The organism is Ruegeria sp. AM1, from assembly GCF_056540745.1.
The window spans coordinates 57,672-114,155 of record NZ_JBQFXH010000003.1 but is presented as its reverse complement, the minus strand read 5'-3'; the positions used below and the strand labels follow the sequence as shown (position 1 = coordinate 114,155).

Below are 56,484 nucleotides of genomic sequence, written 5' to 3'. Positions count from 1 at the left end.
GCTGGGCGCATTGGGGGCTGGTGATCACAAGCCTCTATCTGGTCTTCGCCGGAATTGCACAGCAACTGATCCCCCAACGCAAGCTGTCTTAAAACGTCACACTCAGTCGCATTGAGGGTCGAGGTTACAGGACGTCCTGCACCTCGAACTCTTCGCCGTTATGGGTGAAATAGTCCCCTGCCTTCAGGCCGACCATCGCCAGATAAATCGGGCTTTGCGTGGAAATCCCCATATAGGTTTTTCCGTCCACATCAAAGCGGGTGGTCGACACACAGACCACAAAACGCCTGTTGTTGAACTTGATCACCGCGCCCGGTTGAACTGTGTCCGTTACCCCAAAATCGGTGTTTTCGATCACATCAATTTTGGCGTGATGGGCATGAACCGGCGCATCAAAGGCCGCCGCCAAATCCGCATTCTCGCGTGAGGCGGCGATATCATCCTTGTCGTGCCCTTCGCGATCATCCAACTGAGCATCCTTCAGGAACGCATCGTAATGCGCCTGCGCCGTCGCCAGTTCCTGCTCTTCCAGCGACATCAGCCGGTCGATGATGGCCTTTTTGCGGGCGGCGCGATCTGTTTCAGCAGTCATGCAATGCAATCCTTTGAATTCAGCACTGATTATAAGGTGGGCCGCTCCCTATCGGATTGCAACAAAAATTCAGAGGCTCAAATCAGCAGGCTTGCGGCACCCTCATGGCGCAAGAGCGCAACTTTGGTCTCGACCCCGCCCTGCCCGGAAAAGCCGCCCAGACCATTTGTAGCCAGGATGCGATGGCAGGGAATGATGATGGGAATAGGGTTTCCGCCGCAGGCCTGACCCACGGGTTGCGCGGGCTGGCCAAGCTCTTTGGCGATATCGCCATAGGTGCGTGTCTCGCCAAAGGGGATTGCAAACATCAGATCGCACACCTGCCGTTGGAACTCGGATCCTTTGATGCGATACGGCAGGTCAAACGTCTCAAGACGCCCCTCGGCATAGGCCGTCAGCTGCGCCGCGGCCTCTTGCAACAGCGGTGTTTCCGGGCCGTCGTTTCGACCATCCCAGACCAGGCGCGTCAACGCGCCATCTGTCTCTTCGACACCAAGGCGCCCGAACTGCGTATCAACGGAAATCATCGGCATAGGCGCAGGCTGGCAGATCGCGCGCGCCAGTGCAACGTCACAAAAAACCCGCCCCAAATATTGGAGCGGGCTTAAGTCAGGTTAGCCAAGCGCGTCGTTACACCGCCCGCAAACCCCCGGATGGGCGTGCAGGCCCGCATCCGGCAGGATTTTCCAGCACCGCTGGCATTTCTCACCGACGGCCTTTTCAAAGACAACGCCAACGCCTTCGATTTCGGGCACCCGGAATGCCTCGGCTGGGGCCGGATCACCGGACACGGTCAGACCCGAGGTGATGCACATATCGTCCACGTCGAAAGTCGCGAGCAGATCGCGGGTTTCTGCGTCTTCGACATGCACAATCGGCGCGGCCTCAAGGCTGGAGCCGATCACCTTGTCCTGACGCTGGATTTCCAGCGCCGCCGTAACCGCGCGGCGAACGCGCCGGACCTTGGCCATGCTGGCCTCAAGCTCGGCGTTGCGCCAGTCGGCAGGCGTTTCGGGGAAGTCGACCAGATGGACCGAGCTGTCATCACCGGGGAAGCGTTCCAGCCAGACCTCTTCCATGGTGAAAACCAGAACCGGGGCCAGCCATGTGGTCAGGCGATGGAACAGGATATCCAGCACTGTACGCGCGGCGCGGCGGCGGTCGCTGTCACCGTCGCAATACAGAACATCCTTACGCACGTCGAAATAGAAGGACGACAGATCGACCGTGGCAAAGGTGAAGACAGCGCTGAACACGCCCTGGAAATCGAACGAGGCATAGCCCTTGCGGACCTGCTCATCCAATTCGGCCAGACGGCTGAGCACCCAGCGCTCCAGACGCGGCATATCCTCGGGTGCGACGCGGTCGGCCTCGCTGAAGTCCGCCAGCGAGCCCAGCATGAACCGCATCGTATTGCGCAGGCGGCGATAGCTGTCGGCGGTGCCTTTCAGGATTTCCGGCCCGATCCGCTGGTCAGCAGTATAGTCGGTCTGGGCCACCCACAGACGCAGGATATCGGCGCCGTATTGCTTGACGACCTCTTCCGGCACGATGGTGTTGCCTAGCGATTTGGACATCTTGTTGCCCTTGGCATCCAGCGTAAAGCCGTGGGTTACAACATTGCGATAAGGCGCGCGCCCCTTGGTGCCGCAGGCCTGCAGCATCGACGAATGGAACCACCCGCGGTGCTGGTCGGTGCCTTCCATATAAACGTCCGCGATGCCGTCTTCGGTGCCGTCATCACGGTCGCGCAGTACGAAGGCATGGGTCGAGCCCGAGTCGAACCAGACGTCCAAAACGTCGAAGACCTGATCGTAATCATCCGGGTTGGCGATCCCGTCGAGGATCTTTTCCTTGAACCCGTCGGTGTACCAGATATCCGCGCCGTCCTGCTCAAACGCCGCTTTGATGCGGGCGTTGAGCTCGTCGTTGCGCAGCAGGTAATCTGCGTCGGTGGGCAGAGCGCCCTTCTTTGTGAAGCAGGTCAGCGGCACGCCCCAGGCGCGCTGGCGGGACAGAACCCAATCCGGGCGCGCTTCGATCATCGAATACAGACGGTTGCGACCGGTCTGCGGCGTCCATTTCACCAGCTCGTCGATCGAGCGCAGCGCGCGTTCACGGATGGTGTCGCCCATCTCGCCCATGCCGTCATCCAGCTTGCGGTCGACGGATGCAAACCATTGCGGCGTGTTGCGATAGATGATCGGAGCCTTCGAGCGCCACGAATGCGGATAGCTGTGCTTGATCTTGCCACGCGCCAGCAGCCCGCCGACCTCGGCCAGCTTGTCGATGACGGCTTTGTTGGCATCCCCTTCGCCGCCCTTGCGGGACAAGATGTATTTGCCGCCAAAGAACGGCAGATCAGCGCGGAACGAGCCGTCGTCCATCACGTTATAGGTGATGACCTGCTCCAGCATGCCCAAATCGCGGTAGAGTTCAAATTCCTCCATCCCGTGCGACGGCGCACAGTGGACGAAACCGGTGCCTTCGGTATCGGTCACAAACTCAGCGGCGCGGAAGTCGCGGATGTCGTCCCACTCGCCATTGCCACCTTCGGTTCCTGCCAGGGGGTGGGTCAATTGCACGCCCGCTAGCTCATCGGCGGTCACGTCACGGACACGGGCCCACTGGTCGTCGCTCAGGCGCGCACGGCCCAGAACATCAGCAGCCAGATTGTCCGCCAGCAGGAATTTGTCGCCCACATTGGCCCAGCATTCATCCGGCGCGCCAGTGACTTCGTAGAGGCCGTAGGAGATATCCTTGCCATAGACCACCGCCTTGTTCGACGGCATGGTCCACGGAGTTGTCGTCCAGATCACCACGAATGCGTCATCCAGATCACCCGCATTCACGACTTTGAATTTCACCCAGATGGTGAAGCTGTCCTTGTCGTGATACTCGACCTCGGCCTCGGCCAGCGCGGTTTTTTCGACGGGTGACCACATGACAGGTTTCGAACCCTGATAAAGCGTCCCGTTCATCAGGAACTTCATGAACTCATCCGCAATCACGGCCTCGGCGTGATAGTCCATGGTGATGTAGGGGGCAGGCCAGTTGCCGGTGATGCCCAAGCGCTTGAACTCTTCGCGCTGGATGTCGATCCAGCCCTCGGCGAACTTGCGGCATTCCTGACGGAAGTCGACGATGTTCACCTCATCCTTGTTCTTGCCCTTCTTGCGGTACTGTTCCTCGATCTTCCATTCGATCGGCAGACCGTGACAGTCCCAGCCGGGAACATAGCGCGCGTCGTAACCCATCATCTGATGCGACCGCACGATCATGTCCTTGATGGTCTTGTTCAGCGCGTGGCCGATATGCAGGTGGCCGTTGGCATAGGGCGGGCCGTCATGCAGCGTAAAAGGCGTGCGGCCCTGTTTCTCACGCAGGCGGTCATAAACGCCGATCTTTTCCCAGCGCTCCAGCCATGCGGGTTCACGCTTGGGCAGGCCAGCGCGCATGGGAAAGTCAGTTTTGGGCAGGTTCAGCGTGTCTTTGTAGTCAGGTGTTTGGGTCGTGTCGGCGCACATTTTGGGCGTCCTTTGGATGATCTGGTCGTACTAGGATCGATGCGGTCGGTGCGAAGTCTCAAACACCTTTGCCCGGCGTCTCGAGGATCAGAGCGCCGGGGATATAATTCGAATAATGATGGCCAAACGGGCAAACATGGCCGCGCTTATAGGACGGCTGTGTCTAATGGTCCAGAGGTTCCGCCTCCTGCGGCGAATGGCGCAACGTGGCCCAGCGGTTCAGCCACGCCAACCCGGCCAGCGCCAGCCCCAGCGCAAGCAGCGAGAACACCCGTATCAGACCGCCCAGCCCCGCGATATCGATCAGGAATACCTTGGCGACAGCCAGCCCGATCACCGCCAACCCGGCCTTGCGCATCAGGTCCGATTGGCGGGCCAGCGACTGATAGAACAGCACGGCGCCGATCACCAACAGGGTCAGCGTATAGGTATAGAGCTCGGGCTGGGTGACGCCGTTGCCCTCATACATTCCGCTGCCCCCCTGCCAGAAATGGCGGATCACCAACCCCAGCCAGAACGCGGCCAGCGCGCCCGCAACCGCATAGCTGACTTGCCGCAAGCGCAGCGGGATCGCGGGCAAACGCCATGCCGACAGGCCAATAACCAGCGCGGGCAGCAGGTAAGCAACCGCCAGCGTATTCAGCACGGGCGGCCCCAGCACCGGGTCCGTATATGGGTTGACCAGCGGATTGCGCTCGGTCAGCGCCTCGGCCAGGCGGGCAATCGCGTGCAGGGCAAAGAAGCCCGCCAGAAGATAGCGGGCATAGGTCAGCTTGCCCCCCAGTTCAAATCGCTGCACCTGTGCGAAGGCCAGCAGCAGCCAGATCACCGCCAGCAGGCCCAGCCCCCAATGGCTGTTCTCCGCCCCGCCTTCGCCAAACCCTTCGAGCCAGCGCAGCAAGAGCAGCGACAACAGAATACCGCCGGTCGCCCATGCCGCGCTTTCCAGCAGCAGTGAGGCAATCGGGCGCTTCAAGGGCTTCAGCAGCCACCAGCCGATCAGGAAGCCTAGGGTGGCCCCGCCATAGACCATCACCATCTCGGCCACCGGCGCCTGATCTGCCCAAACCAAGCCGGGGGTCAGCACCAGCCGCACGGTGATCGAAAAGACACCAGCCCAGATGAACCAGCTCATCGGTGGCAAGGTAAACTTACGGTCCAGAGCCGCCGCAATCACAACGGTGACGACCAGAGCAACTGTCAGCGCCGCAGAGCTGAGAACGATCACGCAGGCAAAAGCCAGACATGACAACGCAGATAACGTGGCCAGCGCCGGCCGCATACGGTTGTCGCCATCAACGCGCGCAAACCGTTCCGCCAGAAAGACCATCAAGGCGCCCAGCGCAATAGCGTGCAGCGCCCAGGGATAGGCCCCGATCACATCCGCAGGACGCCAGCCAATCTCCAGCGCGATGGCCATTACCGGCGCAAACAGAGCCGCCCCTCCGGCCCAGACCACAGCATAGCGCCCGCCCTGCGATGACCTCCAGGCTGCAAGCAGGGTGATGACGGCCCCTAGCCCCACAAGCGCAGTGACGACCATTGGATAATCGGCCTCGGCCGTTTCCGCGTAGGTGGCGGCGAATGTCTGTACGACAACGCCCCAGTCCAAACCATGGGCAAAGACCGCCCAGACAAGGCCCAGTACGGGAAACACCGTCAGATCCTGCAAGGCGCGCGCGTCTTTTGCCCAGAGGATCAGCGCCAGCAACAGGACGGAAAACAGGGTGATGGTCAGCCAGAACTCTGTGGCTGTATCGGCCCAGTGCAACGACAGGATCACCGAGCTTGCAACAACGGAGCCAAAGGCCAGCCGGGTTGGAAATTCGGGCCAGCGGATGACTTGTCTCGGGCGCACCATCTCGGACACCATCGGTCCGGCATGATCCGGCCAGATCCGTCGGATCGGTATGGCGATCGCGATCAGGGCCAGCGCCGTGACATAGCTCAGGTAAGCCGGTTCAGTGGATGGTGACGACAGCACCAACAGGATCGAAACGCTGTAGGCACCAATCAGCGTCAGCACCGACACCCAAGCCCAGCGGCGCACCGTATCGATACCCAGCCCCAGCACCGCGATAACTAGGAAGTAGCCATAAAGCCAGGACGGATCATCTGACGACCCTCCGACCACAAACGGTGCAGCAAAAGCTCCGATCAGGCCAACGGCGGCCAGCAACGGCCCATGGAACCAGCCCAGAACCAATCCAATCAGTGCAATCGCGACCATTCCCGCCAGCGCCGCCTCGGGGCTGATCAAATCATAAAGCTGCCGCGCAGACAGGACCGCGCCGAATAGCGTGACAAGGCCCGCGCCTGAGAAAACGGACGGGAGATAGGCAGTGGCAGAGTCCTCATCATCCCCAAAGCGGCGGCGGACAACTTCGCCCGCCACGATCAGCGCGGCACCAAAGGCCAGCGCCGCCATGACCCGCGCAGTGGGTGGCAACAGGCCGTTTTCCACGCCGTATTGAACAAGAAAGATGCCCGCCAACGCCAATGACAGCGCCGATACTGCGTAAAACCAGTTCTCGCGCAGCCATGCGCCCAGCGCGGACAGGCGATCTTCGCGAAACACGATGGCGCCGGTTTGCGGGTCATCTGGCCCGGCCTCGGAAGGGGTTTGTGGCGCTTCTGCCGCAGGTATTTGCGGCTCTTCTGCTTTGGGTTCCCGTTCCTCGGCCTTCGGCGCGATCCATGGCTTTGTCTGGTCTTCCTTAGGCGTTTGCACAGCATCGGGCGCGCCCGTGCGCAAGGGCGCAGCTTGTGTAGGCATCTCGGAACCAGCTTCCAGCAGCTGACGCTCAAGCTGCTCCACCCGTTTGCGCAGGCGCGCCTGACCGACCAGCAGCACGATGATAGAAACCGGAATGGCCAGAATAATCAGACCAACGAGAACAAGCAGGGATTCCAAACAAATGCCTCCGACCAAAATTCAGGCCGAACCTAACCCGCCCCTGCAGCGGGCAACAGTCTGGAAATCCGGATAGATTTATCCTGTTGCCCCTCGGTTCAGGCTAAAACAGCGCTATATCGGGGCGGGCCAGCATCAGCCAGATAATGGCGAGCACCGCCAGAAAGGCCGGAAAACCGCAGGCAAACCAGATGCGAAACAAACGATGATGCGCAGCAGGCAAAGGTTCATCCTGCGCCACCGCTTGCCGTGCATAATCGCGCAGACGCGCCTGAATCCAAACGGCCGGCAGCCAAAACACCCCCGCCACGCCATAGAGCAGCAGCGACAGAACGATCCACCCCTCGGTCAGCGACCAACCCAGCCGCCACGCCAGCCAGGCACCAGTGATCGGCTGCACGATCACAGCAATTGTGGTGAACATGAGGTCCGCCAACACAACAATGCCAGCCGTGTGTGCGATAACACGCGGATCCCTGCTGCGGTGCGCCATCAGCATGAAAAACGCAATCCCAGCACCGGTGCCCAGCAATACGCAAGCGCCGATCACATGCAGCCAGCGCAGGATCAGGTCAGGATCCATCAGCGGCTCTCCAACATGGGCCATGCAATCAGCGACAGCATCATCGCCGGCAGGATCTTGACTAGTGGCCCAAGCGGGTCCCCCCACAAGGCGGGCACAGCCACAGTTGCGGCAAGCAGATAAAACCCGGCGACCATGACCTGAGCCAAGCAAACTCGTTTGGCCCAGGGCCGCACCAGCACGCCCAGCCCTAGGGCGATGTCCACCACGGACCAAAACACAACGCTGACCGCAGCCGCCGGGGCAGACCAGCCCGCATCAAGCAAAACTGACTTTGCTTGCGACAACCCGACCAGACCAAACAGACCGGACAACACCCAGAACAGGCACAACACCGATATCACCATGGGCATCAGCAGGGTCATGCGCGCCGTTAAACGATGTTCGCGGGCAGCAACCAATCCAGCATAGATGTCCTGCAAAGACGTCAACGACCGGCCGGTGGCTTGCCGATAGGGTTCTGGATCACCCACCACACCCTGCTCCATCACCGTCATCGCGTTGCTGCGCAAGGGCGAGCGCCACCCCAGCTGACCAAGAGCATCTGCCGCGCGCGCAATTCCACGCGTCAACATCTGCGGCATTTTCAAAGTGACCCGCGCCGCCGGAAACCCCAACCAACACCGCGTTTCTGCAAGCACTTCGGATAAAGGATGGGCTGTCTCTTCGACCAGATCATAGGTTCCCGGCTGAAGTGTGTCATCAATCGCCGATCCCACCGCACGGCACAGATCATCCATCCCCGTACACTGTAACGGCGTCGCCGGATACGCGATCGGCTGTGCAAAGGGGACGGCTGCCAGCATCCGCAGCAACGCCGTCCCACCATAGTCGTTCTGCCCGATTACCAGTCCGGGCTTGAGGATCCACACCCGCGCCCCACACGCGCGCAGCGCTGCATCACCAGCTGATTTCGTACGCATAAACCGGGTTGTTGCGTCCGGCTCTGCCCCGATGGCGGATATCTGAACAATCGCCACGCCGTATTGCGCGCTGGCGGCGCCCAAAGCGGCAATGGCCCGATGATGCACGGCCTCAAGATCATCGGCCCCGCCGTCCTGCAAGGCCCCGGCACAGTTTACAACCACATCAATGCCAGTCAGCGCGGCCTGCCAGTTCGACGGATTTTGCAGGGTTCTGAGGTCACCACTGATCAACTCGGCCCCCGGCAGAACTTTGGCACCGGTTTCGACATCGCGCACCATCCCCCTGACGCGCGCGCCGTCAACCCGGAGCGCGCGCATGACCGCTGCCCCGATAAACCCGTAAGCGCCCAGAACCAGGACGGTTTTTTCACTCACTGTCTGCTGCGGCATGATCACTCTGTTCCGTTTTGGCCAGCTTAGCCGAATGATATCGGCAGACCAGCGCCGTTGCTGGGTCTGCGACATCGGGACAGGTTATGGCAGCCTCAGCCTTTCGAGAACAATCCGCTCAGCGCGCGTTTGACCATGCCACGTGTCGAGGGCTTATGACGGGTTGAAAAAGGCAGCGGGCGACAGACCTCCATCGCGGCAACGCCAACACGGGCAGACAGTGCGCCATTGACCAGCCCTTCGCCAAATCGCCGGGACAGTTTGCTTAGAACCGAACCACCCAGAACCGGCTCCAGCAGATCATCCCCAACGGCGACGGCTCCGGTTGCGACCAGATGCACAAAGGCGGCCCGTGTCAGACGCCAACTGCCCAGAAATCCGGCCCGACCGCCATAGATTTCCGCGACCCGACGGATCATCCGCAACGAGGACGCAAGCGCCGTCACCACATCCGCAAGCGCCAGGGGGACCAGAGCGGTCACGGTTGCTACCTGCCGCGCGGCGGCTTCAACCTCGCGGCTGGCGGCGGCGTCCAGAGGGGCCAGCAGTTCATCCTCGGCCAGTGCAAACAGCCCGGAGGCATCAAATTGTTCTTCCATCCGCTCAGCCAGTCGGTCTCGGCCCCAACGGGTATCGTCACGCCCTTTGTAAAATGCGATCAGCCGGTTGGTTACCGCGCGGGCCTGCGCCAGATCAGCATCAGCCAGTGCAGCGTCTGCCGAACGCCGCATGTTGTCGACCCGCGACAATCGGCCAATCGCCGCCAATTCCCGGACCGCGATGATAAGGGCGACAAAAACCAATGCGCCGATCAGGCCGGTCACGATCCCCCCCAGCAGCGGCGATCGTGTAACCAGAGACGTCGCGAAATCCCAGGCACTGACCGAGGCGATCGCCCCGATCACCGCCAGCGCCAGCCCCCAGAACCACCGTGACAGAACCGAGGGTTTGCGCGCAGCAATCCGCGCCGCTGTCTGCATGGCCTGACCCTGCGGCGGGGCAATATCGGGAACCGGCGGGGCCGCTGACACATCCACGGCAGGCTCCTGATCATCGTCGAGGTCTATCAGAACCGGGCCTTTAGCCATTGACCATTCCCTCTCTTTGCCATGTGAACTTGATATCCGGCAGGTTCTCGTCATTCTGCGCACCATCGCTACGGGCGGCTTCAACAAAGCCGTTGCGCGCATAGAAACGACAGGCCGGTTCGTTGGCCTGAAAGGCAAACAGTGACAGCGTATCGCGTTGCGACTTGGCCCGGTCCAGCAATTGTCGGCCAATCCCGTGCCCCCGCGCCTGCGCGGTCAGGTAGAGGGAGTGAATTTCAGATCCTTTCAGCGCGAGAAACCCAACCACTTTGTCATCACGAACGGCAACCGTGACCCACCCCCGATCAATCATTGAACCACAAAAAGAGATCGTCTCGGCGCAGGAATGCAGTTCAGGCATCCAGACGTTCTCGCGCGCAAAACCATGCAGGATCGTGCCGGTTGCCCCGGCGTCCGTGCTGCGCGCGGGCCTTAGGTTGACGGTCACAGGCGATCTCCAATCAGGAACTGTGCGGCGCGGTCCAGACGGATATGGGGCGGGCCATCGCCGGGCCGCAGCGTCAATTGTGCGGGCGCAAAGGCCATGAACCCATAATCCTCCCCCAGCCACCCCTCCGCCCCATCGCGGGCCGGAGTCAGCAGATGCGCGGGGTCTTCGGGCAGATCACCGGGATAGAAGGCAGCCATTTTTCCGCTGTCCAGCAAAGTGCCACGCACACAGGGCAACTCCGCGCCATTGTGGCTGCGCATTTCTTCGGTCGTAGCCCGTAACGCCGCAAGGGACAGCGCTGTGGTTTCGGCCCCCGCGAACTTGGCACGGTCGCGGGCCTCGCGCGTCAAAGCCTCCATAATCGCGGTCAGGCGGGGGTGCTGCAAGTGATGCAGATGATCGGCCTTGGTGGCGGCAAAGAGGATGCGTTCGACCCGCTTGCCCAGCAACAGCTGGCTCAGCCAGGCATTCCGACCCGGTCGAAAGGCCGACAGGATATCACCCATTGCCCGACGCATATCCTCGACCGCTTGCGGGCCTTTGTGGATCGCGCCCAGCGCATCAACCAGAACAACCTGCCGGTCGATCCGGGCAAAGTGATCCCGAAAGAACGGTTTCACGACCTGCGCTTTGTAGGCCTCATAGCGGCGCTCCATCTCGCGGTGCAATGTGCGGCGGCGAGACGAGCCCGCGACGGGCAGCGGAGCAAAGGTCAGAACCGGCGAGCCCGCCAGATCACCCGGCAACAGGAAACGCCCCGGCGTGCAGTCATAGAACCCGGCATCCCGCGCTGTATTGAGATAGGTCGTAAAGGCAGCTGCCAGCGCCTGCGCGGTTGTTTCCTCATGCGATGCGGCCGGATCGGTGGTGCGGGCAAGCGCAAGATAATCCTGCGCCTCAGCCCGTTTCTCAATACGGTCCAGCGTTTCCTGCGACCAGACCTCATAGGATTTTTCCAGCAATGCCAGATCAAGCAGCCACTCACCGGGATAGTCGACGATATCAAGGTGCACGGTTCGAGGTCCCTGCAATCCCGCCAACAGACCCGCGGGGCGTGCCTTGAAGGACAAGCGCAGCTCTGACACCGCGCGCGTGCTCTCGGGCCAGTGCGGCGCGGAGCCAGTTAGGGCCGCCATATGCGCTTCGAAGTCAAAGCGCGGCACGGTGTCATCTGGTTGCGGTTGCAGATAGGCGGCGCTGATGCGGCCTTCCTGTTGGGCAGCCAGCCCGGTCATGCGCCCACGGTCCAGCAGGTTGGCGACCAACGATGAGATGAACACCGTCTTGCCGGAACGCGCCAATCCCGTGACACCCAACCGGATGACCGGCTCGAACAGCGTTTCAGACACCCGGTCACCCACGGATTCGACACCGCGCACAAGACTGTCTGCCAATGATGAGATGACCAAGCCGCCGCCCCGCAATTATCGTTTGCTCCAAGATAGGTAGAGGGCGCAGAACTTGCCAGAGCTTTTGCCGAACCACCCTTGCCCGGGCGCGTCCGGCGCGATACCAGCAGCCCATGCCCAGATACGCGCTCAAAGTTGAATACCAGGGGGAACCGTTTGCCGGGTGGCAGCGGCAAAAAGAGCTGCCGTCGGTTCAGGGAGCCATAGAACAGGCGCTGTCCCGCATCCAGCCGGGCGAACATACAATCGCCGCCGCCGGTCGAACAGACGCTGGTGTGCATGCGCTGGGACAAGTGGCCCATTGCGATCTGGTCAAAGATTGGGATCCCTTTCGCCTGTCTGAGGCGCTGAACTATCACCTTAAGCCGCAGCCCGTCGCCATTGTGGCGGCAGCGCTGGTGGATGATGACTGGCATGCGCGTTTTACTGCATTGGAACGGCAATACCTGTTCCGCATCCTGATGCGCCGCGCACCGGCAACTCATGACAAGGGCCAGGTCTGGCAGATCAATCACAGGCTAGATGTGCAAGCCATGCAGGATGCGGCAGATATACTGATCGGGCGGCATGATTTCACCACCTTCCGCTCGTCCATCTGTCAGGCAGCGAGCCCGGTCAAAACGCTGGACGAATTGCGCGTCGAACAGGTTGTCGGCTTTTCCGGCCCAGAGGTGCATTTTCATGTCCGGGCCCGGTCGTTCCTGCACAATCAGGTCCGCAGTTTTGTCGGGACACTGGAACGCGTCGGCGCAGGTTCGTGGAGCCCCGACGATGTCCATGACGCATTGAAAGCGGCCGATCGCGCGGCCTGTGGGCCTGTCTGCCCACCGCAGGGCCTTTATCTGGCGCGGGTCGGATACCCTTATCCGGTCTTCGACTGACCTAGATCGCGCGGAGCAGAAGCCCGCCAGCAATCACCGCAATAATCAAACCAGCCGCCAGTTCAATGGTCGGCGCCAGCACGGATGCAAACCGCGTCGCTGAGGCCGAGGCCAGCAGCCCTCCGCGCAATCCAAACGAGGTCCACCCCACAAGGGTCGTCACCAGCGCGGTGCCCAGCGCCATGGCAAAAGCCCCGGCAATACCGACGGCGGCAATCCCCATCTGCCACGTCAGGATCAGCACGAATAACGCACCCGTGCAGGGGCGCGCTGCAATCCCCGCGATCAGTAACAGCGCCTCACGCAGAGTTCCAACCTGTGCCACCTCTTCAGCCGTTGGAGCATGACGATGACCGCATTCCGAGCAGGTTCCATGGTCGTGGTGATGGTGGTGATGGCCATCCTTGGGCTGGGCGGGCATTCGACGCCGGAATCCCCGGATGGCTCGAAATACCAGCCAAAACCCAATCGCCGCAATCGCAGCATAGCTGATCGGGGCCATCACCTGCTCGGTGGTTCCTACAAGGCTCTCACGCGACATCTGGAAAATCAGAACGCCTGTATAGACCAGCACAATCGCCGTCACGGCCTGCCCCAGGCTGGATAGAACGCTGATGGCGGACAAGCGCCAGAAAGCCACTTGCCGACCCAACCCGTAACCGCCGATCAGAACCTTGCCGTGACCGGGGCCGATCGCGTGAAAGAACCCATAGGCGAAGCAGACAGTCAAAACAGTTGCAACCGCTTCCGGGTGCTCGGCCCGAGCGGCGCGCAGGGACCGGGCAATCTGGTTCTGAAACTCGCGCTGCTCGCCAGCCGCCCATGCGGCCAGTTGGTCAAAACCACCGCTGCCCCAGAACCAGAGAAGCAATCCAATGGCGAGCGCAACAGGTACGATCAGGTATTTGGACATGACACGCGTATCTCAGCCGCAAACTCTTCGCCGACCAAAGGAATGTCATTCTCCTCAAGGTCATAGCTGGCATCCAGCGTGCGCAGGAAGGCCTGCATCTGGGCAAGCTGACCGTCAATATCAGGATCGATGCGTTCGATCGTGCAGGACACCGGCCCGGTGACCGTCACCGGGCGCGTGATCTCATATGCGGTATAATAGCTTTCATCAAACGCCTTGGCCGACAGCTTGGCGGTTGGGACTGCACCAGCTTCGACCGCGCGCAGATGGCTGGTCACGATCCGGCCATCCTCGGTGGTTGCGGTCGGCTCAGTCGGGCCGGATAGGGCAACGATTTCTCCACCGGACCTGACGACCAGATCGCCGTTATATCCATCCACCCATTCTGCGTCGAAACCCGACAGGAACCGCTTCTCACCCTCGGTCAATACACCATCGCCATCCTGATCCAGCCTCATGTCTTCGAGGATCAACAGCGAATAGAGATCATCATAGGCCCAGGTCACCCGGACATGGGTCAGCTGCCCCTTCTCATCGACAAAGAACTCTAACCCGGTGTCGATAAAGACATGCGGATGGGCCACTGCCGGAATGGGCAGGCAGCAGGTCAGGAGTGTTGTCAGCCAGCGCATGCCGGGAAGATAGGGCGCGTAATGGGCGGCGGCAATGTGTTTCCGCAACGCAGCGCAAAAACCCGCCAGCGCGTCTCAGCCCGGAGGGAACAGCACCAGTGTCTGCAACGCTGATCCCACGGGCCCTTCGGTGTCAAAAAGAATTGATTGCGACATTCCAATGCCCGAGCCCTGCCAATGGGATACAGAATCTGCGGCCAACCAGTCTGAAACAGGCTCGCGATGAATCTGTACCGTTAGGTCAGTGTTCATAAACCCCATCTCGGTCGTGGCAGCGTTCAGGGAAATCCCATTGCCACAATCGGCCAACGGGCAAAGCGACTGGATCGGCGAAGGTGTTTCCCCCTGCAACAGGGGCGGCGTGCGCATCCAGATGGTTTTTGGGCCATACTCCTGATTGCCCCCTTCAGGATAAGCAACTTGCGTCAAATGGGCGAAACAGGTCAGGTCATGGCGCATCTGTCGGATCGGGAACGGACCGTCCACCACGTTTTCAAGGCGCGGTGGCCGGATACTGACATTCGGCACGTCTGTCAGCTGTTTCCGGACCAGATGCATGGTAGTTGCCGTCGCACAAAGCGTATCATCCAGATCATGCACGGTAATGCGCGTGGTCCCCACTGTACGGGTATGGCGCGTTGTCTCTGCTGCGACCCGCAAGCCAGCCAGCGGCAGAGGGCGCAGCAAATCGATGGTCAGCCGTGTCAGCATCTTTTCAGGGCCGATTTCAATTTCGGCTGCGCGGGCGATCAGACCTGCGACCGGCCCGGCATGGCAGTGATCGGCAGACCATGGCCCGCGCGCGGCATCGTTGCCGACAAAAGCCCCGTCATCATTTGTACAAAAGAAGGCCTGCTCGTTCAGGTCGGGTTGCATCATGTTGTCCTGCAGCTCAGACTTTTTCCTGCGTGTATTTTTTCAGCTCGGCTCGCGCAACCTGACGGCGATGGACCGCATCGGGACCATCCGCCAGCCGCAATGTCCGCACATGGGTCCAGGCGGCAGCCAGCGGGGTATCCTGGCTGATCCCCTGCGCGCCGAACATCTGCACCGCCTCGTCGATAACCTTGAGCGCGACGCGCGGCGCAATGACCTTGATCTGGCTGATCCAGGGCGCGGCGGCCCGCGCATCGCCCTGATCCATATACCAAGCGGTTTTGAGGCAAAGCAGCCGCGTCATTTCGATCTCCATCCGGCATTCCGCGATGATGTCGAAATTTGCCCCAAGCTGCGCCAGTTTCTTCCCAAACGCTTCGCGTTGCAGGGAGCGTTTGCACATTTGCTCTAATGCGGCCTCGGCCTGCCCGATCGCGCGCATACAGTGATGGATACGGCCCGGACCCAGACGGCCCTGCGCAATCTCAAACCCGCGCCCTTCACCCAACAGAATACTTTCAGCCGGAACGCGCACACCTGTGAACCGGATATGCATATGCCCATGCGGCGCATCATCGTGGCCATAGACTTCCATGGGCCGCAGAATCTCGATCCCCGCAGTGTCCGCAGGCACAACAATCATCGAGTGCCGCTTGTGAACAGGCAGGCTGTCATCGCCGGTTTTGACCATCACGATATAGACCCGGCACCGCGGATCACCGGCGCCCGATGACCACCATTTTTCACCGTTCAGAACATAGGACGCGCCGTCGCGTATGCAGGACATTGAAACATTGGTTGCATCAGATGAGGCGACATCGGGCTCGGTCATAAGATAGGCGGACCGGATTTCGCCCCCCAGCAACGGCCGCAGCCACTGCTCCTTCATCTGTGCCGAGCCGTAGCGTTCGAAGACCTCCATATTCCCGGTGTCAGGCGCCGAGCAGTTGAACACCTCGGCCCCCAACGGGGTCTTGCCCATTTCTTCGGCGAAATGGGCATATTCAACTGTGGTCAGCCCAAGCCCCTTTGCGCTGTCGGTCAGCCAGAAGTTCCACAACCCGGCGGCTTTGGCACGGGCCTTCAACCCTTCGAGGATATCTGCCTGCCGCTTGGTGTATTGCCAGCGATCCCCCTTTGCGATCTCTGCCTGATAGGCGTCTTCCAGCGGAATAATCTCATCGCGGATCATATCTTTAACACGCTGCAACAGCGCGCTGTTTTCCTCGCGCAGGCCAAACGACATCATGATGAAATCCCTCCTTCGGCGCACCTGTCGGGCTTTACCTTTGGTCCGAGGATGGCTTAGCTGCGGTGATCATGTCCAGTTGTGTGACGGAACGTCACTGGCATGCGTTTGAACTGAAGGACTGCAAATATGGCGCTGTTGATTGAAACCGGGTCGTCGGGCTGGATGACCAATTCGGAAATCGCCGATCAGCTGCGAGAGCAGGCACCGCATCTGGATATCCGCACACCCGACACGCTTGGCGATCCGGCCCAGATTACTATGCTGGCCCTGTCCAGGTTCAGCGCCGACCAGCCCAAAAAGCTGCCCAATCTGAAACTGGTGCAAAAGCTTGGCGCCGGTGTCGAGACCATCTTGCGCAACCCCGGCCTGCCCGATCATGTCAGGGTCACGCGGCTGAAGGCGGATGCCCCCGCGCAAGGCATTGCCGAGTGGTTTCTGGCCTATATCCTGCGTCAGCAACGGCATCTTTCGTTCTACGAGATGGCTCAGGCACAGGCGCAATGGAGCCCGAAAGAACCGGTCTTCACCCCCAGCTCCACTGTTGGCATTCTGGGTCTTGGCCACATTGGCGGCTGCGTGGCGCGCATGTTGCGCGCGGTGGGTTTTCAGGTGATGGGGTGGAGCCGCTCGCCCAAGTGCATCGAAGGCATAACCTGCCTGCATGGTCAGGACGCGCTGCCCGAGATTTTGGGCCAATGCGACCATATCTGTGCCGTCCTGCCGTCGACACCTGACACAATCGGCCTGCTTGATGAACAGATGCTGGCGGTAATGAAACCCGGCAGCCAGTTGCTGAATGCGGGGCGGGGCGATCTAATCGACGAAGACGCACTGATCACCGCGCTGGACCGCGGCACACCCGGCCATGCGGTGCTGGATGTCACCTCAACCGAGCCTCTGCCCGCAGACAACCCGTTGTGGCACCACCCCGGCGTAACGATCACACCGCATGTGTCCGGCTGGCATCTGGGGGATGCGCTGGCAGATGTGGCCGAGAATTTTGACCGGCTGAGCACCGGTGCCGACCTGCTGCACGAGGTCGACAGGGCGCGCGGGTACTGAAACCGTCAGGGCGTCAGCAACCAGTTGCCATCGGCATCCTTGCACTGCCGCGTTCTGATTTCGCGGGTCGCATCCGCGCCTTCGGGCTGGATGAAATGCTGAAGGTGGACGCAATTGCCCTGCACATCGCGTATCCGAATTGTTCCCTTTGATCCGGTCTGATCATTCACCCAGCTCTGTTCGCGACCCGCACTGGGCGTACCACCCGTCAGCAAAGTGGTGGACGCGGCGCTGAGAACTTCGAAATCCGCAGGGCTCAGCCCCGTCTCTGCGATGATCCGTGACAGGGATTTGGCCTGCGCCATCCCTGCCCCACCGGCAAGCATCGTGGCAATCAATGCACCTGAAACCCAAGCTTTCATGCTGGCCTCACTGTTTTGAAATACGTTTACGCTCAAGGATATACCGCAGCGGCGGCGCGGCCAAGCCCCGCGCGCTCACCTTCAAAATATCCCGAACAATCCTATCGCAAGGCCAGCGCTAGGAGCGCGTATCTATTCCCGGCATAGTGCCGCAGAAACGAACCCGAGGCACCAGATGGCACATCCCAAGTACTATGCACCCACCGGCGGGCACCCAGGTCAGGATCAGCTGTTGACCGACCGTGCCATGTTTACGGATGCCTATGCGGTAATTCCCAAAGGCACGATGCGCGACATTGTCACCAGCTATCTGCCGTTCTGGGAAGGGACGCGGTTGTGGGTTCTCTCTCGCCCGCTGAGCGGTTTTGCCGAAACATTCTCGCAATACATCATGGAAGTTCAGCCCAACGGCGGCAGCAACCGCCCTGAGACCGATCCAAAGGCCGAGGGCGTGATCTTTGTCGTCGAAGGGGCGGTGACGCTGACCATCGCTGGCGTCGAGCATATTCTGGAGAGCGGCGGTTATGCCTATATCCCTCCGCAAACTGAATGGGTGTTGCACAATCGCGGGGATGCAGTTGCGCGCTTTCATTGGATACGCAAGGCCTATGAGGCGGTCGAGGGTCTGCCGGCCCCGGACCCGATTGTCACCAACGAACGGGACATCGCGCCAACCCCGATGCCGGGAACCGAAGGACGCTGGTCGACAACACGGTTTGTTGACCCGCAGGACCTGCGCCACGACATGCATGTGACCATCGTGACGTTCGAACCCGGAGGCGTGATCCCGTTTGCAGAAACGCATGTGATGGAACATGGGCTGTATGTTCTGGAAGGAAAAGCGGTCTACAGGCTCAATCAGGACTGGGTCGAGGTTGAGGCTGGCGACTATATGTGGCTGCGCGCCTTTTGCCCGCAGGCCTGTTACGCCGGGGGGCCGGGCCGGTTCCGATATCTGCTGTATAAGGATGTAAACCGGCATATGCCGCTGACATTGGGCGGGCGATAAAGTTCAAATTCTGGCGGCGGGGGTTCACAGCCTCGCCAGAATTTGCTGAAATCGCTTTGAATTCTTATTTGCGAGTATTGGAGATAGGCCATGAAACTGCGCGCATCTTTATCGGCGCTTGCCGCAATCGCCGCATTGGCAGCCTTTGACATGACATCCGCAGCGGCCAAAGAGCCCACGAAATCCGTCTTTGTCATGAGCCGCACCTGGGCGGTGACGCAAATCTCGGACGCGCCGCTGGTGTATCGTGCCACGCGGGACAACAACAATCTGAACCCGTTTGGCCCTCCGCCACGGTTGCGGACCATTCAGGCCATCGCTGCGATTCAGCAGGCGACCGGATGCAAGGTGATCGCGCCCAGCATGTATCAGAACATTTCGGGCCAGTTCTTTTCGCAGGTCAGTTGCGGCTGATATTGGTACAATACTGTCATTGAGATCGCCTGACCTGCCTGCCATAGCTTGCGCATGAGACTCGCGATTAACGGATTCGGCCGCATCGGCCGCACGATTCTGCGACAGGTTCTGGCCCTGCGGCAGGACTCGGATATCGAGCTGGTGCTGATCAACGATATCGCACCGCTTGAGACCTGCGCCTATCTGTTCAAATACGACAGCACCTTTGGCCCCTACCCCGGTGAGGTTCACGCAAGCGATGCCGGGCTGAGTGTTGACGGGCGCGTCGTTCCTATGTCTCACAGCGCGGACCTGACCCGCGTAGACCTGACCGGCGTGGATGTCATGCTGGATTGCACTGGTATCGCGCGGACATCCGATGTGGCCAGTCGTGGGCTGACCGCGGGGGCCAAAAAAGTTCTGATTTCGGGCCCCTCACCTGCCGCCGAAACCACCATCGTTTTAGGTGCCAACGAAGAACAGCTTGGAACCGCACAGATCGTCTCAAACGCCTCTTGCACGACCAACGGCCTTGCGCCTTTGGTCAAGCTTCTGGATGGGCTTGGCGGCATCGTCTCGGGCCATATGACAACGATCCATTGCTATACCAACAGCCAGCCCATGGTTGACGCCCCGCGTGGCGACCTTGCGCGGTCGCGTGCGGGGGCAATGTCGATGGTGCCGACAACATCCAGCGCAACACATCTGATCGATGTGGTTCTGCCGCATCTGGCGGGGCGTATCTCGGGCGCGGCTGTCCGGGTGCCGACGGCCAGCGTATCCGCTGTGGATTTGGTTGTTACTTTGGCCGAACCCATGAGCGAAAATGCATTCCGCACCAGCCTGCGTCAGCAGGTTGAGGGCTCACCCGTGCTGGGCTGGACCGATATGCCGCTGGTCTCATCTGACCTGCGGGCGCGGCCTGAATCACTGGTGATCGCCGGGCCGGAAACCCGCATGGTCGGCCAACAACAGGTGCGGGTGTTCGGTTGGTATGACAATGAATGGGGATTCTCAGCCCGTATGCTGGATGTTGCCCGCCTGATGACGTCCAGCTAACCCGGCTGCGCCTCTATCACCTGACGGGGCGTGTCGAACCAGAATTCCTCAAGATTGGCACCGTCGCCGATCCGGTCAACCACGGCAAACAGACCGGGACCGTGCAAGGGCGTCAGCACACCATGCCACGTGCCACGGTGATAGTTCACCGCCTGCCCAGCCTGTGTGACAAAGGCACGCGGCACGCCCGGCCGTCCGCGTTCATCCGGTGAGACGATGATCAGAAAGGGTTGATGCGTCATAGGGATGAAAGCCTGACTGCCATCGGGGTGACGCTCGACCATATCCAGCTGATACGGCAAGGTGCGCGGGTTGGCGTTAAACAGGCTGATCCCGGCATGCCCGTCCGAGAAATCCAGCAGGGCACGGTCATGATACCGCCCGCACTGCCCCTGATTGATGATCTTGTCGGGCGTGCCAGCGATGTCGATCAGATCGCCAAAGGGCGCAAAGGCGTCCGCCGAAATTGGTTCGATCACGATTTTCTGACTCATGACGGCAATAGATCCCGCAACCGGAATTCGGCAATACGCTCGACTTGGCGACACGCTTCGGCGAACTCGGTGTCGCGGTCATGGTCGATGCGGCGCTGAAACGCCTGCAGGATCGAGGCCTTGTCATGGTCGCGCACGGCGATGATGAAAGGAAACCCGAATTTCTGGGTATACCGGGTGTTGAGATCGGTAAAGCTGGCCCGTTCTTCATCCGTCAGCGCGTCCAACCCTGCTGAAGCCTGTTCGGATGTACTCTCCTGCGTCAGGCGTTTCGCCTGCGCCAGCTTACCGGCCAGATCGGGATGCGCCGTCAGGACGCCCAACCGCTCGTCGTCCGAGGCAGAGCGGAAGGTGCGGGTCAGAGCGTTGTGCAGCCCCCCAGCCGTGTCATGTGCAGGACCCAACTCGAGATCATAGGCGCGTTCGGCAATCCAGGCCGAGTGCTCGAAGATGCCTCCATAAGTCTGCACAAACGCCTCCCTGCCCATCTGCGATGGCTTCGCGTGGTCTTGCGGGGGATGCGCAAGCGCCCAGTGTTCGGCAATCTGCAACCGGGTGGCGAACCAGACATCGGAAAACCCGCGTGCGTAGTCCAGAAACCGCCTGAGGGCCATGATACGACCGGGCCGACCAATCAGCCGGCAATGCAGACCGATCGATAACATCTTTGGCGCACCGGCCTCACCCTCAGCATACAGGGCATCAAAGCTGTCTTTGAGATAGGAGTAGAACTGATCGCCCGCGTTAAAGCCCTGCGGCGTTGCAAACCGCATATCGTTGCAATCCAGCGTATAGGGCACGATCAACTGATCCCGCCCGCCGGTCTGCATCCAATAGGGCAGATCATCCGCATAGGTATCTGCAACATAGGCAAAGCCGCCCTCTTCGCTGACCAGCCGAACGGTGTTGTCGGAACAGCGACCGGTGTACCAGCCGTGTGGCCGATCCCCGACGACCTCGGTATGCAGGCGGATCGTCTCGGCAATCTGCGCGCGCTCTTCCTCTTCGGGCATGTCTTTGTGTTCGACCCATTTCAGACCATGGCTGGCGATTTCCCAACCGGCCTCTGTCATCGCGGCGACCTGATCGGGTGAACGCGCCAGCGCCGTCGCCACACCGTAAACCGTAATCGGCAAATCCCGCATCAGCCGATGCAACCGCCAGAACCCGGCCCGCGCGCCGTATTCATAGATGGATTCCATATTCCAATGACGCTGCCCGGGCCATTGCGCGGCGCCGACGATTTCGGACAGAAACGCCTCGGACGCCGCATCCCCGTGCAAAACACAGTTTTCGCCACCTTCCTCGTAGTTCAGCACAATCTGAACGGCCAATTTGGCCCCACCGGGCCATTGCGCATCGGGCGGGTTGGCACCGTATCCGATCATGTCGCGGGGATAACGAGGGGGCTGCATGCTGTCTTTCGCCTTGATTTTGTTAAGTTAAGCACTCAATACCGCAGAAAATACGATACGATTATCAAATCAATCCGAACGCTGTTTCCATTTCTTTCTACGTTCCCAAAGTCTCGGCATTGAACCCAGACTGTGTCAAACGAAACCTGTTTGCCAAGTTGCGTGACCTGCGGCAAATCTGAAACTCAGCGATACGACAGGAGATCACGGTGGCCGGCTATCTGACAACCCATGTATTGGACACCGCACGGGGCTGCCCCGCGCAGGGGCTGAAAATCGCGCTGTATCGCGTGTCAGGCAATTCGCACAAAAAGCTGATTGAGATGGAAACCAATGCGGATGGCCGAACCGACAGCCCCATCCTGCCACAAGAGAAGTTCAAAACCGGGACCTATGAGTTGATCTTTTTTACCGGCGACTATCTGCGGGGAACGGGTCAGGCGACCGGCGACCCGCTGTTTCTGGATCAGATTCCGATCCGCTTTGGCATGTCGGATGCTGAGGCGCATTATCACGTGCCCCTGCTGCTGTCGCCCTTTGGCTATTCGACCTATCGCGGCAGCTGACCCGTCAGCTTTCCGCGCCCTTCACCACTTTGGCCATGTGAGCGATCATGAAGTCCATGAACAGGCGCGCCTTAGGGTCCTGATGACGGCGATGGGTATAGAGACAGGCCATCTGAACCGGCACCGGCGGCGTCTGCTCGGCGACTTTGACCAAACGCCCAGCCTTTAGGTGATCGGCAACCTCAAAGACGGGTTTCATTGCGATGCCCTGCCCTGACAAGGCCCAATCGGTCAGAACGTCGCCATCATCGCATTCGAAACGGCCCGAGACGGCATAGCGCTTTGGACCATTGGATGTCTCCAGCAGCCATTGGAATTCAGTCGCACCGGGAAAGCGCAGGTTCAGGCATTCGTGACCGTCCGCTATCAGCTCTGCCCCTGTTTGCGGCATCCCCCAGCGGGCCACATAGTCGGGCGCGGCACATAAAACGCGCGGGCAATCTGCGATCTTGCGGATACGCAGCGTGCTGTCTTCGGGCTGGCCGATGAAGAACGCCAGATCCAGCCCCTCGGTCGTCAGGTCCACAGCCCGATCCGTCAAACGCAACCGGACATCAATCTCGGGGTATTCCGACAGAAAATCGGGAACATGCGGCGCAAGCAGCCTGCGCCCAACCCCCAGCGGAGCAGCCACAAACAGCGAGCCGCGCGGCGCTTCGGTCAGATGGACAACCTGCGCCTCAGCCTCGTCCACCGCGTCCAGAACCCCGACCGCCCCCGGATAAAATGCCCGCCCCTGTTCGGTGGGGCTCAGATTGCGCGTCGTGCGCTGAAACAAACGCACACCCAGATGATCCTCCAGCTGCGAAATGCGCGCCGATGTCACAGCGGGTGAGATACGCATATCCCGCCCTGCAGCCGACATGCTGCCCAGATCATAGACCCTGACAAAGGTGCGGATATTGTCGAGATAGGACATCTTATCGTTTTTTTTGATACAGTTTGACAATATACGGGAATACCGAAGAAAAGCGCGCTTGCCTAGTGTGGCCCCAAGCAATCGGAGACCTCATTTATGTACGACTTCGCGGTGTTCTGGGACTGGATGGCCTTTGCCGTGCGCTGGTTGCACGTCATCACCGCCATTGCCTGGATCGGATCATCTTTTTACTTCATCGCGCTGGACCTTGGCCTGAACCGTGACATTCCCGGCCCGGCTGACGGAGAAGAATGGCAGGTGCATGGCGGCGGGTTCTATCACATCCAGAAATACCTGGTTGCCCCGGACCGCATGCCCGAACATCTGACCTGGTTCAAATGGGAAAGCTACGCTACCTGGCTCAGCGGGGCGGCGCTGCTGATGATCATCTATTGGGTCGGTGGCGAGCTGTATCTGATCGATGCACAAAAAGCGGATCTGGCGCTGTGGCAGGGCATTCTGATTTCGGCCGCCTCGCTGTCTGTTGGCTGGTTGGTCTATGATTTCCTGTGCAAATCGAGCCTTGGCGAAAGCCCCACGCTTTTGATGGTGCTGCTGTTCGTCCTTCTTGTGGCGATGGGCTGGGGATACAATCAAATCTTCACGGGCCGTGCGATGATGCTGCACCTGGGGGCCTTCACCGCGACGATCATGACAGCCAATGTGTTCTTTATCATTATGCCCAACCAGCGGATCGTGGTGGATGACCTGAAAAACGGGCGCACGCCGGACCCGAAATACGGCAAGATCGCAAAGCTGCGGTCGACGCACAACAATTATCTGACGCTGCCGGTCGTGTTCTTGATGCTGTCGAACCACTACCCGCTGGCTTTTGCGACCGAATACAACTGGATCATCGCAGCGCTGGTTTTTCTGATGGGTGTCACGATCCGGCACTATTTCAACACCCGCCACGCCCGTGCGGGGAACCCGACCTGGACCTGGCTGGTCACCGCGTTGCTGTTCATCGCCATCGTGTGGCTGTCGACGGCCCCGATGTATAAGCCCTTGGAAGAGGCCGAGGCGCAAGCGCTCACGCCTTACGAACAGAAATTCGCCTCAGCGCCGGGGTTTGAAGAGGCGCATGACATCGTGCTTGGCCGCTGTTCGATGTGCCATGCACGCGAACCGGTCTGGGAGGGTATCCTTTGGGCGCCCAAAGGCGTTCTGCTGGAAACCAAAGCCGACATCGCGCGCAACGCGCAGCAGATATACCTGCAGGCGGGGGTCAGCCACGCGATGCCGCCGGCCAACGTGACCTATATGGAACCTCAGGATCGCGATGCCATCATTCGTTGGTTTCGCAATGCGGGCCTTTAGCCCCCCGCGATTTGATCCAAAATGATGAATGGGTTGCTAATTTTCTTTCCCTGACCCAGTTCGGATGCTCTAACATGAACTTACAGCCGCAAGACGTACAAAGCGGCGCATGTGAATTCAACTAGGGGCAGTTGGAGCCATCTGATGCAGGACAGCAGGCCACGAGCCAATCTGAGAGTCTGGCTTTTAGGCATGCTGACGGCTGTGTCACCAACAACACTCGCCGCGCTGGAAACCACGCTGACCGTGCCGGGCGCCTCCAAAGAACTTGTTGAGCGCCTGGAAGCAGCCTCATCTGTTACAACCGCCGAGTCGCGCGGGCTGGATACGCCGCTGGAGATACTTTCGGCTGCGCTGTCGGATTATCGCACCATCGTGCAGATCATGTATGATGAGGGGTATTTCGCACCCGTCGTCAGCATCAAGCTTGACGGCCAGGAAGCGGCACAGATCAGTTCGCTGACCGTCCCCGCCCAGATCAACCGCGCGGTCATCACCGTTGAACCAGGGCCGCCCTATTCCTTTGGCACTGCGGTCGTTGAACCGCTGGCCCCCGATACCGACTTGCCGACCGATTTCGCCACCGGCAAACGCGCCACCACGGGCGCGATCCAACAAGCGGCCTCTGCCGGGGTACAGGCGTGGAAAGAGGCAGGCCATGCCAAGGCCGATGTCGCGGATCAGGAGATCATTGCCAGACATGCGCAGGCACGGCTGGATGCTCAGATTGATCTGGACCCCGGCCGCCGCCTGACTTTTGGCAAGCTGTTCATTCAGGGCGACACCGATGTGCGCCCCCGTTCGATCGAAAAGATCGCAGGCTTTCCGACCGGAGAGGTTTATTCCCCCGAAGTGGTGCAAAAGGTCGGCACGCGACTGCGGCGCACCGGCACCTTTAGCGTTGTGTCGATAAAGGAACGTGAGACCGCAAACCCCGACGGCACGCTGGATTTTGATGCCACGTTCGAAGACCTGCCCAAGCGTCGCCTGACCTTTGGGATCGAGTTGGCCTCACGCGATGGTCTGGATGTGACGGCCACCTGGACCCACCGCAATGTGTTCCGGCGCGCTGAACGGCTGCGATTCGAAGCCGCCGTGCGCAATATAGGCGGCTCAGAGGATATTGACGGACGGATCGGCTTGCGGCTGGATCAACCCGACCGGCTGGGCCCGGATGACAACACATTCTGGAGCGCGCTTCTGGAACGACGCAACACCGAGAACTACAATGTCAGCGTCGCGTCGCTGACATATGGTGCGCGGCGGACGTTCTCTGACAAGCTCTATGCCGAGGTTGCGGCGGGCTTTCAGCTGTCGGATGCTGATGACGCTTATGGCGATGGCCGCAAGTTCCGGTATTTCATCATCCCGTTTCGCTCGGAATGGGACGAGCGCGACAGCAAAGTCAGTGCAACGCGCGGGTTTTATCTGGACAGTCAGGTTATGCCCTTTGTTGGCGTCTCGGGCACCGATACAGGCCTAAGGCTGTTCTTTGATGGCCGCGCCTATACGGATTTGCGCAGCTCTGGCAGGCTGGTTCTGGCTGGTCGCGTTCAGATCGGCTCGGTGATCGGACCGCCGGCGGATGGGGTCACACCGGATTTTCTGTTTTTCTCGGGCGGGGCCGGAACCGTTCGGGGGCAACCCTTTGAAAGCCTCGGTATTCCCATAGGCACCGGTGTGGCGGGGGGAAAATCCTTTCTTGGCCTGTCCGCTGAGGTGCGTGGCAAGGTAACCGAAAAGATATCGCTGGTTGGTTTTTACGATTACGGTATGGTTGATACTTCGTCTTTTGTCACCGGCGACTCTGAATTTCATGCCGGGGCCGGGCTGGGCGTCCGGTATGATCTGGGCGGGTTTGGGCCGCTGAGATTTGATCTGGCCTATCCGGTTCAGGGCGACACGGGCAATGGATTGCAGTTTTATCTTGGGATCGGGCAGGCCTTTTGATCTGGCGTCTTTCATATCCTCTGGCCTTCGCCGCGCTGACGGTCGGCGCGCCCACAGCTTTGCACGCGCAGGAAGATGGCGGCGGCAGTATGCTGGAAAACTTCCTGCAGGATAAACTGTCGGGCGAAGACCGAAACATCAAAGTGACCGGTTTGCAGGGCGCGCTGAGTTCACGCGCCACGATCGAGGAAATAACCGTTGCAGATGACGAAGGCGTTTGGCTGACCATCAAAAACGCAGAGCTGGATTGGAACCGGCTGGCGTTGATCCGGGGGCGGTTTTCGGTCAACACTCTGACCGCGGCCGAAATCGACATCGCCCGGAAACCCGGCACCACAACCAAAGAAGAAGAGCCGACATCAGTCGAAACGCAGCCCTTTCAACTACCTGAGCTGCCCGTCTCGATCGAGATTGGCGAGATGCGGATTGATGAACTGACACTGGGCGAACCCGTGATCGGTGTTGCCGCCGATCTGATGGTGGATGGAAACCTGACCCTGGCGGACGGCGCTTTGGACACAAGCCTAGCGATTGGCCGTCTGGACAGAGCCGGAGATTCGATCAACCTGACCGCTGCCTTTCAGAACAGCAGCCGCGAGATCAATCTGGATTTGACTGTGGCCGAGGCTTCAGGAGGTCTGATCTCAACCGCGCTTGGCGTCCCTGACAGCCCCCCCATCGGGCTGACCGCAAAGGGATCGGGGCCTGTAACGGGTTTTACCGCTGATATCGGGCTCAGCAGCGATGGGACCGAAAAGGTGACCGGACAGGTGCGGCTGCGCTCAGCGCAGGACACCGGCTCGGATGGTATCGCCTTCACCGCAACCCTTGGCGGTGATCTGACACCGTTTCTGACCGAAAAGATGGACACGTTCTTTGGCGACGACACGCAGCTTTTTGTGGATGGGCAAACCCATTCGGACGGCGCGCTGGACATCACAGATATGGAGATCACAGCGCAGGCGCTCAGGCTGGAAAGCCAGCTAAGCATTGCCTCGAACGGGCAACTACAACTTGTGGCCCTGCAGGGGCGCATCACACCGCCCGAGGGGGATACGGTGATCTTGCCGGTCAGTGGGGGCGATACCTCGATTGGCGCCGCCCAGATCTCGGCCCTGTTTGACGCCAAGAACGGCAATCATTGGGATTTGAGCGTCACGGCAGACGATGTGAATGCGCGTCAGATCAAACTGGATCATGCCCGGATCACCGGTCAGGGCACGTTGGACCAGACCGGTGGCCTGCGCATGGATGGCGATCTTCAGGCCGCCCTCGATGGCATCGATATGTCCAACCCCGCGCTGAACGCCGCCATCGGCGAACGCGCCACGCTGGACGGGCAATTCGACTATGGCAGCGACAAGACGCTGAAGCTGTCTGGTTTCGAACTGATCGGCAGCGATTTTGAGCTTGGCGCAGATGCGGTGATCAGCGGGCTCGAGACCGGCTTGCAGGTGGATGGCTCTGCTTCATTGCAAGCCAAAGACCTGTCCAGATTCTCGCAATTGGCCAAACTTGATCTGGGTGGGGCCGCCTCTGTCCGGGTCGAGGGGCAAGGCTCGCCGCTTGAGGGCAGTTTTGATGGCCTGCTGACGGTCAGTGGCCGCAACCTGTCAACCGGCCGCGATGATATCGATCCCGTGATTGCCGGGGAAACTGACATTGTGCTGGATGCCAAACGCGGCTCGGACGGGATTACGATCCGCGATTTCACCGTCACCAGCGAAACCCTGAACGCGCAGGCCAGCGGCGCGGTCAGCACGCCGGATGGCAATCTGAAGATTGACGGCCAGGCCCGCGTGAATGCCAGCGATCTGTCGATCTTTTCCGGCTTGGCCAAGCGTGATCTGTCCGGCGCGGTGCAGGCACAGTTGGATGGTGTTGGCACTGTTCAAACGCTCGAATTCGATGGCACGGCCAGTGTCACCGGCACCAATATCCAGACTGGCATGGCAGAGATTGATCCACTGCTGCGCGGGCGCACGGTTCTTAAATTCGATGGCTCCAAAGCCGGTGATCAGATTGTCATCCGCAGCGCGACCGTCAATGGAGCTGCCCTGATCGCCCAGATCGCCGCAACGATCGATGACCCGACCGGGGCGCTTGCCGTCTACGGCAAGGTGCAGGCGGCGGTGCCCGACCTGTCCCTGTTTTCCGGTCTGGCCGGTCGTCAGCTTGCCGGGTCGCTGGACGCAAATGTCACGGGCAACGGCAACCAAAGCAGCAAAACCTTTGACGTTCAGGGCAACGTGAACGCGGATGATATCCAAACCGGTATAGACACGCTCGATAAGCTGATAGAGGGCCGCACCACGTTGACGGTTGACGCCAGCAACGATGATCAGGGGCTGAATATTCAAACGTTCCGCCTGACTGGCACTGCCTTGTCGGCCAACGCATCTGGTCAGTTGGACCGCGACGCCGGGGGTCTGAGCTTCACCGCCGCTCTGGATGACCTGAGCCGCCTCTCTGCAACGCTTTCCGGCCCGCTGAAGCTGGACGGGAATGTCGCGCCAACCAGCTCTGGCCTCGAAGGGACGGCGCGGTTGCAGGGGCCAGACAGTTCCTATGCCAGCCTCATCGGCACGGTGAACAGCGATGGATCGGCCGATGTGGATTTCGACGCCAAGCTCAATCGTATCGAACGTTTCGCACCCGACTTTCCCGGCAGCGTGGCCGCGACCGGAACGGCCAAACGCGCCCACGGTGTCTGGACAATCGACGCCAGCGCACAAGGCCCGGCCGGCATTGACGCCAAGGTCGCCGGCACCTTTGACGAAACCACGACCCAGGCTGATCTGAGCGCGCAAGGCGGTGTGAATATCGGCATCGCCAACATCTTTATCACGCCGAACAAAATTGACGGCACAGCCCAATTCAATCTGGCGCTCAAGGGCAAACCGGCGCTCAGCGCACTCAGCGGGACGATCACCACATCCGGCACCTCGATGGCCATCCCAAGCGTCGGTCAGACCATTACGGGAATCGGCGGAAAAATCGATCTTGCCCAGAGCCGCGCCGCCATTTCCCTGCAAGGCGGGCTGCGTACGGGGGGCAATTTCACCGTCAGCGGGCCGGTCGACCTGACCCCGCCCTTCAACGCCCAGATCACGACCGCGCTGAACAATCTGGTGCTGACGGATCAACGGCTTTACGAAACGACACTGAACGGTCAGATCGCCATGACAGGGGCCCTTGCGGGCAACAGTTCGATCTCCGGGCAGGTCAATTTCGGCGAAACCAATATCAATCTCGCCGCAGCAATTGGCGCGGTGGGCGCGGCCCCGATCCCGCCGATCAAGCATCTCAATGAAAGCAATGCCAGCTATGTTACGCGCGAACGCGCGCGGCTGGTCGAAACCGAAGGCGGCCAGAAAAGCGACTCGCGTATCGCGCTGAATGTCGGCCTGTCCGCCCCCAAGGCGGTGTTCGTACGCGGGCGGGGCGTGAACGCTGAACTGGGCGGACAAATCCAGATCGGCGGCACCACGGCCGCGGTTGTCCCCTCGGGCCAGATCGAACTGATCCGCGGCACTATCGACATTCTGGGGCGCAGGCTGGCGCTAACCAAGGGTCTGGTGACGCTGCAGGGGGACCTGAAACCCTATATTGAATTTGAATCGTCGACCAGCACATCAGACGGCACCGCAACAATCGAGATCGCCGGCCCCCTTGATGCGCCCGAAGTTGATGTGTTCTCAGATCCCGAGCGGCCCGCCGAAGAGGCTCTGGCCATGTTGTTGTTCGGCAATCGGTTCACTGAACTGTCCCCCTTCGTGATCGCGCAAATGGCGGCTTCGCTCGCACAGCTGAGCGGCGCCGGGGGCGATACCACCAAAGGGCTGCGCAACGCCACCGGGGCCGACACGATCGACATCGGCGCCACAGAAGGCGGCGCGGGGCGCCTGGGTGCCGGCGCGTATCTGAGCGACAATCTCTATACCGATTTCACCGTCAATACTGAGGGCGATACCGAGGTGAACCTCAACCTCGATGTCACTGACAATTTCACAGTGCGCGGAACCGTGGATGGGCGTGGCGAGACTGGACTTGGTATCTTTTTCGAGCGGGACTACTGACGGCCATACCTCAGAAAAAAAGGGCAGCCCTATATGCGCTGCCCTTGCGGAGATGGTTGGAAGTTATTCCGCCGCGACGGCGTCTTCGATCTTTTCGACACGAACCGCCGAGAACTTGAACTCGGGGATTTTTCCATAGGGATCGATGGCCGAGTTGGTCAGGATGTTCGCCGCCGCTTCGACATAAGCAAAGGGGACAAACACCATATCCTCGGCAATCGCACGATCGGCCCGAACCATGATCTCGATCGAGCCACGGCGTGTGGTCAGGCGGATCATCTCGCCCGGCTGAACGCTCATCAGTTTGAGCGTACGCGGGTTCATTGAACAGTTGGCCTCAGGCTCGACCGCATCCAGAACCTTGGCACGACGGGTCATAGAACCGGTGTGCCAATGCTCCAACTGACGGCCCGTGGTGGCGATCATCGGGTATTCTTCGTCCGGCGCCTCGTCGGGCGGAACGACGCTGGCCGGGGTGAACCGGGCTTTGCCCTCGGTGCGGGGGAAACCGTCACCAAACACAATGGACTGGCCGGGGTCAGTCTCGGAAAGCGATGGATAGGTGATGGTCTCGTTTTCCAGACGTTCCCAGGTGATGTTGTTCAATGAACCCATGGTCAGCTTCATCTCGGCAAAGACCTGAGACACATCCGTATAATCCCAGTTCAGCCCGATCCGCTGCGCCAGATCGACAGTGATCTGCCAATCCTCGCGCGCCTCACCCGGAGGAGTCACAGCCGGACGCACCCGTTGAACCTGACGGTTGGTGTTCGACACAGTGCCGTTCTTTTCATAAAGCGCCGAGGCGGGCAGGATAATATCGGCGTAGTTCGCCGTTTCCGTCAGGAAGATGTCCTGCACGATCATCAGATCCAGCTTGGCCAGCGCCTCACGCGCGTGGTTAACATCCGGGTCGGACATGGCCGGGTTTTCACCCAGGATATACATGCCCTTGATATTGCGCGCATAAATTTGATCAATGATCTCGGTGACGGTCAGGCCCTTCTCGTTCGAGAAATCCTCGGACCCCCAGACATCCGTGAATTGTGCGCGGATAGCGTCATCCGTGACAGTCTTATAGTCCGGCAGGAACATCGGGATCAGACCCGCATCTGACGCACCCTGCACGTTGTTCTGGCCGCGCAGCGGGTGCAGACCCGCGCCCGGCTTGCCGACATTGCCGGTCATCAGGGCCAGCGAGATCAGGCAGCGCGAGTTGTCAGTGCCATGGATATGTTGGCTGACGCCCATGCCCCAAAAGATCAGACCGGCTTTGGCCTGTGCAAAGGTGCGGGCCACGCGGCGCAGCTGATCCGGTTCGATGCCGCAGATCGGCGACATCGCCTCGGGCGTGAACTGGCGCAGGTGCTCTTTCTCGGCTTCCCAATTCTCGGTCCAGCGATGAATGTACTGGCTGTCATACAGCTCTTCCTCGACGATCACATTCATGATCGCGTTGAGCATCGAGACATCGGCGCCTGGACGGAATTGCAGCATCTCATGGGCGAACTTGCGCATGCCAACGCCGCGCGGATCCATCACGATCAGCTTGCCACCGCGTTTGGTGAACTGCTTGAAATAAGTCGCCGCGACGGGATGGTTTTCAATCGGGTTGGCCCCGATGATGATCGCTACATCCGCGTCCTTGATGTCGTTGAACGCAGCCGTCACCGCGCCCGAGCCTACGTTCTCGATCAAAGCGGCCACAGACGACGCATGGCAAAGACGGGTGCAGTGGTCGACATTGTTGTGGCGGAAGCCCTGACGGATGAACTTCTGGAACAGATAGGCTTCTTCGTTGGTGCATTTGGCCGAACCGAAACCAGCAACGCTGCGCGGGTCTTCGTCGCGCAAGGCTTTCAGTCTGGTGCCGGCCAGATCCATTGCCTCTTCCCATGTCGCTTCGCGGAAATGGGTCGACAGGTCTGACGGGTCGACATTCAAGCCTTTCTCAGGCGCATCCTCACGCCGGATCAGCGGCTTGGTCAGGCGGTGCGGATGGTGAATGTAGTCGAACCCAAAGCGGCCTTTGACACACAGGCGGCCTTCGTTAGCAGGGCCATTGATGCCCTCGACATATTTGACCTTACCATCCTTGACCTTCAGCGAGACCTTGCAGCCCACACCGCAGAACGGGCAGACGCTCTCGGTTTCGCTGTCGTAGTCTTTGCTGTCGCCCTGTTGCTGGTCATCCAGAACGGTGGCAGGCATCAGAGCACCGGTGGGACAAGCCTGAACGCATTCACCACAGGCCACGCAGGTCGACGCACCCATCGGGTCGTTCTGATCGAACACCACCTGCGCAGTATGCCCGCGACCGGCCATGCCGATCACGTCATTGACCTGCACGTCGCGGCAGGCCCGAACGCAGAGATTGCAGTTGATGCAGGCATCCAGATTGACGCGCATCGCAACGTGGCTGTCATCCAGCAAAGGGATCTTCTCGGCCTCTTTCGCTGGGAAACGGCTGTCGCTGACATCGTTCAGCTTGGCCATGTCCCAGAAGTGGCTGGACACATCATGCGGCTGCTCGGGCTGGTCGGCCACCAGCAGCTCCATGACCATGGCGCGCGATTTCTCGGCACGGTCGGTGTCGGTCTTGACCACCATCCCCTCGGCCGCCGGGCGGATGCACGAGGCGACCAGCGTGCGCTCGCCTTCCACCTCGACCATACAGGCGCGGCAGTTGCCATCCGGTTTGTAGCCCGGCGCCGGTTTGTGGCACAGGTGCGGGATCACCAGTCCACGGCCATTGGCCGCTTCCCAGATCGTGGTGCCCTCGGGCACGGTGACGTCATCGCCATTCAGGTTGAAGGTGACGGTCTTGGTTGGGCTTGCATCAAGCATGGCTCTGTCTCCCTCAGATTTCGTCAGCGAAATGTTTCATGACCAGCCGGATCGGGTTCGGAGCCGCCTGCCCCAAACCGCAGATCGAGGCATCGCCCATGACCTGACACAGGTCTTCCAGCAGATCGGTGTCCCATTTCTCGGCCTGCATCAGCTTGACCGCCTTTTCACAGCCCGCCCGACAGGGGGTGCACTGACCGCAGCTTTCATCCTCGAAGAACCGCAGCATGTTCAGCGCGGCATCGCGGGCGGTGTCCTGATCGGACAGAACCACCACCGCCGCCGAGCCGATGAAGGTGCCATGCGGTTGCAACGTGTCGAAATCCAGCGGGATATCGTCCATCGATGCTGGCAGCAAACCCGAAGAAGGACCACCGGGCTGATAGGCTTTGAAGGTCTGGCCTTCAGACATGCCTCCAGCAGCCTCGATTACATCCAGAATGGTCGACCCCGCAGGCAGCAGATAGACACCCGGCTGCGCCACCCGGCCCGAAACCGAATAGCTTCGCAGGCCCGTGCGGCCATTTTTTTCAGTGCTGTTGAGGCATTCCGGTCCTTCACGGCACACTTTAGTAACCCAATAGAGCGTCTCAACATTGTGCACGAGTGTCGGACGGTTAAAGACCCCAACCTGCGCCACAAACGGAGGACGATGGCGTGGCAGGCCCTTTTTACCCTCGATCGATTCAATCATCGCCGATTCTTCGCCGCAGATATAAGCACCCGCGCCACGGCGCAGGTCGATATAACCAGTCTCGACAATCCCGGCCTGTTCCAGCGCCGCGATCTCGCGGCGCAGGATCTCCAGCACAGCAGGGTATTCGTCGCGCATGTAGATAAAGCAGGTCTCAGCCTCGACCGCCCAAGCGGCGATCAGCATGCCTTCAAGAAAGACATGCGGCGTACGCTCCAGATAATAGCGGTCTTTGAACGTGCCGGGCTCGCCTTCGTCCCCGTTCACGGCCAAATAGCGTGGACCCTCGTTCATGCGAACAAAGCCCCATTTCTTACCCGACGGGAAACCGGCACCCCCCAGACCGCGCAGGCCCGATGACAGCACGTCCTCCTGCACCGTCTCCCAATCGCCGCCGGCGCGCAGTTCTTTCAGTTTGGTGTAACCACCGTTCGCCTCGTAGGCGGCAAACGTTTCGTAGTCGGGCAGATGCGCATGGGTGTCGCCCGCCGCAATTGCGGCCTGCACCTTTTCGGGAGTCGCATGATCGATGTGATTGTGACCGATCTCAAGCACCGGCGCTGTATCGCAACGCCCCATACAGGGCGCGCGGACAACTCGCACCTCGGACGCGTCCAACCCATCCTCCAGCGCTTTTTGCAGCTGCTGAGCACCGGCCATTTCGCAAGAAAGGGAATCACAGACACGGATCGTCAGTGCGGGCGGAGGCGTTTCATCCTCTTTCACCACATCGAAATGGGCATAGAAGGTCGCTGTTTCGTAAATCTCGGCCTGACCGATCCGCATCTCTACAGACAGAGCAGCAATGTGGTCGGCGCTGATATGACCATGTGCATCTTGGATCAAATGCAGAAACTCGATCAACAGGTCACGGCGCCTTGGACGATCGCCCAGCAGGCGGTGAATCTCGGCCTGCGCCTCATCCGTAAACTGACGGCCTTTGGGCGTGTGCCGCCCCTTGCCTTTACCTGACTTCCAGACGCCTTTTGGCGCGCCTGATGGCTTGGTATCTAGTGGTGCCATAATGCCCTCCGATAGAGGCCCCGTGTCTCATCACGCCAGCATATCGTCAAATCGCAAAACGCAATCGCACGATAACGACAGCTTACTACGGTAAAGACGTCACCACTGCGCGTAAGGCCGCAACAGTAGGTAATTCCGGCGCACGCGTAAGAGTCGCCAGACAAATCGGCTTACTCACAACAGGATCGACCAAAGGCAGCACTTTGGTCCCGGTCAAATCTCCTAAGGCGGTGACCAGAACTTGGGGAACCACAGTTGCCGCGACCCCTTCACGCGCCATGACCATCGACGCTGTGAAGCCGCTGGTTTCAGCCACAACATCGGGATGCAGCCCTTGTTCAGCAAAGATACGGTCAAGGATGCGCCGATTCTGCATTTGCGGTTCAAGGAGACTGAGCGGAAAGTCTGCAACCCTTGCCCATGGGACTGGTCCGGTTTCGTCTGTCATATCAGCCGGAAGCAAAAGCACATAGCTTTCTTCATAGAGTGGCCGCACATCGCGTAGATCCGTTCCGATTCTTTCGCAATATGTGATCCCAGCATCCAGGCTGCCTTCGTCAAGCCGGTGCTGTATGGCTGTCGACGACATGGTTTCGACTCTGGTGACAATCCGGGGGTGGGCCTGGCGCAACCGCTTTATCAGTCGTCCGGTAAACCCACTGGCTGTTGGTATGACGCCCAAGACAAGCGTGCCGCTAATCTCACCTTTTGCAGCCAATACCTGCTGTTCCAATGCTTTGGTATCGTCAAGAATACGTCTCGCCCGCTGGACAATCATCTCACCTTCCTCGGTGAGTCCCTGAAACCGGTTGGCACGGCGGACAATAGACACACCCAACCGGTCTTCGAGATTGCGAATGCGCATCGAGAAGGCAGGCTGCGAAATGCCACATTCCTCAGCTGCCTTGGCAAAATGCCGATGCCGCGCCAGAGCGCTGAGGAGCTGCAGATCACGGATTTCGATCATCATTCACCCTCTCTTAAACTGGCTTACGCCCTATGACTCATCCGGATGGGCACACAGAGAACGCTGTCACGGTTGACCTTCCTGGTCTTGAAAAATCCACACCATCCGGTCGACGAACCAGACCTTCGATATCATCGCCAGAACAAGCCCGCAGATTGCCGCCCATAAGTCCAGAGAAATTAGGCCCCACGTTAAGATCAACAGCCCGATCACCGACAACGTCGTCAAGATATACGCCATTCGAACATGATGTTCTGCAACGGGTTGCCGTTTTCTGTCCAAAAACACCCGCTCGCCCATGACCCCTTGCGCGGCCCAACTATCCAGTGACGACGGCGGGCCGAAAAGACGAGGATTCGCCCATGTCCAAAACACAACCAGACCAAACAGAATAAGTGCCCACCACCCGAACCAAACACGCGACCAGATGGCCAGCACGAACAGAGGCAAACAGCTAAACCTGGTATAGACGCTCCAAGGGTTTGCGTGCCGTGCCCAAGTGGCGTCGTCCATGGCCATCAAGCGCTCTGCGGATTTGAATATGTCAATCATACGGGCGCTATCTCACTCAATTTAGAATTTAGTCACTCTAAATCTGTGGTACGGTGATCGTGATTTCAATGCGCCCGCAATCGCACCTTAACCCTTCTTAGCGCAACTACAGAAGTCTACGTATTGAAGAGGAAATGCATCACATCTCCGTCCTTGACGATATAGCCTTTGCCCTCGGCACGCATTTTACCTGCCTCTTTGGCCCCCTGCTCACCATTCGCAGCAATATAGTCGTCATAGGCGATAGTTTCGGCCCGAATGAAGCCTTTTTCGAAATCACCATGAATCACGCCTGCTGCCTGCGGGGCGGCGGTACCTGTGCGAATAGTCCAGGCGCGGGCCTCTTTGGGGCCGACGGTGAAATAGGTTTCCAGTTTTAGCAGATCATAACCGGCACGGATCAGACGGTCGAGACCGGGCTCTTCCAAACCCATCTCGCTAAGGAACATCTCCGCCTCGTCATCCTCCAGCAGGCTGATCTCTTCTTCGATCTTGGCACTGATGATAACGTGGGAATTGCCCTGCGCCGCCGCCATCTCGGCCACTTTGGCGGAGTATTCGTTGCCCTCGGCGGCTTCTTCCTCGGATACGTTACAGACATAGAGCACCGGTTTGGTCGTCAGCAGTTGCAGCATTTTCCACGCTTTGGCGTCTTCGTTCGAGACCTCAACCAGGCGCGCGGGTTTGCCGCTTTCCAGCATCTGTTGCGCTTCGGCCAACAGGCGTTCTTGCTGTTGCGCCTCTTTGTCATTGCCTTTCAGCTTGCGCACCAGATTGGCCCGGCGCTTTTCGATGCTTTCCAGATCAGCAAGCATCAACTCAGTTTCGATCGTATCTGCATCGGCCACCGGATCAACGCGGCCATCCACATGGGTCACGTCACCATCTTCGAAACAGCGCAGGACATGGGCAATCGCGTCCGTCTCACGGATATTGGCTAGAAACTGGTTACCCAACCCCTCACCTTGCGAGGCCCCTTTCACCAGACCGGCGATATCCACAAACGTCATCCGCGTCGGAATGATCTGTTTCGAGCTGGCAATCGCCGCCAGCTTGTCCAGGCGGTCGTCAGGCACGGCAACATCGCCGACATTCGGCTCAATGGTACAGAACGGGAAATTTGCCGCTTGTGCAGCTGCAGTTTTGGTCAGCGCATTGAAGAGGGTCGACTTGCCGACATTCGGCAAACCCACAATTCCCATTTTAAAGCCCATGACGGTCTCCTGATGTCATTCGACGGCTGCTTCTATGCAGGTCCGGGCCAAGACGCAAGGCAGACAAAGCAGCCCAATCAGATAGGGCGATTTGGCAACATCACGAAAATGTTGGAGGCAAACCGGCTTGTTCCCATTGAACCATGCCATCTACGGTGACCATTTAGCGATCACAAAATGCATAATGCCGAGTACCAATGATGAAGTCTTTCCTTGTTTCTGTTGCGCTTTTGGCCGCTGCAACAACTGCCCAAGCCCAATCCGTTATCTTGGGCGCAGGATACGCGGACTACTCCGACAGCCAGTCTGTGGACCAAGCGATCTTTTCACTGGAGTATCAGCATAAGCCTTTTCACGAAGCCACTCGGTTTAGCGCCACATGGGGTGGTGCGCTGTCAGTCGACGAAGATGGTGACACCCATATCGGTGTCGGACTGGTTGGGATCTACAGTTTTGCAGATCGCTGGTTCCTGGAAGGCAGCGTGATGCCCGGCTACTATGACGAAGCCAACGCCCTGAATGATCTTGGCGGCAGCTTTCAGATCCGCAGCCTGTTTGGCATCGGCTACACGCTGGATGGCGGGAACAAGATTTCACTTGCGGTCACCCACAAATCCAATGCCAGTACGCAAGAAGAAAATCCGGGCGTGAACGCGCTGCTTGTCAGATATCACTATGACTTCTAGCTGATCTGATCAGGACCGGGATTGATTTTCGGGAAAAGTTTCTGCACATCAGGTCGAAACCTGTTTGCAAGGACACCCGATGACCCGTATCGACGCCAAGTTCGCAGCCCTGAAAGCCGAAGGAAAAAAGGCTTTTGTTGCCTATGTCATGGCGGGCGACCCTGACTATGACACCTCGCTTGAGGTGGTAAAGGGGCTTCCCGGTGCCGGCGTTGATGTGATTGAACTGGGTCTGCCCTTCACTGACCCGATGGCGGACGGCCCGACTATTCAGGCAGCAGGCCAACGGGCGCTGGACCACGGCATGACGCTGCAGCGCACGTTGGATCTGGCACGTACGTTTCGTGAAACGGATGACACCACGCCGATTGTTCTGATGGGCTACTACAACCCGATCTATAACCGGGGTGTGGAGACCTTTCTTGAGGACGCAAAAGCAGCGGGCATCGATGGTTTGATTGTCGTCGACCTGCCCCCTGAGGAAGATGAAGAACTGTGTCTTCCAGCGCAGGCCGCCGGGTTGAACTTTATCCGCCTCGCCACCCCTACAACCGATGACAATCGCCTGCCGCGCGTGCTGCAGAATACGTCGGGCTTTGTCTACTATGTGTCCATCACCGGCATCACCGGTGCTGCAGAAGCACAAGCCGCCGATGTCGGCCCCGAAGTGGCCCGGATCAAGTCCTCAACCGATCTGCCCGTCATCGTCGGCTTTGGTATTAACACCCCCGAAAAGTCCCAAAACATCGCCAGCGTCGCCGACGGTGCGGTTGTAGGGTCCGCTATTGTCAGTCAGATCGGCGCTGGAAAACCGGTACCGGAAGTACTCGATTTCGTAAAATCGCTTGCGGATGGTGCGCATCGCGCCTGATCATACCTCAATCTTGCTATGATTAGTTCACCGCCACCGGGCACAGCCCAGTGGCGGTTTCTTATTGAAGCAGGTCCTCTGTGCGCGGCGATCAACGGCACTGTTGCGGCGACTGTGGAAAATTGGTAAAAAAATATAACCAATACTAGCTAAGGTCTCAGTTTATGCCTGTCATCACCAATATCGAAGACCTGAAACGCATCTATGAGCGACGCGTCCCTCGTATGTTCTACGACTATGCGGAAAGCGGCAGCTGGACCGAGCAGACCTTTCGCGACAACAGTTCCGATTTCGAGGAGATCCGTCTGCGCCAGCGTGTTGCTGTTGACATGAGCGGACGGTCCACAGCGTCGCAAATGATCGGTCAGGACGTGTCGATGCCGGTCGCGCTGGCCCCCGTGGGGCTGACAGGCATGCAACACGCGGATGGTGAGATAAAAGCGGCCAAAGCAGCCGAAGCGTTCGGCGTTCCGTTCACCCTGTCCACCATGTCGATCAACTCAATCGAGGATGTCGCGGAATACACCAGCGCGCCGTTCTGGTTTCAGCTCTATACGATGAAGGACGATGACTATGTCAGCCGCCTGATTCAGCGGGCCAAAGATGCAAAATGCTCGGCGCTGGTCATCACACTTGATCTGCAAATCCTTGGACAGCGGCACAAAGATCTAAAAAACGGCCTGTCAGCCCCGCCAAAACTGACACCCAAAACCATCGCCAACCTGATGACAAAATGGGTTTGGGGCCTTGAGATGCTGCGCGCCAAGCGTCGCGAGTTCGGCAATATCGTAGGCCATGTCGAAGGTATCTCGGACGCATCATCCCTCGGTGCATGGACCGCCGAACAATTCGATCCGAGCCTTGACTGGAATAAGGTCGAGAAACTGATGAACCAATGGGGCGGCAAGGTGATCCTCAAGGGCATTCTCGATGCAGAGGATGCAAAAATGGCGGCGAAGCTGGGTGCGGACGCCATCGTCGTTTCCAACCACGGCGGGCGCCAACTAGATGGCGCGCTCAGCTCGATCCGTGTGCTGCCCGAGATCATGGATGCGGTCGGCGACAGCGTTGAGGTCCATTTAGACAGCGGCATCCGCTCTGGTCAGGACGTCCTAAAGGCGCTCGCGCTTGGGGCCAAAGGCACCTACATTGGTCGCGCATTTGTCTATGGACTGGGGGCCATGGGACAAAAGGGTGTCACGACCGCGCTTGAGGTTATCAGGAACGAACTGGACACCACGATGGCACTATGCGGAGAGCGGAACGTATCAGGTCTGGGGCGCCACAACCTGCTTGTTCCGGAAGATTTTGCAGGCCGGTGGCAAACCTGACGCCTTTGCAGTGTAAGCCTGCCAAAAAGCCCTTTCCAAACTGAGTGAATCAAGCTAAGGACGCGGCTTCACGCGGGCATACAGCCTTGGAGGATGCCCGCCCTAACATTGGAGAATTATCATGGCTGGAGAGATTCCTGATCTCGTAGCTCTGGAACGGACGGGGACAGGCAAGGGCGCCGCTCGTCAAGCACGCCGCGACGGCATGGTTCCGGGCATTGTGTTTGGTGGCGACAAAGAGCCGCTGCCGATCCAGATTCCGTTCAACGAACTGTTCAAGCGCCTGAAAGCGGGCCGGTTCAAATCGACCCTGTGGAACCTGAAGGTTGACGGCCACGAAGACGTGCGCGTCATCTGCCGCGACGTTCAGCGTGATGTCGTCAAAGATCTGCCGACCCACCTGGACCTGATGCGCCTGCGCCGGACCACCAAGATCGCACTGTTCATCCCGGTTGAGTTCGTCAACGAAGAAGAAGCGCCTGGCATCAAAAAGGGCGGCGTTCTGACCGTTGTCCGCCCGGAAATCGAGCTGATGTGTACCGCAGGTGAAATCCCTGAGAAGATCACTGTTGATCTGACAGGTCTGAACATCAACGACGTTGTGACCATTTCGTCGGTCGATCTGCCTTCGGGCACGAAACCGACTATTGATCGTGACTTCGTAATTGCAAACATCTCGGCACCGACCGGTCTGGCGACCAGCGATGACGATGAAGGCGAAGACGGCGAAGTTGCTGTAGACGAAGTCGAAGTGATCGGCGAAGAAGAATAAGTCTTCGGTCATAGGAAGATCACGAAACGAGGCCTCCGGGCCTCGTTTTTTTGTCTCGGCGCGACGCGGGGTGGTGTTTTGGGTTAAAATCGTGCGATCACCTGCGCATGTGGCAGGCGGCGCAAGATGAGGGCTGAACGATGAAGCTGTTTGTTGGGCTGGGAAACCCCGGGTCAAAATACGCAGGCAACCGGCACAATATCGGCTTCATGGCCGTGGACAGAATTGCCAAAGATCATGGCTTTGGCCCCTGGAAAACCAAGTTTCAGGGTGAGATCGCCGAAGGTCGTCTGGGCACCGAAAAAATCCTGCTTCTCAAACCTGCAACATTCATGAACCGCTCAGGTCAATCCGTTGGCGAAGCGATGCGGTTCTACAAGCTCGAGTCAACCGACGTGACCGTGTTTCACGATGAACTGGATCTGGCCCCGGGCAAAGTCCGCGTCAAAGCAGGTGGTGGTCATGCCGGCCATAACGGGCTGCGGTCGGTTCATGAGCACATCGGCGCAGCCTATGACCGGGTCCGGCTGGGCATCGGCCATCCCGGTCGCAAAGAGATGGTCTCGCCCTATGTTCTGAGCGATTTCGCCAAGGCCGAGAGCGAATGGCTGGAAGACGTGCTGCGCGGCGTCTCGGATGGTGCTGATCATCTGGCACAGGGGGATGCCGGGAAGTTCATGAATGCAATCGCCCTGCGCACTGCGCCTCCGCGATCCTCCAAGTCACCCCAAGCCGCCAAACCCACTCGGGAACCTGCCAAACAACCGGAACCCGCAACGGATGAGCGTTCGGCGATGCAGAAGCTTCTGGACAAGTTCAAATAGAACATTCGCCCTGCCCCTGACGCAGTAGCCCGTGTGGCCACCCCGCATGGCTTTCTGGCACCGAGATGTCAAAACCTTTCGCGCCCGCATATGAACTCTGTAAGGTGAGGCCATGCAAAAACAAGACAGCATAAATGTACTGGGGGGCGTTCTCGCCCCTTGCTCGCGCGATCCTCTGACCGGGTTCTTCCGAGATGGTGCCTGCAACACCTGCCCCGAAGATCAGGGCAGTCACACGGTCTGCGCCGTCATGACAGCCGAATTCCTCGCGTTCTCAAAATATGTTGGAAACGACCTGAGCACGCCCCGGCCCGAGTTTGACTTTCCCGGCCTCAAACCCGGCGACAGCTGGTGCTTGTGCGCCAGCAGATTTCTGCAGGCTCATGATGAAGGCTGTGCGCCTCTGGTGCATCTCGAGGCAACACATCAGCGCGCGCTGGATATCGTACCGCTGAGCATTCTGACCGCCTATCAGGCACCGACATGACCCATCTTTAAGGGGCAACCGCACGATAACCGCGCGATGTGCGTGACGGTGGCCCCGCTGGAAAGCTGTGCTGGCTCTGCAATTGCCACCCGGCTGTCTTGAGCATACCCGCCACCGCATCCGGCCGGTAAGACCGATGCCTCCATTGCAACCAGATAATCGCATTGCACCAATGAGGTTTGCTGACCACCAGCCACAGGGTGGCCCCGGGCGTCGCCAGTTCACGCATCCGGCGCAGCGCAGCAACCGGATCCGTGCAGTGTTCCAGAACATGCGCCGCCAACAGGCAATCGAAACGCGCGTCGGCGCGAACATACTCCAACCGGGTTTGCAAGGTGACGGCGTCAACACCCCGGCGCACCAAAGCCCGCTGGGCCTGCTGCAACATCTTTGCCGAAGGTTCCAAAAGCGTCGTCCGCCCGTCCGGCTGAATTACTGCGCGTGCCTCTGCAAATGCACCGGTGCCGCATCCGATATCCAAGGCGTTTTGCCCGAGCTCTACACCGGGATCAGCTGAAAGAAACCCCAGATATGCATCGAAATACCCAAGCAGGCGCATCTTATCCGCCCAGCCAGGTGCAGCTGCGTCATATTTCTGGTCAATACGGGTGGACGAGGTCAGGTTCCGCATGGTGCACAGCCTGACACAGTTCCAGAAAGGCGCATAGCCCCGGTGGCGGGGCTCAGTCCGCCTCGCGCCCTTCGGTATCGGACATGTCAAAGCCCAGATGCTTGGCGACGGTGAAGATATCCTTGTCCCCGCGCCCACACATATTCATGCAAATAATGTGATCCTTAGGCAGATCGGGCGCGATCTTCATGACATGGGCGAGCGCATGGCTAGGTTCGAGCGCCGGGATGATCCCCTCGGTCGCGCAGCACAGCTGGAACGCCTCCAGCGCCTCTTTGTCGGTGATCGAGACATATTGCGCGCGCCCCACCTCATGCAGCCACGAGTGTTCAGGGCCAATCCCGGGGTAATCCAGACCCGCCGAGATCGAATAGCCTTCCAGAATCTGGCCATCGTCATCTTGCAACAGATAAGTACGGTTGCCGTGCAAAACCCCAGGCCGCCCCCCGGTCAGCGAGGCGCAATGTTCCATTTTTTCGTTCACGCCCCGGCCACCGGCCTCAACGCCGATGATGTTGACCTCTTTGTCATCAAGGAACGGAAAGAACAGGCCCATCGCATTCGAGCCGCCGCCAATAGCGGCGATGATCGTGTCGGGCAGACGGCCTTCGGCTTTTTGCATCTGCTCTTTGGCTTCCTTGCCGATGATCGACTGGAAGTCGCGGACCATTGCTGGATAAGGATGCGGGCCAGCCACGGTGCCGATGCAATAGAAAGTGTCGCGCACATTGGTCACCCAATCCCGCAGCGCATCATTCATTGCGTCCTTCAACGTGCCGCGCCCGGACGTTACCGGCACAACTTCGGCCCCCAACAGTCGCATGCGGAACACGTTCGGGGCCTGACGCTGCACGTCATGCGCGCCCATATAGACCACGCACTTCAGACCAAACTTGGCGCAGACCGTAGCCGTAGCAACGCCGTGCTGTCCGGCGCCGGTTTCCGCGATAATCCGAGTCTTGCCCATGCGGCGCGCCAGAATGATCTGGCCCAGCACGTTGTTGATCTTGTGCGCGCCGGTGTGGTTCAGCTCATCGCGCTTCATATAGATTTTTGCGCCACCCAGATGATCGGTCAGGCGTTCCGCAAAATAAAGCGGCGAGGGGCGACCCACATAGTTCGCCCAAAGATCGTCCATCTCGGCCCAGAAGGTCGGATCATCCTTGGCACTCTCATATTCCTCTTCCAGCGACAGGATCAGCGGCATAAGAGTTTCGCTGACAAACCGCCCGCCGAAGATGCCAAAACGGCCCTGCTCGTCAGGACCGGACATGAAGGAATTAAAGAGGTCGTTGGCCATGGGTATCTCCATCGTCGTGCCCGTTGTTCATAGGAGGTGGCGACGGGATTTGCCATCGCAAAACGTCAACACCGATGACGATCAGGGCGTGGCGTCCAGAAATGCCCGGATCAGGTCGGCATCCTTGATCCCCGGCGCGCTTTCGACACCCGACGAGACATCAACCTGCTGCGCCCCCGTCATTCGGATCGCCTCGGCCACATTGTCCGGGGTCAGACCCCCGGCCAGCATCCAAGGACGACGCCAGTACTTGCGTCCAGCCAGCAGGCGCCAGTCAAAAGCCAGACCATTGCCGCCGGGCAATTCCGAATGGCGCGGGGGTTTGGCGTCAATCAACAGCTGGTCTGCAACGTCGGAATAAAGATCAATGGCGGCTAGGTCTTCTGCATCAGCCACACCAATCGCTTTCATCACCGGCAGACCAAACCGTTCGCGGACCTCAGCAACGCGATCAGGACTTTCTTTGCCGTGCAACTGCAACATATCCATAGGAACTGTCGAGATGATCTGATCCAATTCCTCATCTGTTGCGTTCACGGTCAACGCTACCTTTGCGATCCCAACCGGCACCAGTTGCGCAAGCTCTGCGGCCCTAGCCGTGTCCAGATGCCGAGGCGATTTTGGAAAAAAGACAAATCCAACATAGCGCGCACCCGCATCGGCAGCGGCGCGCACGTGATTCGGTGCGGTCAGCCCGCATATCTTTACACTCACAGTGTCCGACATCTGCGGGCCTCAGCTTGCCTCATCAAGCAGGGCAAGGACGTCATCTTGCCCCTGATTCTGCTTTTTCTTGAGCTTTTTGACCTCACGTTCAAGCTTGCGTACTTCGCTACTCTTGGCCGTGGCATCGCGGCGATGCTTGTGTTCGCGCAGCCATTCCCAAAGGAAACCGATAACCAATCCGGCCACCACACCACCCAGCACAACCAGGAAAAGCGGCAACGATGTGGTTGGATTGAAGCCCAACAACTCTGACAAGGAATCGGGCATCAGCTTCAGTTCGACGATCTGGCGGTTGGCCAGAGATACCGAAATCAGGACGATCCCAAGGATCGCAAGAAAAGCATAGCGAATATAGCGTATCATACGCTCACGCTTTACCGTTCAAACGGTCCCGTAGCAACTTCCCTGTTTTGAAAAATGGCACACATTTTTCTTCGACCTGTACGGTCTCGCCTGTTCTAGGGTTACGACCGACACGTGCGTCCCGCTTTTTAACTGAAAAGGCGCCAAAACCACGCAGTTCCACCCGATCACCGCGCGACATTGCGTCGGTCACTTCTTCGAAAACGGTATTTACGATCCGCTCAACATCTCGTTGATAAAGATGCGGGTTCTCGTCGGCAATTTTCTGAATCAGTTCTGAACGGATCATGCGTGCTTCCCTCCCAGGTCACCGTGTTACCTCGTCTACTGGTCTGTGCAGTATAGGAAAAAACGCGCGAGGGGGGAACGTAAACTCTGTGTGTCCGGGCGCCCTTTTTGAAAAAACTTCGCAGAATTTGAAGTCGGATCTCGGTTTGAGCTCAAAATTCGCGACTTCCAGGTTCACCGGCCTTGGATTTCAGAACATATTGATTCGCAACAAAAACGGCCCCGCACCTAAGTGCGAGGCCGTAAATTCAATCAGGGATATGTCCCGGATCAGTCGCCCGATTTCAGCGCGGCGCCCAGGATATCGCCCAGCGATGCGCCCGAGTCGGAGGAACCGTACTGTTCCACGGCCTCTTTCTCTTCGGCGATCTCGCGTGCCTTAATCGACAGGCCCAGACGGCGGGTCTTGCTGTCGACATTGGTGACGCGAACGTCGACCTTGTCACCAACCGAGAAACGCTCGGGGCGTTGTTCAGCACGGTCACGCGACAGATCGGAACGACGGATGAACGACTTCATGCCTTCGTATTCGACCTCGACGCCGCCATCTTCGATTGCGGTCACTTCGACAGTCACGATCGAGCCACGCTTCACGCCGCCCACTGCTTCGGCGAACTTGTCACCACCCAGGGCTTTGATCGAAAGCGAAATACGCTCTTTTTCCACGTCAACTTCAGAGACAACGGCCGAAACCATGTCGCCTTTGCGGTAGTTCTGGATCGCATCTTCGCCACGCTCGTCCCAGCTGAGGTCCGACAGGTGAACCATGCCGTCGATGTCGCCTTCGAGGCCGATGAACAGACCGAATTCGGTGATGTTCTTGACTTCGCCTTCGACTTCTGTGCCCTGCGGGTGCGTTTCTGCAAACACTTCCCATGGGTTGCGCTGAGTCTGCTTCAAGCCCAGAGACACGCGACGCTTGGCGCCGTCGATTTCCAGGACCATGACTTCGACTTCCTGGCTGGTCGAAACGATCTTGCCGGGGTGTACGTTTTTCTTGGTCCAGGACATTTCGGACACGTGCACCAGACCTTCGACACCGGCTTCCAACTCGACGAACGCGCCGTAGTCGGTGATGTTGGTGACGCGACCCTGATGGACCGAGCCCAGCGGGTACTTGGCAGCAACCAGATCCCACGGATCTTCCTGGAGCTGCTTCATGCCCAGGCTGATGCGGTGGGTCTCTTTGTTGATCTTGATGACCTGAACCTTGATGGTTTCGCCGATCGTCAGGATCTCGGACGGGTGGTTCACACGGCGCCATGCCATGTCGGTGACGTGCAGCAGGCCGTCAACGCCGCCCAGGTCAACAAATGCACCGTATTCGGTGATGTTTTTGACAACACCCTCGACGGTCTGACCTTCGGACAGGTTGCCAATAACTTCGGCACGCTGTTCGGCACGCGATTCTTCCAGGATTGCGCGGCGCGACACAACGATGTTGCCACGGCGGCGGTCCATTTTCAGAATCTGGAACGGCTGCTTCAGACCCATCAGCGGGCCAGCGTCGCGCACAGGGCGGACGTCAACCTGCGAGCCGGGCAGGAACGCAACTGCGCCACCCAGATCAACGGTGAAGCCACCTTTGACGCGACCAAAGATTGCACCTTCGACGCGCTGGTCGTCGGCATATGCTTTTTCCAGACGGTCCCATGCCTCTTCACGGCGGGCCATCTCGCGCGAGATGACGGCTTCGCCACGGGCGTTTTCTGCGGCGCGCAGGTATACTTCGACCTCGTCACCTACAGCGATTTCAGGGGCTTCGCCGGGATTTGCGAATTCTTTCAGATCAACGCGGCCTTCCATTTTGTAGCCTACGTCGATGATGGCTTGGCCGGCTTCGATCGCCAGAACCTTACCTTTGACAACAGAACCCTCTTCGGGCGTGTCCATTTCGAAGCTTTCGTTCAGGAGGGCTTCGAATTCCTCCATGGATGCGTTAGCCATGTGGCGTTGTTTTCCTCTACATACGTTTTTGCTGGCCGAGCGGTTGTCTCCGCCGGTCTTGTTTCATGATGTCTTCAGGCGTGACCCGGTGCGCCGCTGAGCAAACAAACACAAAGGGCCGAGGTTTCCCGGCCCTGCTCAGAAACGTCATCCGGACGTTGACCGCCCTTGTATCGACAGCGCGCGTATAGGTGGATTCTGCACTATGTGCAAGGGCCAAGCCTCCATTTCAAAGGTCGGGCCGGTTATCGCCGGCCCGGCGTCAGGGCTTTGCCACCCAAACTTTTGCATCCCGCAGCAACATCGCCCGCTCGATTGCCTCCAGCCGCACAAGGGCGGCCTGCGGATCGCGGCTACCACCCGCACGGTTCCAGATTTTCAAGGCCGAAGCAGGGCTCCACGGAAGGCAGGCTTGCGCCAGCCATGCCCGCAATGGCTGCGGCAGGGCGTCATAGGCCTGCATCGGCGGGCGCTGCCGCCTGCGACGCTTGAGATCGCTTCTCAAATTGCGGCCCGGTCCGCCTGATCCATTGATCTGCGACCGGAGTCTGGTCAATGTCATGCTGTTTGCACCTAGTTTTTGTGATGATATTACATCTCATCTGTCGGGATGCAACACACAGCAGCCCCAAACGGCTCGTCCAATTGGCCTGTTGACCATCACGATGCCGCTGAGTTTCGGGTATTGAGATATAATCCGCGACCCGCCGGGATGCCGCGACAGCTTAGAACAATTGCAAATCCTTCGCACCGCTTTGGATTTCTGCGAAGTTCGGCATGTTCTGAACTGCCACGGGTGCCGGTTTCGCTCCCGGCAGGGCCACCGTTGGCTGCATCGCAGCCGCAGCTTTACCAAACGCAGGTTTTTCCAGTTCTCCCCGGATGTCACGCAACAGCGTTTTATGGTCAGGCATCGACTTGAGTATCTGAGCAAGGTCGACCTTCGCCCCTTTCCACCACTGGAACCAGATTGGCTTCTTCAAGGGTCGGATACGATCGCGAATGCCTGTCCCGTAGCCCGTATCATAAACCTGCTTACCCAAAAGCACCGTCTGATACACGCGATGATCAAACAGCGTGGCGAACTCTACATCATGCTGCATCGGCAGGCGGTACTGCCACAGCTCCAGGTTCTCGGCCAGCCGATCAGGGACCTTCATCTCAGAGCGCGCATCAATCCAGTATTGGTCATCGGTCCGGTTGCCCAAGCGGTAGTGCAGACAGATGAATTCCAGCACCTCATTATAAAGCTTATCCATCTGCCGATTGTATCTGGCCCTAAGGGACGGTTCGATATCCCGCGTCGGCAAATGCTCTGCAAACCAACGTATGGCATGATCAATCATGTGGATTGCGGTGCTTTCCAGCGGCTCGATAAACCCACCGGACAGGCCAATTGCCACACAGTTCTTGACCCAGGCGTTGCGGACACGCCCAACGCGCATCGGGATAACCCGCGGTGTCAGACCTTTGCCACTGTCTCCCAGCCACTCAAGATATTCATCCGCTGCCTGATCATCCGTGCGATGCGCAGACGAAAAAACATAACCCGTCCCCACCCGATTATACAGCGGCACGCGCCATGTCCAACCGGCGCCAAGGGCGGTCGACCGCGTCAGGCTCTCGATCTTCTCGGGATCGGGATGCTCGATCTGCAGGGCCATGGCGCGGTCGTTTGGCAGGTACTCCGAATAATCCATGAACGGCTCACCCAGCGCCTGATTGATGATCAGGCCACGGAAACCGGTGCAATCCACAACCATCTCAATGTCATGACGCCCCTTGCGCTCTAACATCAGGTGGCTGACATTACCCTGCTCATCCAGTTCGACCGATTGCACCTCATCCTGAATATGCTCGACGCCACGCTTGACACAGACCTTGGTCAGCATGCCTGCAAATTTTACAGCATCCAGATGGTAGGCATAGCCAAATCGTTGCTCGAATTCGGGTTGGCCCAACGGTCGAGCCCCTTTGCAAAGGCGCGCCAGATCATCATGCGGCGCAATAGACTGCGTAAAATCCCGATCTCCGTTGCCAAAGCGTAGAAAGTACTCGGCAGCCTCCAGCCCTTCCAACATCTGGCCATGTGCAAAAGGGTTCACATAGTCGATGCGATTGCCCTTAGCGTCGTTGTTCCAGTTGCAGAACTTCACCCCCAGCTTGAACGAGGCATTCGTTTCGCGAAAAAAATCCCGCTCGGAAATCCCAGCCTGACGCAGCGTGACCGGCATCCGCGGCACGGTCGCCTCTCCAACACCCACGGTAGAGATATTGGGGCTTTCGATCAGACAGATGCGCGGGCGATCCTTGGGCCCTGATGTCCGTGAAAACACCATGTCCAAGATGAGCGCAGTCATCCAGCCCGCCGTGCCGCCCCCCACGATGGTGATCTTGTTCAAGCGATTATTCATATTGTTCAGTCCCTGTTGGCTTGCGGGATTTTTTTAGCCACCCCCCTTTTTATTTTTGGGGCTTATTCGGCAGCTTTCCCTTGTCGCTGGGTAGGAACTATAGCAGCTTTCCCGCAGCCATCTAGGGCTTAGAGCGCGAACACCAGAACCGATCGCTGAGTATCCTTCTCTCTGCAACTTTCAATGTGCATGACATGCGACGAGGCATCTCGCGCTTTGTGGTTGCGGTCAGAAAGGCTAAGCTCCGCAGCCATCTGAGCACGCCTCAGATTTCCTCGCCCTTCTTCAAGAGCTCTTCGATCAGTTCGCGTTGCAGGTCCGTGCTGTCGCCGCCGCCGAACTCAGCCGCACCGCCCGAATAGAGCGTGCCATATGTCGTGGCGATGTTCACGGTCTGCGCAAGCCCAGAGATAAACTGATCCTTACTCAGCCGCGACAACGGATGGATAAAGGTGGCCCACAAGGTATCATTGGCGATGGCATAGCGTGCATCCAATGTGCTGTCGAAATTGGCCTGCATCATGCGCTTGAGATCTGCAGGCGACAGTTCGGTGGCACTTCCGATCGCAATCATCGCCCGCATCCGGTCTGCGTTGACATCTGTGACCACCAGAACCGGAACATCCGAAACGGTTAGCTGAAAGCCCGGCCCGCTGGGTAGAGCATCAGGATCGAGCGTAAAGATAATCTTGCCCAACCGCTCATAGCTCATCGGGGGCTCAGGTTTCTCGGTTTCCTGAGCGGCGAGGCCTGTGGCCAGGAACAACAAAACAAAGGCAAGTCGGATCATAAGGGCACTCCTGCAGACGTTCTGTTGAGCATAGTCAGGGTCTGCGGGGCTGGCCAAACAAAGCTTGGTGAACAGCTTTGTGATAGGCTCCGCAGTTCTGGACGATCTGCAACATCTGTCGGCCTGCCTGCGATAACGCGTTCATCTGACAGCTTCTATTTGTGTGAGACCGGTCAGAAACACCGCTGACCCGCAACATGAATGGAAAGGAAATCGAAATGAAATCCCTTACTTTGTCGACACTGATCGCCGCCCAAGCCCTGATTGCAGTGCCTGCATTTGCAGCCGATGAAATCAACGTTTCAAACGGCATCTCTGCGGCTGGAGCCCCGCTGGCGGCGCATGGCGTGGATCTGGTGGCCCTGGTGAATGACGGAAACCCGGTCGACGGGTTCGCCACGCATTCGGCCACCTATGACGGCGCATCCTACTACTTCACCTCGCCCGAGAACCGAGCGGCGTTCGAGGCAAACCCGGCGGCCTATCTGCCGCAGCATGGCGGCTTCTGCTCGTTTGGGGTCTCGGTGGGTAAAAAATTCGACGGCGACCCGGATCAGTATCTGGTCGCAGAGGGTAAACTGTACCTGTTCCTGAATGCCGATACCCGAGCAAGTTTCCTGAAAGACGTTGCTGGAACAGCGCAAACGGCGGACGATCAATGGTCTAAGATCAAGACAATTGCAGTTGGCGAATTGTAAGCGCTATACAGTGTGCTGCCCGCAGCGTTACCGCGCGGCGGGCAGTTTCTGTTCAATAATCGCAATGGCGCGCGCCAGCGCATCGTCGACGCTCAGATCAGAGGTATCCAGCACAACGGCATCCTCTGCCGCCTTCATGGGCGCAGCACTTCTGCCGGCGTCGCGCGCGTCGCGCTCGCGGACATCTGCCAGCACCTGCGCGGGCGTCACATCCGAACCCTTGGCCTGCAGCTCCAGATATCTTCGCTCGGCACGGACCTCTGCGCTGGCTGTCACGAACAGCTTTACCTCGGCATAAGGGCAAATCATCGTGCCGATGTCGCGCCCATCCAGAACCGCACCGCCCGCTCGGCGCGCAAAGGCGCGCTGGAAATCGACCAACGCGGATCGGACCTCAGGGATCACGGCCACTTTCGAGGCCGCCTGCGCAATGTCAGCGGTGCGCAAATCGCCCTGCGTAAGTTCTTCGGCGGTCAGGACCTGCGCTGCGGCAACGGCGTCGATGCCCTCCAATGTCCGCCGACCAACCGCGCGATACAAAAGCCCCGTATCCAGATGGGCCAGCCCGAACTGGGCTGCCACCCCTTTGGAAATCGTTCCTTTTCCCGCAGCGGCGGGGCCATCTATGGCGACGGTGAAGCTTTCGATTTGCATCAGGCCTGCCGGGTGTTTCGGCTCAACTGCGCGCCCAGTCCCGCCATCAGTGGCTCAAAAATCGGGAACGAGGTTGCGATAGGACCTGCGTCATCTACTGTAACGCCAGATTTTGCCCCCATACCCAGGATCATAAAGGACATCGCGATGCGGTGATCCAGAAAGCTCTCGCAGGTGCCGCAGCCCGGCACATTGCCGATGCCCAGCCCTTCAACGGACCACCAGTCATCTCCCTCGTCGACAGCGACACCGTTGGCGCGCAGACCACGGGCCATCGCGTCGATCCGATCACTTTCCTTGACGCGCAGCTCTTTCACGCCGCCCATCATCGTGGTGCCAACTGCGTTCGCAGCAACAACGGAAAGCACCGGGTATTCATCGATCATCGAGGCCGCGCGCTCTGGCGGGACCGTAATACCCTTCATGTCCGGAGAGTACCGCGCGCGCAGATCGGCAACCGGTTCGCCACCTTCCTCACGTTCGTTTTCATAGGTCAGGTCCGCGCCCATTTCCCGGAGCGTGGTGAACAGGCCAGCCCGGGTTGGGTTGAGACCGATACCGGGGACCAGCACATCCGAACCGGGCGTGATCAACGCCGCACATACCGGGAATGCCGCGCTGGACGGATCGCGTGGTACAGCAATTACCTGCGGCTTCAACTCGGGCCGCCCCGTCAGCGTTATCACACGCCCCGCATCGGTATCCTCAACCGTGATCTCGGCGCCAAATCCGGCGAGCATCCGTTCCGAATGATCTCGGGTCGCCTCTTTTTCAATCACAACGGTCTGCCCCGGCGCGTTCAGCCCCGCCAGCAACACTGCAGATTTCACCTGCGCCGATGGAACCGGCACTTCGTAGCGCACAGGAACCGGGTCGGCAGCGCCTAAAATGGTCATGGGCAGCCGCCCTTCCGAGCGGCCAACAGCTTGTGTGCCAAACAGAGCCAACGGATCGGTTACCCGTGCCATGGGGCGTTTGTTCAAGCTGGCATCCCCGGTGAACGTCGCAGAGATCGGCGAGGTCGCCATAGCGCCCATGATCAACCGCACCCCGGTGCCAGAATTGCCACAATCGATCACCTGATCGGGTTCGGCGAACCCGCCCACGCCGACGCCATGCACGGTCCACTCACCGCCGCCATGGTCGGTGACCTCGGCCCCAAAGGCCCGCATGGCCTTCGCGGTATCGAGCACATCCTCGCCCTCAAGAAGGCCGGTAATCCGGGTTTCCCCAACCGCCATCGCGCCCAGGATCAGGGACCGGTGCGAAATCGACTTATCTCCCGGCACGTCAGCGGTACCGGTCAGCGGACCGCAGGGATGCGACGTCATCGGGGTGGGCGTGCCGTGTCCGGACATGAGGGCTCCTTTTGCGCTATCAGTCACAGGCCGATTAGCGAATTGGAACCGCTTGGTCCAGCGGCAATACCCTCTGGTGCCTGCGTCGGTCTTAAAAGCGACAGCTAATTGTGGGTAAAACTCCGGAAATAGGCTATGATCGCCGCATTCACATTACCCGAGTTACCAGTTTTCAATACGTTTTAAGGAGTGGATCATGTCATCGGCCCCATCCATATTGTCCCAAGGGACCAGAAAGTACTTTCAACCCGAAGATCCGTTCAAACCAGAAAGCGCGATTGAAAAACGGCTGGCCTTTCTGGTCGGGCTGGTCGCGTTTGGCCTGCCTGCTATCCTGGCCGCTGGGGCGGTTTTTGGCGACAGCTGTTTTCGCGACAGCATCAGCCACTTCTACTATGCGCAGTTCTTGGGGCCGATTTTCGTCGGGCTGCTGATCTTCATCGCCGGGTTCATGATTGCCTATACCGGTGATCATTTTGTCGAAGACAGGTTAAGCTCGCTCGCCGGGCTTGGGGCCATTATCGTAGCCTGCGTCCCGACACTGGGCAGCGGGTGCGAAAAGCCCGAGACGTTCCTATCCCGTGTCTTTGTCGAAGTCACCAACGGCCAACAGATCAAGGTCGCCGAGGCCGACGGGCAGGAATTTTTCAGCCTGTTCGATGCCGCCAGCGACTGGCACTTGGTCGCCGCCGGCGTCCTGTTCATTTATCTCGCGTTGTACTGCCTGCTTGTCCTGAAACGCGTGGTTCCCGCGCGTCATGAAAAAGATGGCGTACTGATCGAGAGCAAGCGCAAGCGCAATCAGCTCTACAGCGCGTGCGGGATAACGATCCTGGTGTGCGTCGCGTTGCTGTTTCTCAAAAGCAAAATTGGCGGCCAGAACTTTCTGGACTGGTGGAACAGCCTGAACCTGACCTTCTTTGTCGAAGCGATCGCACTTTGGGCGTTCGGGGCCGCGTGGTGCGCCAAAGGCCGCGTTTTTGAAAGGTTGAACGACGGCTAATCGGTGCGCTGAAACGTCAGATAATGGGGCCTCCGCCCTTCGCGCAGGGCTTTCTGCTCATATCGTGTCGAAATCCAGTCATCCCATGGCTCGCGCCAATCCTTGGGGCGTTCCGCCAGCCATTTGAAACCGGCCTGCGGCACCTCTTCCAGGGTCTGGCGCACATAATCAGGGATGTCTGTCGCCACGCGAAAGATCGCTCCGGGCCTCAGCACCCGGGCGAGCGGCTGCAGATGCTCTGGCGTTACAAAACGCCGACGGTGATGTCGGGTTTTGGGCCACGGATCGGGATAGAGAAGAAAGGCCCGAGAGATGCTGTTGTCAGGCAAAACATCAAACAGATCACGCACATCCCCTGGGTGAACCGACAGATTTTCGACACCCGCCCGCCGGATTTTGCCCAGCAGCATGGCAACGCCGTTGATATATGGCTCAGCCCCGATGATGCCGATATCAGGATTTTGCTGAGCCTGATGCACCAGATGCTCGCCGCCGCCGAAACCGATCTCCAACCAAGTGGGCTTGCCACCGAACAGCCCTTGCAGGTCAAGCGGACGGCGTTCCGGGTTGGTGTCCCAATCGACAGCCCCCGGAGACAGGTCCGCCAGATCTTCGGACAGATACGCCTTTTGGCTTTGCTTCAGGGCTTTGCCTTTGAAGCGTCCATAAAAGTTTCTGCGCGGGCGTTGTGGGGTCTCGGTGCTCATGGCGCTGGCCATACTGCGCGACCGGGGTCGTTGCAAGAGTGCAGGCAAGCAGCACCGCAATGCAGGATGAAAAAAGCGCGCCGCAATCGGGCGCGCTTTGGGTCTCAGTTTTAGACGGCTGCTTTCAATGCGTCCGCCAGGTCAGTCCGCTCCCAGCTGAAACCGCCATCAGCGCCCGGTTCACGACCGAAATGACCATAGGCAGCCGTGCGCTGGTAAATGGGCTTGTTCAGTTGCAAATGCTGACGAATACCGCGCGGGCTCAGATCCAT

General features: G+C 59.1%; 53 protein-coding genes (2 of these 53 running past the window's edge). 18 read left to right on the top strand and 35 right to left on the bottom strand.

Annotation, left to right across the window (positions count from 1 at the left end):
* Positions 1-92: the final stretch of a CDP-alcohol phosphatidyltransferase family protein gene (locus ACR0I7_RS10965; protein WP_480510901.1), read on the top strand. It extends 607 nt beyond the left edge of the window; only the last 92 of its 699 coding nucleotides appear in the window; the start codon falls outside the window, past its left edge; it ends in the stop codon at positions 90-92.
* 32 nt (positions 93-124) lie between these two features.
* Here the strand turns inward: ACR0I7_RS10965 and ACR0I7_RS10960 are convergent, their stop codons facing one another.
* From ACR0I7_RS10960 to ACR0I7_RS10920, 9 genes are all read right to left on the bottom strand, one after another.
* Complete coding sequence (locus ACR0I7_RS10960; RefSeq protein WP_480510899.1) at positions 125-592, bottom strand: hypothetical protein; 468 nt, start codon at positions 590-592, stop codon at positions 125-127.
* Between the two features lie 77 nt (positions 593-669).
* Positions 670-1,125, bottom strand: coding sequence for a methylated-DNA--[protein]-cysteine S-methyltransferase (locus ACR0I7_RS10955; protein ID WP_480510898.1), 456 nt, complete (start codon positions 1,123-1,125; stop codon positions 670-672).
* Between the two features lie 81 nt (positions 1,126-1,206).
* Complete coding sequence (gene ileS / locus ACR0I7_RS10950; protein ID WP_480510896.1) at positions 1,207-4,119, bottom strand: isoleucine--tRNA ligase; 2,913 nt, start codon at positions 4,117-4,119, stop codon at positions 1,207-1,209.
* A 163-nt stretch (positions 4,120-4,282) separates the two neighbouring features.
* Entirely contained in the window at positions 4,283-7,033 is a 2,751-nt protein-coding gene (locus ACR0I7_RS10945; RefSeq protein WP_480510894.1) for a DUF2339 domain-containing protein, read from the bottom strand.
* 103 nt (positions 7,034-7,136) lie between these two features.
* The gene (locus ACR0I7_RS10940; protein WP_480511171.1) at positions 7,137-7,616 is read right to left on the bottom strand and encodes a DUF2269 family protein; all 480 of its coding nucleotides are present in this window, start codon (positions 7,614-7,616) and stop codon (positions 7,137-7,139) included.
* A complete protein-coding gene (locus tag ACR0I7_RS10935; protein ID WP_480510892.1) occupies positions 7,616-8,932 on the bottom strand; it encodes an SDR family oxidoreductase in 1,317 nt (438 codons plus the stop codon). The genes ACR0I7_RS10940 and ACR0I7_RS10935 overlap by 1 nt, the downstream gene beginning before the upstream one ends.
* Positions 8,933-9,027: 95 nt before the next feature.
* Positions 9,028-10,020 (bottom strand): YcjF family protein, encoded by a 993-nt coding sequence (locus ACR0I7_RS10930; protein ID WP_480510891.1) that lies wholly within the window; start codon positions 10,018-10,020, stop codon positions 9,028-9,030.
* Positions 10,013-10,468 carry an N-acetyltransferase family protein gene (locus tag ACR0I7_RS10925; protein WP_480510889.1) on the bottom strand — a complete coding sequence of 152 codons (456 nt, stop codon included), beginning with the start codon at positions 10,466-10,468 and terminating at the stop codon, positions 10,013-10,015. The genes ACR0I7_RS10930 and ACR0I7_RS10925 overlap by 8 nt, the downstream gene beginning before the upstream one ends.
* Positions 10,465-11,880, bottom strand: a complete 1,416-nt coding sequence (locus ACR0I7_RS10920; protein ID WP_480510887.1) for a YcjX family GTP-binding protein — start codon at positions 11,878-11,880, stop codon at positions 10,465-10,467. The genes ACR0I7_RS10925 and ACR0I7_RS10920 overlap by 4 nt, the downstream gene beginning before the upstream one ends.
* 113 nt (positions 11,881-11,993) lie before the next feature.
* On the opposite strand from ACR0I7_RS10920, the gene truA reads away from it, so the two are divergent.
* A complete protein-coding gene (gene truA / locus ACR0I7_RS10915; protein WP_480510885.1) occupies positions 11,994-12,761 on the top strand; it encodes a tRNA pseudouridine(38-40) synthase TruA in 768 nt (255 codons plus the stop codon).
* Between the two features lies 1 nt (position 12,762).
* Here truA and ACR0I7_RS10910 read toward each other — a convergent pair whose 3' ends face one another.
* The 4 genes from ACR0I7_RS10910 to ACR0I7_RS10895 all read right to left on the bottom strand — a co-directional run bounded on the left by ACR0I7_RS10910 (position 12,763) and on the right by ACR0I7_RS10895 (position 16,428).
* Positions 12,763-13,674 (bottom strand): nickel/cobalt transporter, encoded by a 912-nt coding sequence (locus ACR0I7_RS10910; protein WP_480510883.1) that lies wholly within the window; start codon positions 13,672-13,674, stop codon positions 12,763-12,765.
* On the bottom strand, positions 13,659-14,306 hold the full coding sequence (locus ACR0I7_RS10905) for a DUF1007 family protein (RefSeq protein WP_480510881.1): 648 nt from the start codon (positions 14,304-14,306) through the stop codon (positions 13,659-13,661). The genes ACR0I7_RS10910 and ACR0I7_RS10905 overlap by 16 nt, the downstream gene beginning before the upstream one ends.
* Positions 14,307-14,381: 75 nt before the next feature.
* Positions 14,382-15,182, bottom strand: a complete 801-nt coding sequence (locus ACR0I7_RS10900) for a thioesterase family protein (RefSeq protein WP_480510879.1) — start codon at positions 15,180-15,182, stop codon at positions 14,382-14,384.
* A 16-nt stretch (positions 15,183-15,198) separates the two neighbouring features.
* Positions 15,199-16,428, bottom strand: coding sequence for an acyl-CoA dehydrogenase family protein (locus ACR0I7_RS10895; protein WP_480510877.1), 1,230 nt, complete (start codon positions 16,426-16,428; stop codon positions 15,199-15,201).
* Positions 16,429-16,560: 132 nt separating this feature from the next.
* Here ACR0I7_RS10895 and ACR0I7_RS10890 point away from each other — a divergent pair, with 132 nt between their 5' ends.
* Positions 16,561-17,496: an NAD(P)-dependent oxidoreductase gene (locus ACR0I7_RS10890; RefSeq protein ID WP_480510875.1), complete on the top strand. Its 936-nt coding sequence runs from the start codon at positions 16,561-16,563 to the stop codon at positions 17,494-17,496.
* 5 nt (positions 17,497-17,501) lie between these two features.
* Here the strand turns inward: ACR0I7_RS10890 and ACR0I7_RS10885 are convergent, their stop codons facing one another.
* Positions 17,502-17,858, bottom strand: coding sequence for a hypothetical protein (locus ACR0I7_RS10885; RefSeq protein ID WP_480510873.1), 357 nt, complete (start codon positions 17,856-17,858; stop codon positions 17,502-17,504).
* A gap of 175 nt (positions 17,859-18,033) precedes the next feature.
* On the opposite strand from ACR0I7_RS10885, the gene ACR0I7_RS10880 reads away from it, so the two are divergent.
* The 3 genes from ACR0I7_RS10880 (at position 18,034) to ACR0I7_RS10870 (ending at position 20,322) form a co-directional block, all read left to right on the top strand.
* Positions 18,034-18,867, top strand: a complete 834-nt coding sequence (locus ACR0I7_RS10880; RefSeq protein ID WP_480510871.1) for a bifunctional allantoicase/(S)-ureidoglycine aminohydrolase — start codon at positions 18,034-18,036, stop codon at positions 18,865-18,867.
* Positions 18,868-18,957: 90 nt separating this feature from the next.
* Complete coding sequence (locus tag ACR0I7_RS10875) at positions 18,958-19,281, top strand: hypothetical protein (RefSeq protein ID WP_480510869.1); 324 nt, start codon at positions 18,958-18,960, stop codon at positions 19,279-19,281.
* Positions 19,282-19,335: 54 nt separating this feature from the next.
* Positions 19,336-20,322 (top strand): type I glyceraldehyde-3-phosphate dehydrogenase, encoded by a 987-nt coding sequence (locus ACR0I7_RS10870; RefSeq protein ID WP_480510868.1) that lies wholly within the window; start codon positions 19,336-19,338, stop codon positions 20,320-20,322.
* On the opposite strand, the gene ACR0I7_RS10865 is transcribed toward ACR0I7_RS10870, so the two are convergent.
* Entirely contained in the window at positions 20,319-20,816 is a 498-nt protein-coding gene (locus ACR0I7_RS10865) for an ureidoglycolate lyase (protein WP_480510866.1), read from the bottom strand. The two genes, ACR0I7_RS10870 and ACR0I7_RS10865, sit on opposite strands and share 4 nt — an antisense overlap.
* Positions 20,813-22,231, bottom strand: a complete 1,419-nt coding sequence (gene puuE, locus ACR0I7_RS10860; protein WP_480510864.1) for an allantoinase PuuE — start codon at positions 22,229-22,231, stop codon at positions 20,813-20,815. Before puuE ends, ACR0I7_RS10865 begins: the two co-directional genes overlap by 4 nt.
* 209 nt (positions 22,232-22,440) lie before the next feature.
* Between puuE and uraH the strand changes: the two genes are divergently transcribed.
* Entirely contained in the window at positions 22,441-22,797 is a 357-nt protein-coding gene (uraH, locus tag ACR0I7_RS10855; protein ID WP_480510862.1) for a hydroxyisourate hydrolase, read from the top strand.
* Between the two features lie 4 nt (positions 22,798-22,801).
* On the opposite strand, the gene ACR0I7_RS10850 is transcribed toward uraH, so the two are convergent.
* Positions 22,802-23,716: a LysR family transcriptional regulator gene (locus tag ACR0I7_RS10850; protein WP_480510860.1), complete on the bottom strand. Its 915-nt coding sequence runs from the start codon at positions 23,714-23,716 to the stop codon at positions 22,802-22,804.
* 96 nt (positions 23,717-23,812) lie between these two features.
* On the opposite strand from ACR0I7_RS10850, the gene ACR0I7_RS10845 reads away from it, so the two are divergent.
* The 3 genes from ACR0I7_RS10845 (at position 23,813) to ACR0I7_RS10835 (ending at position 31,065) form a co-directional block, all read left to right on the top strand.
* Entirely contained in the window at positions 23,813-25,036 is a 1,224-nt protein-coding gene (locus ACR0I7_RS10845) for a urate hydroxylase PuuD (RefSeq protein WP_480510858.1), read from the top strand.
* A 144-nt stretch (positions 25,037-25,180) separates the two neighbouring features.
* Entirely contained in the window at positions 25,181-26,986 is a 1,806-nt protein-coding gene (locus ACR0I7_RS10840; RefSeq protein WP_480510856.1) for an autotransporter assembly complex protein TamA, read from the top strand.
* Positions 26,983-31,065 (top strand): translocation/assembly module TamB domain-containing protein, encoded by a 4,083-nt coding sequence (locus ACR0I7_RS10835; RefSeq protein ID WP_480510854.1) that lies wholly within the window; start codon positions 26,983-26,985, stop codon positions 31,063-31,065. The genes ACR0I7_RS10840 and ACR0I7_RS10835 overlap by 4 nt, the downstream gene beginning before the upstream one ends.
* A 63-nt stretch (positions 31,066-31,128) precedes the next feature.
* Here ACR0I7_RS10835 and fdhF read toward each other — a convergent pair whose 3' ends face one another.
* The 5 genes from fdhF to ychF form a co-directional block, all read right to left on the bottom strand.
* Positions 31,129-33,912, bottom strand: coding sequence for a formate dehydrogenase subunit alpha (fdhF, locus tag ACR0I7_RS10830; RefSeq protein WP_480510853.1), 2,784 nt, complete (start codon positions 33,910-33,912; stop codon positions 31,129-31,131).
* A 13-nt stretch (positions 33,913-33,925) separates the two neighbouring features.
* Positions 33,926-35,629, bottom strand: coding sequence for an NAD(P)H-dependent oxidoreductase subunit E (locus ACR0I7_RS10825; protein WP_480510851.1), 1,704 nt, complete (start codon positions 35,627-35,629; stop codon positions 33,926-33,928).
* Between the two features lie 85 nt (positions 35,630-35,714).
* Positions 35,715-36,596, bottom strand: a complete 882-nt coding sequence (locus tag ACR0I7_RS10820; protein WP_480511170.1) for a LysR family transcriptional regulator — start codon at positions 36,594-36,596, stop codon at positions 35,715-35,717.
* A 66-nt stretch (positions 36,597-36,662) separates the two neighbouring features.
* Complete coding sequence (locus ACR0I7_RS10815) at positions 36,663-37,109, bottom strand: DUF6653 family protein (RefSeq protein WP_480510849.1); 447 nt, start codon at positions 37,107-37,109, stop codon at positions 36,663-36,665.
* A 155-nt stretch (positions 37,110-37,264) separates the two neighbouring features.
* The gene (ychF, locus tag ACR0I7_RS10810; protein ID WP_480510847.1) at positions 37,265-38,362 is read right to left on the bottom strand and encodes a redox-regulated ATPase YchF; all 1,098 of its coding nucleotides are present in this window, start codon (positions 38,360-38,362) and stop codon (positions 37,265-37,267) included.
* Positions 38,363-38,559: 197 nt separating this feature from the next.
* Between ychF and ACR0I7_RS10805 the strand changes: the two genes are divergently transcribed.
* The 6 genes from ACR0I7_RS10805 (at position 38,560) to ACR0I7_RS10780 (ending at position 43,333) form a co-directional block, all read left to right on the top strand.
* Positions 38,560-39,048 carry an acyloxyacyl hydrolase gene (locus ACR0I7_RS10805; protein ID WP_480510845.1) on the top strand — a complete coding sequence of 163 codons (489 nt, stop codon included), beginning with the start codon at positions 38,560-38,562 and terminating at the stop codon, positions 39,046-39,048.
* A 79-nt stretch (positions 39,049-39,127) separates the two neighbouring features.
* Entirely contained in the window at positions 39,128-39,919 is a 792-nt protein-coding gene (gene trpA / locus ACR0I7_RS10800; protein ID WP_480510843.1) for a tryptophan synthase subunit alpha, read from the top strand.
* A gap of 164 nt (positions 39,920-40,083) precedes the next feature.
* Positions 40,084-41,250: an alpha-hydroxy acid oxidase gene (locus tag ACR0I7_RS10795; RefSeq protein WP_480510841.1), complete on the top strand. Its 1,167-nt coding sequence runs from the start codon at positions 40,084-40,086 to the stop codon at positions 41,248-41,250.
* Positions 41,251-41,371: 121 nt separating this feature from the next.
* A complete protein-coding gene (locus ACR0I7_RS10790) occupies positions 41,372-42,022 on the top strand; it encodes a 50S ribosomal protein L25/general stress protein Ctc (RefSeq protein WP_480510839.1) in 651 nt (216 codons plus the stop codon).
* A gap of 140 nt (positions 42,023-42,162) precedes the next feature.
* Complete coding sequence (gene pth / locus ACR0I7_RS10785; protein ID WP_480510837.1) at positions 42,163-42,846, top strand: aminoacyl-tRNA hydrolase; 684 nt, start codon at positions 42,163-42,165, stop codon at positions 42,844-42,846.
* A 112-nt stretch (positions 42,847-42,958) separates the two neighbouring features.
* Entirely contained in the window at positions 42,959-43,333 is a 375-nt protein-coding gene (locus tag ACR0I7_RS10780) for a DUF2237 family protein (RefSeq protein ID WP_480510836.1), read from the top strand.
* A 7-nt stretch (positions 43,334-43,340) separates the two neighbouring features.
* Here the strand turns inward: ACR0I7_RS10780 and ACR0I7_RS10775 are convergent, their stop codons facing one another.
* The 9 genes from ACR0I7_RS10775 to ACR0I7_RS10735 all read right to left on the bottom strand — a co-directional run bounded on the left by ACR0I7_RS10775 (position 43,341) and on the right by ACR0I7_RS10735 (position 51,792).
* The gene (locus tag ACR0I7_RS10775; RefSeq protein WP_480510834.1) at positions 43,341-43,964 is read right to left on the bottom strand and encodes a class I SAM-dependent methyltransferase; all 624 of its coding nucleotides are present in this window, start codon (positions 43,962-43,964) and stop codon (positions 43,341-43,343) included.
* Positions 43,965-44,016: 52 nt separating this feature from the next.
* A complete protein-coding gene (gene trpB, locus ACR0I7_RS10770) occupies positions 44,017-45,264 on the bottom strand; it encodes a tryptophan synthase subunit beta (protein ID WP_480510832.1) in 1,248 nt (415 codons plus the stop codon).
* A gap of 81 nt (positions 45,265-45,345) precedes the next feature.
* On the bottom strand, positions 45,346-45,990 hold the full coding sequence (locus ACR0I7_RS10765; RefSeq protein ID WP_480510830.1) for a phosphoribosylanthranilate isomerase: 645 nt from the start codon (positions 45,988-45,990) through the stop codon (positions 45,346-45,348).
* A 9-nt stretch (positions 45,991-45,999) separates the two neighbouring features.
* Positions 46,000-46,353, bottom strand: a complete 354-nt coding sequence (locus ACR0I7_RS10760) for a lipopolysaccharide assembly protein LapA domain-containing protein (protein WP_480510828.1) — start codon at positions 46,351-46,353, stop codon at positions 46,000-46,002.
* 4 nt (positions 46,354-46,357) lie between these two features.
* The gene (gene ihfB, locus ACR0I7_RS10755; protein ID WP_008758048.1) at positions 46,358-46,642 is read right to left on the bottom strand and encodes an integration host factor subunit beta; all 285 of its coding nucleotides are present in this window, start codon (positions 46,640-46,642) and stop codon (positions 46,358-46,360) included.
* A 269-nt stretch (positions 46,643-46,911) separates the two neighbouring features.
* Positions 46,912-48,588 (bottom strand): 30S ribosomal protein S1, encoded by a 1,677-nt coding sequence (gene rpsA / locus ACR0I7_RS10750; RefSeq protein WP_480510826.1) that lies wholly within the window; start codon positions 48,586-48,588, stop codon positions 46,912-46,914.
* Positions 48,589-48,850: 262 nt separating this feature from the next.
* Positions 48,851-49,150, bottom strand: a complete 300-nt coding sequence (locus ACR0I7_RS10745) for a DUF6525 family protein (protein ID WP_480510824.1) — start codon at positions 49,148-49,150, stop codon at positions 48,851-48,853.
* 163 nt (positions 49,151-49,313) lie between these two features.
* Complete coding sequence (locus tag ACR0I7_RS10740; RefSeq protein WP_480510822.1) at positions 49,314-51,002, bottom strand: tryptophan halogenase family protein; 1,689 nt, start codon at positions 51,000-51,002, stop codon at positions 49,314-49,316.
* 265 nt (positions 51,003-51,267) lie between these two features.
* Positions 51,268-51,792, bottom strand: a complete 525-nt coding sequence (locus ACR0I7_RS10735) for a hypothetical protein (RefSeq protein ID WP_480510820.1) — start codon at positions 51,790-51,792, stop codon at positions 51,268-51,270.
* Positions 51,793-52,010: 218 nt separating this feature from the next.
* Between ACR0I7_RS10735 and ACR0I7_RS10730 the strand changes: the two genes are divergently transcribed.
* Positions 52,011-52,490: a YHS domain-containing (seleno)protein gene (locus tag ACR0I7_RS10730; protein ID WP_480510818.1), complete on the top strand. Its 480-nt coding sequence runs from the start codon at positions 52,011-52,013 to the stop codon at positions 52,488-52,490.
* Between the two features lie 27 nt (positions 52,491-52,517).
* On the opposite strand, the gene ACR0I7_RS10725 is transcribed toward ACR0I7_RS10730, so the two are convergent.
* Complete coding sequence (locus tag ACR0I7_RS10725) at positions 52,518-53,144, bottom strand: (d)CMP kinase (protein WP_480510817.1); 627 nt, start codon at positions 53,142-53,144, stop codon at positions 52,518-52,520.
* Positions 53,144-54,502, bottom strand: a complete 1,359-nt coding sequence (aroA, locus tag ACR0I7_RS10720) for a 3-phosphoshikimate 1-carboxyvinyltransferase (protein ID WP_480510815.1) — start codon at positions 54,500-54,502, stop codon at positions 53,144-53,146. The genes ACR0I7_RS10725 and aroA overlap by 1 nt, the downstream gene beginning before the upstream one ends.
* Before the next feature lie 196 nt (positions 54,503-54,698).
* Between aroA and ACR0I7_RS10715 the strand changes: the two genes are divergently transcribed.
* Positions 54,699-55,505 carry a hypothetical protein gene (locus tag ACR0I7_RS10715; protein ID WP_480510813.1) on the top strand — a complete coding sequence of 269 codons (807 nt, stop codon included), beginning with the start codon at positions 54,699-54,701 and terminating at the stop codon, positions 55,503-55,505.
* On the opposite strand, the gene trmB is transcribed toward ACR0I7_RS10715, so the two are convergent.
* Positions 55,502-56,212 (bottom strand): tRNA (guanosine(46)-N7)-methyltransferase TrmB, encoded by a 711-nt coding sequence (gene trmB / locus ACR0I7_RS10710; RefSeq protein WP_480510811.1) that lies wholly within the window; start codon positions 56,210-56,212, stop codon positions 55,502-55,504. The genes ACR0I7_RS10715 and trmB overlap by 4 nt on opposite strands.
* Before the next feature lie 110 nt (positions 56,213-56,322).
* On the bottom strand, positions 56,323-56,484 hold the 3' end of the coding sequence (metK, locus tag ACR0I7_RS10705; RefSeq protein WP_480510809.1) for a methionine adenosyltransferase. The gene runs 1,020 nt beyond the window's last position; the window shows 162 of its 1,182 coding nt (coding positions 1,021-1,182); the start codon falls outside the window, past its right edge — the gene reads right to left on this strand; its stop codon occupies positions 56,323-56,325.

What these genes read in the sequence shown, in the direction of transcription:
- ACR0I7_RS10875 (WP_480510869.1), top strand. Translation starts at nt 18,958, where the DNA reads ATGAAACTGCGCGCATCTTTATCGGCGCTTGCCGCAATCGCCGCATTG.
- pth (WP_480510837.1), top strand. Translation starts at nt 42,163, where the DNA reads ATGAAGCTGTTTGTTGGGCTGGGAAACCCCGGGTCAAAATACGCAGGC.
- ACR0I7_RS10900 (WP_480510879.1), bottom strand. Translation starts at nt 15,182, where the DNA reads ATGCAACCCGACCTGAACGAGCAGGCCTTCTTTTGTACAAATGATGAC.
- trpA (WP_480510843.1), top strand. Translation starts at nt 39,128, where the DNA reads ATGACCCGTATCGACGCCAAGTTCGCAGCCCTGAAAGCCGAAGGAAAA.
- ACR0I7_RS10905 (WP_480510881.1), bottom strand. Translation starts at nt 14,306, where the DNA reads ATGCGCTGGCTGACAACACTCCTGACCTGCTGCCTGCCCATTCCGGCA.
- ACR0I7_RS10845 (WP_480510858.1), top strand. Translation starts at nt 23,813, where the DNA reads ATGTACGACTTCGCGGTGTTCTGGGACTGGATGGCCTTTGCCGTGCGC.
- ACR0I7_RS10765 (WP_480510830.1), bottom strand. Translation starts at nt 45,990, where the DNA reads ATGTCGGACACTGTGAGTGTAAAGATATGCGGGCTGACCGCACCGAAT.
- ACR0I7_RS10960 (WP_480510899.1), bottom strand. Translation starts at nt 592, where the DNA reads ATGACTGCTGAAACAGATCGCGCCGCCCGCAAAAAGGCCATCATCGAC.
- ACR0I7_RS10740 (WP_480510822.1), bottom strand. Translation starts at nt 51,002, where the DNA reads ATGAATAATCGCTTGAACAAGATCACCATCGTGGGGGGCGGCACGGCG.
- ACR0I7_RS10795 (WP_480510841.1), top strand. Translation starts at nt 40,084, where the DNA reads ATGCCTGTCATCACCAATATCGAAGACCTGAAACGCATCTATGAGCGA.
- ACR0I7_RS10805 (WP_480510845.1), top strand. Translation starts at nt 38,560, where the DNA reads ATGATGAAGTCTTTCCTTGTTTCTGTTGCGCTTTTGGCCGCTGCAACA.
- ACR0I7_RS10825 (WP_480510851.1), bottom strand. Translation starts at nt 35,629, where the DNA reads ATGGCACCACTAGATACCAAGCCATCAGGCGCGCCAAAAGGCGTCTGG.
- ACR0I7_RS10820 (WP_480511170.1), bottom strand. Translation starts at nt 36,596, where the DNA reads ATGATCGAAATCCGTGATCTGCAGCTCCTCAGCGCTCTGGCGCGGCAT.
- ACR0I7_RS10840 (WP_480510856.1), top strand. Translation starts at nt 25,181, where the DNA reads ATGCAGGACAGCAGGCCACGAGCCAATCTGAGAGTCTGGCTTTTAGGC.
- ACR0I7_RS10940 (WP_480511171.1), bottom strand. Translation starts at nt 7,616, where the DNA reads ATGGATCCTGACCTGATCCTGCGCTGGCTGCATGTGATCGGCGCTTGC.
- ileS (WP_480510896.1), bottom strand. Translation starts at nt 4,119, where the DNA reads ATGTGCGCCGACACGACCCAAACACCTGACTACAAAGACACGCTGAAC.
- ACR0I7_RS10725 (WP_480510817.1), bottom strand. Translation starts at nt 53,144, where the DNA reads ATGCAAATCGAAAGCTTCACCGTCGCCATAGATGGCCCCGCCGCTGCG.
- ihfB (WP_008758048.1), bottom strand. Translation starts at nt 46,642, where the DNA reads ATGATCCGTTCAGAACTGATTCAGAAAATTGCCGACGAGAACCCGCAT.
- ACR0I7_RS10885 (WP_480510873.1), bottom strand. Translation starts at nt 17,858, where the DNA reads ATGAAAGCTTGGGTTTCAGGTGCATTGATTGCCACGATGCTTGCCGGT.
- ACR0I7_RS10780 (WP_480510836.1), top strand. Translation starts at nt 42,959, where the DNA reads ATGCAAAAACAAGACAGCATAAATGTACTGGGGGGCGTTCTCGCCCCT.
- fdhF (WP_480510853.1), bottom strand. Translation starts at nt 33,912, where the DNA reads ATGCTTGATGCAAGCCCAACCAAGACCGTCACCTTCAACCTGAATGGC.
- trpB (WP_480510832.1), bottom strand. Translation starts at nt 45,264, where the DNA reads ATGGCCAACGACCTCTTTAATTCCTTCATGTCCGGTCCTGACGAGCAG.
- ACR0I7_RS10935 (WP_480510892.1), bottom strand. Translation starts at nt 8,932, where the DNA reads ATGCCGCAGCAGACAGTGAGTGAAAAAACCGTCCTGGTTCTGGGCGCT.
- truA (WP_480510885.1), top strand. Translation starts at nt 11,994, where the DNA reads ATGCCCAGATACGCGCTCAAAGTTGAATACCAGGGGGAACCGTTTGCC.
- ACR0I7_RS10730 (WP_480510818.1), top strand. Translation starts at nt 52,011, where the DNA reads ATGAAATCCCTTACTTTGTCGACACTGATCGCCGCCCAAGCCCTGATT.
- ACR0I7_RS10715 (WP_480510813.1), top strand. Translation starts at nt 54,699, where the DNA reads ATGTCATCGGCCCCATCCATATTGTCCCAAGGGACCAGAAAGTACTTT.
- ACR0I7_RS10930 (WP_480510891.1), bottom strand. Translation starts at nt 10,020, where the DNA reads ATGGCTAAAGGCCCGGTTCTGATAGACCTCGACGATGATCAGGAGCCT.
- ACR0I7_RS10745 (WP_480510824.1), bottom strand. Translation starts at nt 49,150, where the DNA reads ATGACATTGACCAGACTCCGGTCGCAGATCAATGGATCAGGCGGACCG.
- ACR0I7_RS10850 (WP_480510860.1), bottom strand. Translation starts at nt 23,716, where the DNA reads ATGTCCTATCTCGACAATATCCGCACCTTTGTCAGGGTCTATGATCTG.
- ACR0I7_RS10870 (WP_480510868.1), top strand. Translation starts at nt 19,336, where the DNA reads ATGAGACTCGCGATTAACGGATTCGGCCGCATCGGCCGCACGATTCTG.
- ychF (WP_480510847.1), bottom strand. Translation starts at nt 38,362, where the DNA reads ATGGGCTTTAAAATGGGAATTGTGGGTTTGCCGAATGTCGGCAAGTCG.
- ACR0I7_RS10775 (WP_480510834.1), bottom strand. Translation starts at nt 43,964, where the DNA reads ATGCGGAACCTGACCTCGTCCACCCGTATTGACCAGAAATATGACGCA.
- ACR0I7_RS10790 (WP_480510839.1), top strand. Translation starts at nt 41,372, where the DNA reads ATGGCTGGAGAGATTCCTGATCTCGTAGCTCTGGAACGGACGGGGACA.
- aroA (WP_480510815.1), bottom strand. Translation starts at nt 54,502, where the DNA reads ATGTCCGGACACGGCACGCCCACCCCGATGACGTCGCATCCCTGCGGT.
- ACR0I7_RS10880 (WP_480510871.1), top strand. Translation starts at nt 18,034, where the DNA reads ATGGCACATCCCAAGTACTATGCACCCACCGGCGGGCACCCAGGTCAG.
- ACR0I7_RS10910 (WP_480510883.1), bottom strand. Translation starts at nt 13,674, where the DNA reads ATGTCCAAATACCTGATCGTACCTGTTGCGCTCGCCATTGGATTGCTT.
- ACR0I7_RS10865 (WP_480510866.1), bottom strand. Translation starts at nt 20,816, where the DNA reads ATGAGTCAGAAAATCGTGATCGAACCAATTTCGGCGGACGCCTTTGCG.
- puuE (WP_480510864.1), bottom strand. Translation starts at nt 22,231, where the DNA reads ATGCAGCCCCCTCGTTATCCCCGCGACATGATCGGATACGGTGCCAAC.
- ACR0I7_RS10815 (WP_480510849.1), bottom strand. Translation starts at nt 37,109, where the DNA reads ATGGACGACGCCACTTGGGCACGGCACGCAAACCCTTGGAGCGTCTAT.
- ACR0I7_RS10895 (WP_480510877.1), bottom strand. Translation starts at nt 16,428, where the DNA reads ATGTCGTTTGGCCTGCGCGAGGAAAACAGCGCGCTGTTGCAGCGTGTT.
- ACR0I7_RS10735 (WP_480510820.1), bottom strand. Translation starts at nt 51,792, where the DNA reads ATGATCCGACTTGCCTTTGTTTTGTTGTTCCTGGCCACAGGCCTCGCC.
- rpsA (WP_480510826.1), bottom strand. Translation starts at nt 48,588, where the DNA reads ATGGCTAACGCATCCATGGAGGAATTCGAAGCCCTCCTGAACGAAAGC.
- ACR0I7_RS10955 (WP_480510898.1), bottom strand. Translation starts at nt 1,125, where the DNA reads ATGCCGATGATTTCCGTTGATACGCAGTTCGGGCGCCTTGGTGTCGAA.
- trmB (WP_480510811.1), bottom strand. Translation starts at nt 56,212, where the DNA reads ATGAGCACCGAGACCCCACAACGCCCGCGCAGAAACTTTTATGGACGC.
- ACR0I7_RS10760 (WP_480510828.1), bottom strand. Translation starts at nt 46,353, where the DNA reads ATGATACGCTATATTCGCTATGCTTTTCTTGCGATCCTTGGGATCGTC.
- ACR0I7_RS10890 (WP_480510875.1), top strand. Translation starts at nt 16,561, where the DNA reads ATGGCGCTGTTGATTGAAACCGGGTCGTCGGGCTGGATGACCAATTCG.